The sequence below is a fragment of the Luteimonas dalianensis genome, assembly GCF_049339425.1.
GTDB lineage: Bacteria > Pseudomonadota > Gammaproteobacteria > Xanthomonadales > Xanthomonadaceae > Luteimonas > Luteimonas dalianensis.
This window is the reverse complement of the sequence record NZ_JBMPPO010000002.1, coordinates 391,265-446,055: the sequence shown is the minus strand read 5'-3', so window position 1 is coordinate 446,055 and position 54,791 is coordinate 391,265. Positions and strand designations below refer to the sequence as shown.

Genomic DNA, 54,791 nt, shown 5'->3' with positions numbered 1-54,791 from the left:
GCACGAACTGCTGCGCCTGCAGCGCCCGGTGCAGCTCCTGCACCAGCAGCAGGCGCTCGGCCGAGCGCGGGTTGAACGCGGGCTCGTAGGCCACGCTGCGGTTGCGGCCGCTGCGCTTGGCCTGGTCGCCGGCGCGGCTGGCAGCGCGCAGCAGGCGCTGGCCGGTATCGCCATCGGCCGGATGGCGGGCGTGGCCGAGGCTGCCCGTCACCAGCAATTCGATGCCGCGCACCCGGAGCGGCTGCGACAGCGCCGCGCGCAGGGCTTCGGCGCGCCGGGACATCTGGTCGTCGGCGACGCCGCGCAGCAGGATGCCGAACTCGTCGCCGCCCAGGCGGGCCACCAGGTCGCCCGCGGCGGCGGCTTCCAGCCGCCGAGCCTGGATCACCAGCAGTTCGTCGCCCACGCTGTGGCCCAGGCTGTCATTGATCAGCTTGAAGTGATCCAGGTTGACGTGGCATACGGAAATCGAGCGCCCGTCACCCGATGCGATGGCGGCGTCGATGGCTTCGATCAGTACGCCGCGGTTGGCCAGGCCGGTCACCGCGTCGTGGCTGGCGCGCCAGGCCATCTCGCGGGCGGCCTGGCGGCGGGCGGTGATGTCGGTGACGATGCCCACGAAGTGGGTGACCTGGGCGCCATCGTTGCGCACCGGGGCGAGCCGGATCTCCCGCCAGTGCTCCCCGTCCAGCGCCCGCGGCCCCGCCACCTCCACGGAAATCCCTTCGCCACGCTCCAGCGCGTTGCGCAGGACCTTCCTGACGTCCTCGTCGGCGATGGTGTCCACCGCCGCCTGGGCCACCGACACTCCCTGGCTGGGGTCGAGCCCGCACAGGCTGGAGAACGCGGCGTTCCCGTAGACCAGCTTCTGCTGCGCGACATCGACGATGAACACGCCTTCCCGGCTCGCCTCGACCGCGCGCCGCAGCAGGCGCAGGTCGGCCTCGGCGCGGATCTGCTCGGTCACGTCCAGGGCCAGCAGCAGGCGTGCGGGACGGCCATCGAAGGAGGCAATGTCGCGCGCGAACACCAGCGCGCTGAACACGCTGCCATCCGCGCGCCGGTGCGGCCAGACACGGCGGCCGTAGGCTTCCGGATGGTTGCGGACCTCTTCGCGCACCTCGTCCTCGGTGACGCCATCGGCCAGCAGGTCGCGCACGGCCATGCCGAGGAACTGCTCGCGCGGGTAGCCGTACTGGGCTTCGGCGGCGGCGTTGACCTCCAGCATCACCAGGTCTTCGCTGTCATAGACGGCGGCCGGCAGGGGGTGCTGTTCGTAGAGGAAGCGGTACTGCGCTTCGGCATCGCGGACGCGCTCGCGCAGGCTGCCCACGGCATGTTCGCTGGCCATGAGCGATCGGCGCACGTCGCTCTCGCGCTGGCCGGCCCGGCGCAGGAAATACAGACCGGATCCCCATGCGGTCATGAGCAGGAACCCGCCCAGCCCCAGCGAAGCAACGAAGGCCCACCAGCCGGCATGGAGCACCGCCGAGGGAATGCCCACCGTGGCCACCAGCGGCCGGCCCTCCACGACCCGGTAGCCGACCACGCGGGTCACGCCATCCATGCGACTGCGCGACTGCAGCACGCCGCCCTGGGCGCTGCGCGCCGCGACGATGGCCGGCGATTCCGACGCCGACAGGCCCGCATGCCGGGTGCCGGTGTCCGAGCGCGCGAGCAGGGTGCCGTCCTGGCCGAAAACCGAGGCCACGCCGTAGTCGCCCACGTCGTGCACCCGCAGCACGGCGCTGAACACATCCACGTCCAGCTCGGCGCGCAGCCAGAGGCTGTCGACGCTGTCCGGCGCCGAAAGCATCATGGTCACCGGCAGGCGCCACACGTCCCGGGCATCGGGGGCCGGCAGGCCCAGCTGGAGGCGGCGCACCGCGCCGCTGCCCGCGGTCGCGAAGTCCGGGGCGGCGGGCACCACCCGCAGGCCGGCAAGGGCGGGATGGCGCCGGGCAATGCCGGCCAGGGCGTCTTCGATGAGCAGCGGGATCGCGTCGGGCGCGGCATCGATGATGGTGGCCAGCCCGTCGGCCAGCGCGCGGAAGTCCGCCTCCACCCCGGTGAGCTCGTGGCTGACCTCGCGCGCGTGGCTGTCGGCCAGCGCCTGCACGTAGCGCTCGCCGGCGGCCTGGCGCACCTTCAGGTCGTTCCATGCCACCAGCACGGCCGCGGTCACGAGCCCCAGGAACAGCATGATGCCCGCCAGCCAGGCCCGTCGGCGACGGGATGCCGTGCCGTCCGACGCGACCGGCGCGGTGCCGCTCATACGGCATGCCCCGTGGCTGCCGGCGGGCAAGGCCGGGATGAAGCGGCGGGCGGCGTGGCGACGGGCTGGCCCCAGCTGAAGGTTTCCCGCAGCGTAGCGGCAAGGGCGGCCGGGCGCTACCGGGCCGCGCGGGGGCCGGCGGGTGGGACGATCCGTTGCCCGCCGTAGACGCCGCCGGGCGGATGCCGCGCCTACACTCGGTTCTTCCCGTCAGCCGGAGACACCCCCATGATCGATTTCCACTACTGGCCCACCCCCAACGGCCACAAGGTCACCCTGTTCCTTGAAGAGGCGGGGCTGGAGTACTCGGTGAAGCCGGTGAACATCGGCAACGGCGACCAGTTCGAGCCGGCGTTCCTGGAGATTTCGCCCAACAACAAGATGCCGGCGATCGTCGACCACGCGCCGGCGCACGGCGGCGGGCCGCAAAGCGTGTTCGAGTCCGGCGCGATCCTGCTGTACCTGGCGGAGAAGACCGGGAAGTTCCTGCCGGCCGATGCGCGCGCGCGGATCGAGGCGCTGGAGTGGCTGTTCTGGCAGATGGCCGGGCTCGGGCCGATGACCGGCCAGTACGGGCACTTCAACGTGTACGCGCCGGAGAAGATCCCCTACGCCATCGAGCGCTACACGAAGGAGGTGAACCGGCTGCTGAAGGTGCTGGACACGCGGCTGCAGGGGCGCGATTTCCTCGCCGGTGCGGAGTATTCGATTGCCGACATGGCGGCGTACCCGTGGATCAACGCCTACGACAGCGCCCCCCTCGACATGGCGCCCTACCCCAACGTGGTGCGCTGGCAGGAGGCGATCGCCGCCCGGCCGGCGACGGCAAAGGCGCTCGCCCTCGGCAAGCAGGTCAACCCCGACCTCGGCAAGCCCATGACCGAAGAGCAGAAAAAGCACCTCTTCGGAAAATGACGGATGCGCCATGGCAGCCCGTAGATACCGTCTTACCCGCGCATCACGCAATCCCGCGTTCGCCGCGGGGCCACGCATCGCCCTCTCAGGCGCGCTCCTACCGGGTCCTTCCGGGAGGTATGCGGTGGGGCTCGCCAAGGGACACCGAGCCGGACCGGCACAGCGTGCTGACGCGTGGTCCCTGGCGGTTACTCATGTCCCGCATATCCCACCAGTAGGGCCTGCCGACCACCACATCGTTCGGCTTGGCCTTGAAGTGGGCGACGATGAGACCGTCCTCGCGCGTGGTCACTCGCATGAACGGGTGCCGGCCGCGCTTGCTGTCGCGGTACAGCGCAACGCCGCCCTGCAGGAGCTCACCGTCAGAGGTGAGGATGCCGGCGATGAGTTCGCAGGTCTCACCATCCGCGAGCATCCGCGCCTGGGGCCGCATCGGCAGCACGTGGGCGTAGCCGGGCGGCGGGACGTCGGCATCGGCAGGCAGCGCACCGCGCTGCTGCGCCTGCACGGCGGTGGCGGCAAACAGCAGCAGCGCGCACGCCAGGGCCGTACCGGCACGGGCCGCGACGCTCTGACGGGACCGTGTACCAGCTCCTTCCATCTCCCACTCCTTCCTGATCGCCAACCCAAGTGTACGTACGGCGAGGGCGGACCGTCGCAGCGGCTCGGCTAGACTTGGCGTTGCCATCCGGCTCCCACCGCACCGGAGATCCAATGCGCCTGTTCCTGTATGCAACCGCCCTCATGACCGCACTCATTTTCCCCGCCTCGGCCGACGACGGCCGCCTGACTTTGGAAGCCATCACCGGCGACGCGCCGCTGGCCGGGCCGACGCTGATGCGCCCGCAGGTGGCGCCGGACGGCTCGCGGGTGACCTTCCTGCGCGGGCGCGACGAGGACCGCAACCGGCTGGACCTGTGGGAGTACCACATCGAAAGCGGGCAGACCCGGATGCTGGTGGACTCGTCGGTGGTGCTGCCGGGCGAGGAGGCGCTGAGCGACGAGGAGAAGGCGCGGCGCGAGCGCCAGCGCATCGCCGGGCTGAGCGGGATCGTGGATTACCAGTGGGCGCCGGACGCGCGCCGGCTGCTGTTCCCGCTGGGTGGGGAGCTGTACCTGTATGACCTGGCTGCTGAAGGCGCCGACGCGGTGCGCAAGCTGACTGACGGCGGCGGCTTCGCCACCGATCCCAAGCTGTCGCCGCAGGGCGGCTACGTGAGCTTCATCCGCGAGCGCGACCTGTGGGTGATCGACCTGGGCAGCGGCGAGGAGGTGCGGCTCACCCACGACGCGTCGGAGGTGATCGGCAACGGCGTGGCCGAGTTCGTGGCCGATGAGGAAATGGACCGCCATACCGGCTACTGGTGGGCGCCGGATGATTCGGCGATCGCGTTTGCGCGGATCGACGAGTCGCCGGTGTCGATCCATCGCCGCTACGAGGTGTATCCGGATCGCACCGAGGTGATCGAGCAGCGCTATCCGTTTGCCGGCGATCCCAACGTGCTGGTGCAGCTGGGCGTGATCGCGCCGCGCGCGGGCGCGCAGCCGCGGTGGATCGACCTGGGCGAGGACACCGACATTTACCTGGCGCGGGTGGACTGGCGCGGGCCCGGGCGGCTGACGTTCCAGCGCCAGTCGCGCGACCAGCAGACCCTGGAGCTGATTGAAACGGCGCTGGATTCGGGCGCGCAGCGGGTGCTGGTCACCGAGACCGCCGATACCTGGGTGCCGCTGCACAACAGCCTGCGCTTCCTGCGCGACGGACGGATCCTGTGGAGTTCGGAGCGCAGCGGCTACCAGCACCTGTACGTGGCCGAAGAGGACGGCAGCGGGATGCGGGCGCTGACCTCGGGCGAGTGGCCGGTGGCGTCGCTGCTGGCGGTGGACGAGGACGCGGGACTGGTCTATTTCGCGGCCAGCCCGGACGCGCCGCTGGAGATGCATATCAACGCGGTGCCGCTGGCCGGCGGCGAGGTGGTGCGGCTTTCGCGCGAGCCGGGCACGCATGCGGGCAGCTTCGCCCGCAACGCCAGCGTGTACGTGGACAGCTGGTCGAGCGCGACGAGGCTGCCTCAGGTGCAGCTGTTCCGCGCCGACGGCAGCCATGTCGCCGACCTGATCGAGAACGACCCGGCCGACCCGGAACATCCGTACGCCGGCTTCATCGACGCCCACCTGCCGGTGGAGTTCGGCACCATGACCGCGGCGGACGGGCGCAGCACGCTGTACTACAGCCTGACCAGGCCGAAGGACTTCGACCCGGCGCGCAAGTACCCGGTGGTGGTGCACGTGTACGGCGGGCCGGTGGGGCGCACGGTGACCAACGCCTGGGCTTCGCGCGGGGATGCGCTGTTCAACCAGTACCTGGCCCAGCGCGGCTACGTGGTGTTTTCGATCGACAACCGCGGCACGCCGGGGCGCGGGGCGGAGTTCGTGGGCGCGCTGTACCGCCGCCAGGGCACGGTAGAGGTGGAAGACCAGGTGCGCGGCGTGGAGTGGCTGCGCGGACAGCCGTGGGTGGATCCGGCGCGGATCGGCGTGCACGGCTGGTCGAACGGCGGCTACATGACCCTGATGCTGCTGGCCAAGGCGCCGGACCACTACGCCTGCGGGATCTCCGGGGCACCGGTGGCGGACTGGGCGCTGTATGACACCCACTACACCGAGCGCTACATGCACACGCCGCAGGACAACCCGGAGGGCTACCGCGAGGCCAGCGTGTTCACGCACGCCGACAACATCCGCCCGGGCAGCCTGCTGCTGATCCACGGGATGGCGGACGACAACGTGCTGTTCTCCAACGCGACCCAGCTGATGAGCCAGCTGCAGCAGGCGGGCACGGCGTTCGAGCTGATGACCTACCCCGGCGCCAAGCACGGCCTGCGTGGCGCGGACGCCCTGCACCGCTACCGACTGAGCGAGTCCTTCTTCAACCGCTGCCTGGGGCATACGGCCGAATAAAGGCGCTTCTCCCGGGTCCGGGGTTGCTTCTTCGCTTAGCTCGCCGTGAGCTGAGGGGCCCCGCCGCGGCCGGCAGGCCTTTGCGCTCCATGTCCCCCGGCCTGCGCCTGCGGCTCCGGCCTCCTCCTTTACTTACGCGCAAAGGCCTCCCGACCACAGCGGGGCTCGGCTTGCGGAAGCTGCGATCCGGCTGCTTCGCTTTCGGCTCCGCTGCCACACAGGCCCAAGCACCGGGCGGGGGTGCCCTTCAGGCGTAAGTAAAGGAGGAGGTGGCGGCCGCAGGCCGACGCCGGGGGACATGGAGCCTGAAGGGCACCGCCGGCCGGGGCCCCGCGTCGTATTAACGCGCCTGTTGGAGAAGAGCGTGAATAAAAGGGGAATTCCCCGTTTATGCGGAGCGTCCGTGGAGCTGGCCACCTCGGGACATGAGGACGGCAATGGGTCTTGTGCCCCGGAACTCGGAGAGCACGATGCCCAGCACCGAGGTGATGGGGACGGCGAGGAAGGCGCCGGGGATGCCCCACAGGCTGCCCCAGATGGTGAGGCTGGCCAGGATCACGAACGGGCTGAGGTTGAGCGAATTGCCCAGCAGCCACGGGTCCAGGAAATTGCCGATCACGAACTGCGCGCTGGTCAACAGGATCAACAGCGTGATCACCGTGCTCCAGTCGCCGAACTGCACGATCGCCCACGCCACCGGGAACAGCACGCCCAGAAACGAGCCGATGTAGGGCACGAAGTTGAGCACCGTGATCAGCACCGCCCAGAAGCCGGCGAACTCGACCCCGAAGGCGGCCATGATCACCCAGCTGATCGCGCCCAGCACCACGCTGACCAGGGTCTTGAGCGCCAGGTACTGGCCCACCCGCGTGCTGATGTTGTCGAGTACCTGCTTCACCCGCGAGACGTCGTCCGGATCCTCCGACAGCTTGCGCAGCTTCTCCGGGAACACCCGCTTTTCCACCAGCAGGAAGGTGACGTACAGCAGCACCACCACCAGGGTGGCGACGATGGCGGTGACCGAGACCACGGTGGAGCCGATGATGGCCTGGGTGCTGATCTGTTCGAGCACCTGGTCGCGCAGGGCCCGCCAGGTGGGCGCGGTCTCGATGTTCAGGAACTCGGCGCCGCGCTGGATCATCTGCAGCAGGGACTGCTCGTATTCGGGCACCAGCTGCACCACCCGGCCGATGTTGTTGACCACCAGCAGCACGCCGGCGGTGATGGTGCCCAGGATGGCGGCGATGGAGGCCGCGTAGCACAGCCACGGCGGCAGCCAGCGGCCCACGGTGGGCAGGCGCCGCAGCCCGCGCGAGAGGCCGATGATGATGTAGGCCACGATCACGCCGAACACCATGGGCACGAACACCGGCCGGCCGATGTAGAGCACCCAGCCGATGATCACCGCCAGCAGCGCGCCGTAGACGATGGCCTGCAGGCGGCCGTGCACCAGCGCCTGGCGCGCCTGCGGGGGCAGCGGGGCGGGCCTGGCGGGATCGCGGTGGGATTCGGGCGTGGTCTGATCCATGGGGGAATGTTCGCACGGCGCGGACGCATTCACATGCGCTGGCCGCGGGCGTGGCTAACGTGCGCAGACACCCCTGCTGGCCATCGGCCGAGCGATGACCGACACCAGGCGTCACCGCCCATCCCTGCTGCGCGTGCGTGCCGCCGCCCTGCCCGCGGCCGCGCTGCTGCTGGCCGGGTGCGCGGGGCCGCGCTCGATGCTGGATCCGGCCGGGCCGTCGGCGCAGCGGATCTCGGAGATCTGGTGGGTGATGTTCACCGGCGCGGTGGTGATCTGGGGGCTGGTGCTGGCGTTCCTGCTCATCGCCCTGCTGCGCGGGCAGAACAAGCGCGCGCTGGCCAGGCCGCAGCGGCTGATCATCGGCGGCGGGCTGGTGCTGCCCACGGTGGTGCTGGGCGCGCTGCTGGCATGGGGCACGCTGGACAGCGCGCGCCTGACCGGGCTTGGCGAGCAGCCGGCGGCGGTGGTGGAGGTGACCGCCCGGCAGTGGTTCTGGGAATTCCGCTACCTGGACGATGATGGCAACGCGGTGGCGGCCAGCCGCGACGTGCTGGCGATGCCGCTGGCGCGGATGGTGGAGTTCCGCATCACCAGCGAGGATGTGATCCACAGCTTCTGGATCCCGCGCCTGGGCGGCAAGATGGATGCGATCCCCGGGCGCGTGAACACGCTGCGTCTGCGCGCCGACCACGACGGCGGCGGCACCCCGATCGGCGGCCAGTGCGCGGAGTTCTGCGGGCTGCTGCACGCGCGCATGCACTTCCAGGTGCAGGTGCTGGATGCAGGCGACTGGGAGGCGTGGCTGCGCGCGAACGCGGTGGACGCGGCGGGCACGCAGCCTGCGGGGGCCGGGACATGAGCACCACGACGCAAGCGCCCGCCACGCCCGGCCCCATCGACCCGATGGAGAACGCGGCCCGGCTGGAGGAGCTGCACCGGATCTGGGGCAACGAGCCGGGCATCGCCGGCCAGCTGAGGGCGGTGAACCACGGCACCATCGCGATGCGCTTCATCGTCACCGGTTTCGCGTTCCTGCTGGTAGGCGGGCTGCTGGGCATGTTCATCCGCCTGCAGCTGGCGTGGTTCGACGTGCAGGTGCTGGATCCGGCGCGGTTCAACCAGTTCGTGACCATGCACGGCACGACGATGATGTTCCTGTTCGCGGTGCCGATCCTGGAAGGCTTCGCGATGTACCTGCTGCCCAAGATGCTGGGCTCGCGCGACCTGCCGTTCCCGCGGCTCTCGGCGTTCGGGTACTGGTGCTATCTGTTCGGCGGGCTGTTCCTGTATTCGAGCTTCCTGTTCGACGCGGCGCCGGACGGTGGCTGGTTCATGTACGTACCGCTGAGCGACAGCACCTACTCGCCGGGGCTGGGCGCGGACTTCTGGCTGATCGGGGTGACGTTCGCCGAGATCGCGGCGGTGCTGGCGGCGATCGAACTGATCGTGGCGGTGCTGATCTGCCGCGCGCCGGGCATGGATCTGCGGCGGATGCCGCTGTTTGCCTGGGCGATGCTGGTGACGGCGTTCATGATCGCGTTCGGGTTCCCGCCGCTGATCCTGGCGTCGATCCTGCTGGAGATCCAGCGCGCGTTCGATTTCGCCTTCTTCGAGGTGGCCCGCGGCGGCGATCCGCTGCTGTGGCAGCACCTGTTCTGGCTGTTCGGGCATCCGGAGGTATACATCATCTTCCTGCCGGCGGCGGGCATGGTGTCGATGGTGATCTCGACTTTCGCGCGCAGGCCGATCGTGGGCTACACCTGGATCGTGCTGGCGTTCGTATCGGTGGGATTCCTGAGCTTCGGGCTGTGGGTGCACCACATGTACACGGTGGGCATACCGCTGCTGGCGCTGGCGTTCTTCAGCGCGGCGAGCATGGCGGTGGCGATCCCGATGGGGATCCAGGTATTCGCGTGGATCGCCACGCTGTGGTCGGGCAAGCCGTGGCTGCGGATACCGATGCTGTACCTGTTCGGGTTCTTCTTCATCTTCATCCCCGGCGGGCTGACCGGGGTGATGCTGGCGATGGTGCCGCTGGACTGGCAGGTGCACGACACCCACTTCGTGGTCGCGCACCTGCACTACGTGCTGATCGGCGGGATGATGTTCCCGCTGTTCGCGGCGCTGTATTACTGGCTGCCGCTGGCGACCGGGCGGATGCCGTCGGAGAGCCTGTCGCGCACGGCGTTCTGGATGGTGTTCCTGGGCTTCAACCTGACCTTCCTGCCGATGCACCTGACCGGGCTGCTGGGCATGCCGCGGCGGGTGTACACCTATCCGGAGGAGCTGAAGGTGCAGTGGCTGAACCTGTTCTCCACAGCGGCCGGGTTCGTGCTGGCGGTGGGGATGGTGGCCATTGCGATCGACGTGGTCATCAGCCTGCGCTCGGGCCGGCGCGCGGCGCGCAATCCGTGGAAGGCGGGGACGCTGGAGTGGGCGGTGCCGTTCCCGGTGCCGCAGTTCAACTTCGCCTCGGTGCCGGAGGTGGCCTGCCGCTATCCGCTGTGGGATCGGCCGGAGACGGACGAGGCCACCGACCGCGCCGACGGGTTGCTGGGCAAGCCGGGCGACGGGCGGCGCGAGCTGCTGGGCACGGGGATCCTGTCCGCGCGGCCGGAGCAGGTGATCCGGGTGTCGACTTCGACCTGGATCCCGCTGCTGGCGGCGCTGGTGCTGTCGGCGCTGCTGGCGTGCTTCATCGCCAAGTTCTACCTGGGCGCAGCGCTGATGGTGGTGCCGCTGCTGGCGCTGTTCGGGGTGTGGGCGTGGACGACCGGGCACCGGCAGGCGCCGCTGGAGGTGGAGGCGAAGCCGGGGCTGGTGCTGCCGACCCAGTACGCGGCGCGCAATGCGCCCGGGTGGTGGGCGCTGGTGGTGTCGCTGCTGATCGACGGGGCGCTGTTTGCGTCGCTGGTGTTTGCGTATTTCTACCTGTGGCTGGGGACGCCGGCGTGGCCGCCTGCGGGCATCGGGATCGGCGGGTTGGGAATGCCGCTGGTGGCGCTGGGGCTGCTGGGTGGATGCGCGGTGGCGGCACGGTGGGCGTGGCGGGCGCTGCCGACGGGCCGTGACTCCGCGGGGCGCAATGGCCTGGCGTGGCTGGCGGCCGCGGTGCTGGGCACCGGCTTCATCGTGTTCCACTGGCTGGCGCTGGCCGGGCCGGTGGGCGCGCCGCAGGTGCATGCGTATGCGTCGGTGGTGTGGACGCTGGCCGGCTTCCACCTGGTGCACGTGGCGGTGGCGGTGCTGGCGTCGCTGTTCGTGGCGGCGCGGCTTCGCCATGGCTACGTCAGCGCGGCGCGGCCGCTGGAGGCGCGGGTGGCGGCGGCGCTGTGGCGCTACACAGTGGCCCAGGGGGTGATCACCTGGGCGGTGATCCACCTGTTTCCGAGGATGAGCTGATGCTGGAGCGGATCGGCCCGTGGCGACTGACCGGGATGGCGATGCCGCTGGCGGCGTGGGCGGCGCATTTCCTGGCGGTGTACATCATGCAGGGGCTGGCCTGTGGCGAGGACTGGCAGCGCGGGCGGGCGGCGGGGCTGGAGATGGTCAGCTGGTGGCTGCTGCTGGCGACGGTGCTGGCGCTGGCGCTGATCGCCTGGCAGGGGGTGCGGGCGCTGCGGTGCCGGCGGCTGGCGAGGTTCGAGGTGCGCGCGGCGAAGGGTGCGGATACGCCGGTGGCGGCCGCGGCCCGCCGGCGTCATTTCATGGCGATGCTGACGGCGCTGGTGTCGGTGGTGGCGTTCATCGCGACCTGTTTCACGGCGCTGCCGGTGCTGCTGCTGCCGCCGTGTGCGTGAGGAGATGATGGAAGAGAAGGGACTCAAGCAACCCGTGGCCAGGGATCGCGCTCCCGCGGTGGAGAGCGTGATGGCGATTGCGAAGCATCCGATCCATCCGATGCTGGTGACGTTCCCGATCGCTTTTTTGTCTTCGGTGCCGCTGGTGGACGTGGCCTACCTGCTGTTTTCGGATCCGTTCTGGGCGCGGGTGGGGCTGTGGTTGAACATCGCGGGGCTGGGGCTGGGGGTGGTGGCGGGAATCGTGGGGACGCTGGATCTGATCCTGGTGCGGGTGGCGCGGCGGCATGTGTCGGCGTGGAGCCATTTCCTGGTGGCGGTGATGGCGCTGGCGCTGGCGGCGCTGGGGGTGTGGCTGCGCTGGCCGGATCCGGCGGCGGCGGTCTGGCCGTGGGGTCTGGTGCAGGGGGGGGTGATGGTGGGGGTGGTGATGGTTGCCGGGTGGCTGGGGGGGTCGCTGAGTTTCCAGCATGGGATCGGGGTGTATGGGCATACGAAGGCGGGGGATGATCCCGGGGAGGATGATTTGCCTGGGCCGTGAGGTTTGGTGTGGGGTGTGGGGGTGTGGGTTTCGTGGGTGTGGGTTTCGTGGGTGTGGGGCTTCGTGGGTGTGGGGCTTCGTGGGTGTGGGGCTTCGTGGGTGTGGGGTTTCGTGGGTGTGGGGTTTCGTGGGTTGGGGGTTTCGTGGGTTGGGACGCGGGCTTCCGGAGCGTGGGCTTCGGGGGCGCGGACTGCTGGGGGCGCGGCTCACCGCAACGGTGAGGGCGGCTCTTGCGGTGGGAGTTGGCCTTCGTTTTCCAGGAGTGCCTGGGGTGGGGCTGGGAGGTTGGCGGCGGTGTGGGGCTTGGCGCCGGTGAGGGCGGCGATGGCGAGGATGAGGGCGAGGGGGAGCCAGCCCAGGGTTCGGTAGAACCAGGGGCCGTGGCGGTCGTTGCCCTGGCCGAGCTGGTACAGGGACATGCCCAGGTAGAGGTGGATGAAGACGGCGATGGCGACGACCGCGAGCTTCATGACCAGCCAGGCGCCGTCGGGGTTCCAGGCCATGAGGATCATGCCGGCGACGGTGGTGACGAGGGCGGCGGGGGTGGCGATGCGGAAGTAGAGGAAGTTGGCGGCGGGGTTGAGGTAGGCGCGGTCGGCGTCGATTTCGTCGCGGTGGTGGGCGACGAACAGGCGCGGGAGGAAGAACAGGCCGGTGAACCAGACTGCCATGGCGCCGATGTGGATGACCTTGAGCCAGAAGTACATGGGTTCCACGCTCCCGTCGGAAGTGTGCCGGCATGGCTGCGAACGGGCATCCATGGGTCGTTGCGGGAGAAACTGACGCCGCCGGCCGGCATCGCCCGAGGAGATGATGTCGCGGATGCTGTGCACGCGGCGTTGCCGGGGGCGCAGTCAGGATGCGGGATATGCGGAGGACGGTGCCCATCGCGATTGCCGGACTGCTGGCGCTTGCGCCGGAGGCGCAGGCGCTGCCGCGGATCACGGCCGCGGCGTGTTTTGCCGGGGACGCGCCGCCCGCGCTGTGGCAGGCGTGGACGCTGTCGCCGCTGCTGCTGGGGCCGCTGGTGCTGTTGGTGCTGTACGTGGCCGGGGTGGCGCGGCTGTGGCGGCAGGCGGGGGTGGGACGCGGGATTCCCGTGGCCGCGGCGGGGGCGTTGCTGGCGGGAGCGCTGGTGTTTTTCCTGGCCACGGCGTGGCCGATCGATGCCTATGCGGGATGGTCGCTGGCGGCGCACGTGGGCCAGCACATGCTGCTGCTGGCGGTGGCGCCGCCGCTGCTGCTGGCCGGAAGGCCCCTGGCGGGGATTGCGCATGCGCTGCCGCGGGGCTGGTCGCAGCGGCTGCATGCGTGGGCGGCGCCGGTGCACGGATGGCTGGCCGACCGGCTGGGTCTGGCGACGGTGGCGCACGCGGGGGTGCTGGTGGTGTGGCACGTGCCGGCGGCAATCGCGGTGGCGCTGGCCGATCCGCTGCTGCACCTGGCGATGCACGCGGCGTTCGCGCTGGCGGGGATGTGGTTCTGGATCGCGGTGTGGCGAAGGATCCGGGAGCCGGAGGCGGGCGTCGCGCCTGCGCTGGTGGCGCTGGTGACGGTGACGGTGGTGATGGGCTTCACCGGGGCGCTGCTGACGTTCGCGCCGCGGATCCTGTACCCGGCCTATGCGCTGCGCGCGCCGCTGCTGGGGCTGGATCCGCTGGCCGACCAGCAGCTGGCGGGGCTGCTGATGTGGGTGCCCAGCTGCCTGCCCTACTTGGCCGGCGGGCTGTGGCTGCTGGTGCACGGGTTCGAGCGGCTGCGGCGGCAGCACGGCGGCGCGGCGGCGGGCGGGGCGCCATGAACCTGGGCTGGCTGCGGTTTTCGCTGTGGATGCTGGCCTACATGGTGCTGGCGCTGGTGCCGATGGCGATCGCGCTGGCGGGGCCGACGCCGGAGCTGCGGGCGCGCGGGGTGGAAACCGGGGTGATGTTCGGGCTGCTGGCGCTGGGCGTGCTTTCGGCGCAGGCGGTGACGTCGGGGCGGCAGCGCTGGTTTGCGCGCGGGCTGGGGCAGGACGACCTGCTGCGGTTCCACCGGCAGACGGGGCTGTTCGCGCTGGTGCTGGTGCTGGCCCATCCGCTGACGCTGCTGCTGGCGGACTCGTCTTTCCTCACCTACCTGGATCCGCGCGACGAGCTGCTGCGGGCGCTGTCGCTCTGGTTTGTGCTGCTGGCGGCGACGGCGCTGGTCGTGTCTTCGCTTTGGCGGCTGGCGTTCGGGCTGTCGTACGAGCGCTGGCGGCTGCTGCACGGGGCGCTGGCGCTGGCGATCGTGACGCTGGGGCTGGGCCATGCGCTGATGGTCGATCACTACACCGGGCCGCTGTGGAAGAAGGCGCTGCTCGTGGCGGCGGTGGGCGGCGCGCTGTACCTGATGGTGGAGACGCGGCTGCGCCGGCCGTGGCGGATGCGGCGGCGGCCGTGGCGGGTGGCGGAAGTGCGCGGCGGACGCGACGACAGCTGGACGCTGCGGCTGCTGCCACGCGGGCACGCCGGCATGGCGTTCCGGCCCGGCCAGTTCGCCTGGCTGAGCCTGGGCGATTCGCCGTGGACGATGCAGCAGCATCCGTTCTCGATGACCTCCAGCGCCGATGAGGACGGCGCGGTGGAGTTCACGGTCAAGGCGCTGGGTGATTTCACTTCCACCCTGGAGGACACCGGGGCGGGCGGGTGCGCGTGGCTGGAAGGCCCGTACGGGGTGTTCACCTGGCAGCCAGGCCAATGCCCGGATGGCGCGGTGTTCATCACCGGCGGGGTCGGGATCACGCCGGTGATGAGCATGCTGCGCACGGCCCGCGATCGGGGCGCGCGCGAACCGCTGTGGCTGGTGCACGCAAGCGGGGACTTCGACAGCATCCTGTTCCGCGAGGAACTGGAGGAGCTGGAGCACGCGTTGCCCTTGACGGTGATGCACGTGCTGGACGAACCCCCGGACGACTGGGACGGCGAGTCGGGCAAGGTGGACGAGGCGATGCTGCGCCGCTGCCTGCCCAGGGGCATTGCCCACCTGCCCTGCTACCTGTGCGGCCCCGAGCCGATGGCCGACGCGCTGGAGCCTGCGCTGTCACGCATGGGCGTGCCGGCGAAGAACCTGTACTGCGAACGCTTCGACATGGTCTGAAGGAGGCCGCGCGATGATGCACCGCTACGCCCGCAACGCCGGCAACCTGGTGGCCGTGCTGCTGGTCCTGCTCGCCCTGGCGGCGGCGTGGCTGCGCTGAGGCGTATTCACATCCGCTCGCCAGCCGCGCTGCCACGCTTGGCTGCCCGCGCCTGGCGGGCCAATCCATGGAGCACCGCATGAGAATCCTCGTCCTGCTGCTGGCGCTGGCCACGCCGGTGGTGGCCTGGCTGTCGCAGACCGGCGCGTTCGGGCCCGACCAGGGCACGATCTCCGACCGCTACCCCACCCTGCTGGTCGCGGCCGGCTATGCCTTCTCGATCTGGAGCCTGATCTTCGTCCTGGACATCGTCCATGGGGTGCTGCAGCTGACCGGCCGGCGCAGGCAGGACCGCGTGTTGGGCCGGATCGCGCCGGCGACCGCCGCCGGCTTCTTCCTCACCGCGATCTGGATGCCGCTGTTCTCGCAGGAGCTGTTCTGGCTGTGCCTGCTGGTGATCTTCGGCGCCCTGGGCTGCCTGGCGTGGAGCGCGCTGGTGCTCTCGCGCAGCCGCGGCAACGCCTGGTCGTGGCTGGCGCTGTCGCTGCACGCCGGCTGGCTGTCGCTGGCGGCCTTCCTCAACCTGGCGCAGACGATCGTGGCCTACGAATGGCTGCCCACGGACGCCATGCTCGGCTGGAGCGCGGTGCTGTTCGTGCTGGCCGGAGCCCTGCTGCTGGGCCTGAACCACGCCATGCGCGGCAACTGGGCGTACGCGGCGGCGGCGCTGTGGGGGCTGGTGGCGGTGTACCTGCGCCAGTCAGGATCCGAGCTGCCCGGTTCGTCCACTGCGGCGTGGATCGCGGCGGCGATCGGGGTGGTGCTTGTGGTGCAGACGGTGTGGCTGCGCATGCGCCGGTCCTGAGGGAGCAGGTGCCGGATGGGTTCACGAGGGGCGCGGGCGTGCTTCAGGACGGACGCGTGCGTGTCTTCAGCCGGGCGAATGCATCCAGCGCCGCGCGGCGGCTGTCCGCAAGATCCACCATGGGCCGCTCCGGGTAGTCCGCGAGGCCGGCGCGTTCGATGGGCCGGGCTTCCCATGGGGCATGGCGCAGCGCCGCCGGCAGCGCGCGCAGCTCCGGCACCCAGCGCGCGATGTAGGCGCCTTCGGGATCAAAGCGGCGCGCCTGCAGGACCGGATTGAAGATGCGGAAGTAGGGCGCGGCGTCCACCCCGGTCCCGGCGCTCCACTGCCATCCCAGCGTGTTGTTGGCCAGGTCGGCATCGACCAGCGTGTCCCAGAACCAGCGCGCGCCGTGCAGCCAGTGCAGGCGCAGGTTCTTCGTGAGGAAGCTGGCCACGATCATGCGCACCCGGTTGTGCATCCAGCCGGTGGTCCACAGCTCGCGCATGCCGGCATCCACGATCGGCACGCCGGTGCGGCCACGTTGCCAGGCCTCCAGCTCGCCCTGTTCGGGTTCGCGCCACTGGAAGTTCTCGAAGCGGGCGTTGAAGTTCGCCTGCGGGGTCTGGGGGAAGTGGTGCAGGACGTGGTGGGCGAACTCCCGCCAGCCCAGCTCGCGCACGAACGCCTCCCGCTGCGCGGGCGCGTGGTCACCAAGCGCGTGGATCACCCGCCAGGGGGTGATGTGCCCGAAATGCAGGTAGGGGGACAGCCGGGAGGTCAGCTGTTCGCCGGGAAGGTCGCGGCCTTGCGCATAGCCGGGCAAGCCGCCTGCCATGAACGCTTGGAGCTGCGCCTGTGCGCCCGCTTCGCCCGGGGCCCAACCGTCCCAGAACGCGGAATCCCAGCGCGGCGCGGGCTGCAGGCCCAGCGCATCCAGGGCCACCTCGCCGGCAATGGCATCGAAGCCCGGCAGCCGCTCCGGGGCGGGTAGCAGGGGTTGGAGTTTCCACGCGGCCTGCGCCGCTTTCCAGAACGGGGTGAACACCCGGAACGGGTCGCCCTGGCGCGTGGCCAGCTGCCAGGGCTCGAACAGCAGCGAGCCGTTCCATGCCTCGGCGCGCACGCCGGAGGCCAGCAGCTCGCGGCGCAGGCGGTCGTCCCGCGCCTCGATGTCCGGCTCGTGGCGCCGGTTCCAGTACACCGCCTGCGCGCCAACGTGTCGCGCCACCGTGTGCAGGATGGCCGTCGTGTCGCCGCTGAACACATGCAGGCGCGAGCCGCGCGCCCTCAGGTCCGCGTCCAGCATCGCAAGGGCCCGGTGCCGCCAGGCATTGGAAGCGGCACCGGGCGCCCAGGCACCCTCCTCGCCGGGGGAGTGGATGTAGACCGGCAGCGGCGCCAGCCCGGCCCGCAGCGCGGCCTGCAGCGCGGGCTGGTCCCGCAGCCGCAGATCGTTGCGGAACCAGACCAGCGCGGTGCCCATGCTCAACGGGCGGACTGCGCCCGCACTTCACCGGCGCTGCCGGCGCGCACCAGCGGCATGATCTGCCACAGGGCCGACAGGCCGACCAGCACGTACACCAGCCTTGCCAGCATGGCGTCCTGGCCGCCGAAGATGGCTGCGACCAAGTCGAACTGGGCCGCGCCCACCAGGCCCCAGTTGATGCCGCCGATGATCACCAGCGCGAGGGTCACGATGTTGACGATCTTCATGGTTGTCTCCATTGTACGTTGGGGGCGGCATCAGCCGCCCGGGATCAAAACCTTGTCGATGACGTGGATGACGCCGTTGCTGGCCTCCACGTCCGCCGTCACCACCCGCGCACCGCTGACGGTCACGCCGTCGCCGCTGGCGCCGATCTCGAGCTGCCCGCCATTGACGGTCGTGGCGCTGTCCATGCCCACCACGCTGGCCGCGGGGTATTCGCCGGGGACGACGTGGTAGGTGAGCACGGCGACCAGCTGGTCCCGGTTCTCCGGTCGCAGCAGATCCTCGACGGTGCCGGCGGGCAGCGCCGCGAAGGCGGCGTCGGTGGGGGCGAACACCGTGAACGGGCCGTCGCCCTTCAAGGTGTCGACCAGGCCGGCGGCCTCGAGCGCGGCAGCCAGGGTGTTGAACTGGCCAGCCGCTACCGCGGTGTCGACGATGTCGGCGCCCGCGGCGACTGTGGCACCGGCGGGCCCATGGTCATGGGCGAAGGCGAGCGGCGCGGACAGGCCGAGCACCAGGGCCAGGGCCAGCGGACGGAGGGGGGAGTGACGGATCATGGCGGAGCTCCTGGATGTTGCATCTGGAATGAGCCTGCAGTCTGCGCCCGCGATCGTTACGCATTCGTACAAGTGTCAGTTGTACGACTGTTGTACATTGGCCCCCATGTTCCCCGTCAAGGCCACTGCCGGACTCACCGGGCTGACCCCCGAGACCCTGCGCGCATGGGAGCGGCGCCACGCGGCCGTGGTGCCGCATCGCGACGACGCCGGGCGGCGCCTGTACGACGCGGCGATGGTCGAGCGCCTGGTGCGCCTGCACCGGCTGACCGGGCGCGGCCATCCCATCCGCGACCTGGCCGCCCTGGACGACGACGCGCTCGAGCGCCTGTCCGAGGAGACCCGCCAGACCGGCTACGGCGGCCTGGACCTGCTGCCGGGACAGCTGCTGGACGCGGTGGCTGAATACCGCGTGGACGTGTTCGACCAGCAGCTGGCGGTGGCGGTGGCCACCTTGCCGGTACCGGTGCTGGTGGCGCAGGTGGTGACGCCGCTGCTGCGGGAGGTGGGCGTGCGCTGGGCCGATGGCCGGCTGGAGATCGCCCAGGAGCGGCTGGTCAGCAGCCTGCTCCGGGCCCGGCTGATGTCGGTGCTGAACCAGCATCCGCGCAGCGGCCAGGCGCCGGTGCTGTTCGCCACCCTGCCGGGCGAGCCGCACGAACTGGGACTGCTGGGCGCCGCCCTGCACGGCGCGGGCGCCGGGATGGCGGTGCTGTACCTGGGCACCGGGCTGCCGGCCGAAGAACTCGCGCGCGCCGCCAACCAGCTGCGCGCCGCGGCGGTGGCGATCAGCTCGATCGATCCGGGCCAGGCGCGCGGCGCGCTGGCCGCGCTGGAGACACTCGACGCTGCGCTGGCACCGGACGTGCCGGTCTGGGTGGGCGGGGCCAATGCGGCCTACCTGGCCGAGGCGCTGGGCCGGGAGCGCATCCAGGCGGTGACCGATCCGGCCGCGCTGGCGCGGCGCGCCGGGCGCGTAACGGGCCGCGCGCGCCGCCGGACCTGACCGCTCAGGCCTTGCGTGCGCCGGCCGCTGGGCGTGCCTGCGGCGAGTCACCGTTTGAAGGCACCGGCGCGGTCGCCATGATCGCCGCCTCCAGCCTGCGCAGCGCCACCACGTAGGCGGCCTGGCGCAGGGGCACATGCAACTCCAGTGCGGTATCACCGACGCGGCGCGCGGCGTCACGCATGATCCGCTTCAGCGTCTCGTCCACCCGCTGCCAGGTCCAGGCCTGACGCTCGCGGTTCTGCAGCCATTCGAAGTAGGACACGGTGACCCCGCCGGCATTGGCGAGGATGTCCGGCACCACGTGCACGCCGCGGCGGTGCAGGATCGCATCGCCCTCCGGGGTGATCGGGCCGTTGGCCAGTTCGATGATGGCCTTGGCTTTCACCTTGTCGGCGTTGCCTTCGTGGATTTCGTTCTGCAGCGCGGCCAGCACCAGCAGGTCGCAGTCGCCATTGAGCAGCGAGGACGCGCTGCGCAGCTGGCGCGCGCCTTGGCGCTTGAGCGCGGACACGCTGCCGTGGGCGCGCTTGGCCTTGTCCAGCTCGTCCACGGTCAGGCCCTTCTGCGAGGTGACCGCGCCGCCGGAATCCCCGGCGCCGACGATGCGGTAGCCGGCTTCTTCCAGGAACCGTGCCATCGAGCGGCCGACGTTGCCGAAGCCGTACACCATCACCCGGGTGTCGGCCGGCTTCAGATCCAGGCGCTGGGCCAGCGCGTCGAGCACGATGAAGCCGCCCCTGCCGGTGGCCTCCTCGCGGCCGGGAATGCCGCCCAGCGCGAGCGGCTTGCCGGTGATCACCGCCGGCTCCGGACGGCCGGTCATGCGCGCGTACTCGTCGGCCATCCAGGCCATGGTGCGGGCGTTGGTGGCCACGTCCGGCGCGGGGATGTCGCGCTCGGGGCCAATCATGCTGGAGAACGCGTGCACCCAGGCGTGCGAGAGGCGCTGCAGCTCGGTTTCCGAGAGCTCGCGCGGATCCACGCACACCGCGCCCTTCGCGCCGCCATAGGGGATGTCCACCAGCGCGCACTTGAAGGTCATCCACAGCGCCAGCGCGATCACCTCGCGCTCGTTGCTGCGCGGATGGAAGCGCAGCCCGCCCTTGGTCGGGCCGAGCACGTCGGAATAGCGGCAGCGCCAGGCCTGGCAGGAAGCCAGGCTGCCGTCGTCACGGCGCAGCAGCAGGTGGGTGGCGAGGGTTTCCTTGGGGTGCCGCAGCACGGTCAGCACGTCGGGATGGGTTCCGAGCCGCTCGGCGGCCTCGCGCGCACGCGAGAACGCCGCCTCGAACAGGTCGTCCGATGCTTTCCCCGTGGCGGCCCCCGTCTTGCTCAATCGCGCGTCCGGGCCACGACTTCGGCGCTCTGCGGATCCATGTACACATCGTAATCCACTCCGCCCTGCTCGGCATCCGCCTCCCACATGCCGTCATCGATGTCGGTGTAGCCGGCGGAAGTGAGCGCGTCGATCACGCCCTGGACGTTCATTCCGCCCTGGCCCGGGTTGCCGGCACAGGCCGTGCCTGCGGCGAATGCCAGCGCGGCGGCCAGGGCCAGCGGCTTGAGGCTTGCGATGTTCATGGCTGTCACCAGTGAATTGATATTCCAGCAACTATCCCGGCTGCGCCGCCAATTCCCGGTGAACCCCCGGTGACATGTCGTGGACACGGTGGCGCACACTGGCAAAACCCGCCAACGTCCCCATGTCATCCCCGATCCCCGACCCGCAAAGACGCCTGCCATGACCAACCCGCTGCTCGACTTCTCCGGCCTGCCCCGCTTCGACGCCATCCGGCCCGAACACGTCGCCCCCGCCATCGACGCCCTCCTGGCCGACGCCGAAGCCGCCGTGAAGCACGCCGAAACCGTCACACCGGTCACCTGGGACAGCTTCGTCATCCCGCTGGAAGACGCCACCGAGCGGCTCGGCCGCGCCTTCGGCCAGGTCAGGCACCTGCAGTCCGTGGTGGACACCCCCGAGCTGCGCGAGGCCTACAACGCCGCCCTGCCCCGCGTCACCCGCTTCTTCAGCGCCCTGGGCCAGAACCAGGCGCTGTACGGCCAGTACCGCGCGCTGTCGAAGTCGCCGGAAGCCGCGGGCTACGACGCCGCCCGCACCAGGGCCATGGACAACGCCCTGCGCGACTTCCGCCTCGGCGGCGCCGAGCTGGCGGAAGACAGCAAGGCCCGCTTCGCCCAGGTGCAGGAAGAGCTGGCCGCACTCGGCGCCAGGTTCGCCGAGAACGTGCTGGATGCCACCGACGAGTTCGCCCTCTACGTGGAGGACAAGTCCGAACTGGCCGGCCTGCCCGACGACGTGCTTGCCAGCTGCCGCGACGCCGCGCGCCGCGACGACCGCAACGGCTGGAAGCTGACCCTGCACATGCCCTGCTACCTGCCCGTGCAGACCCACGGCGACAACCGCGGCCTGCGCGAAACCCTCTACCGCGCCTACGGCCTGCGCGCCTCCGGGGCCGGCCCCGACGACCTGGACAACAGCGAACTGATCGACCACATCCTGGCCCTGCGCGCCGAGCACGCCGCGCTGCTGGGCTTCGACAGCTACGCCGAGGTCTCGCTGGCCACCAAGATGGCGAAGACGCCGGACGAGGTGCTCGGCTTCCTGCGCGAGCTGGCCGCCCGCGCCCTGCCGCACGCGCGCACCGATCGCGCCGAACTGGAGGCCTTCGCCCGCGACGAGCTCGGGCTGGACGCGCTGCAGCCCTGGGACCTGGCCTGGGCCGGCGAGAAGCTGCGCCAGGCGCGCTACAGCTATTCGGCACTGGAGGTGAAGCAGTACTTCACCGAGCCGGAGGTGATGGGCGGGCTGTTCGGGCTGATCAACGACCTGTACGGCATCACCGTGGAGCCCGACAAAGCGCCGGTCTGGCACGAGGACGTGCGCTTCTACGCCCTCAAGGACGCCTCCGGGCGGCTGGTGGGCCAGTTCTACCTCGACCCCTACGCACGGCCCGGCAAGCGCGGCGGCGCGTGGATGGACGACTGCCGCAACCGCCGCACGCTGGCCACCGGCGAGCAGACCCCGGTGGTGTACCTGGTGTGCAACTTCGGCCGCGGCGCCAACGGCAAGCCGGCCACGCTCGGCCACGACGAGGTGCTCACCCTGTTCCACGAAATGGGCCACGGCCTGCACCAGATGCTCACCGAGGTGGGCGAGTTGCCGGTGGCCGGCATCAACGGCGTGGAGTGGGATGCGGTGGAGCTGCCCAGCCAGTTCATGGAGAACTTCTGTTGGGAGCGCGCGCGGGTGCGGGCGATGAGCGCGCACGTGGACACCGGCGAGCCGCTGCCCGACGCGTTGTTCGAGCGGATGCTGGCGGCGAAGAACTTCCACAGCGGCATGCAGACGGTGCGCCAGCTGGAGTTCGCGCTGTTCGACATGCTGCTGCACAGCGGCTTCGATCCGCAGGCCGACGACGTCATGGCGCTGCTGGAAAAGGTGCGCGACGAGGTGGCGGTGAACCGGCCGCCGGCCTGGCACCGGTTCCCGCACCAGTTCAGCCACATTTTCGCCGGCGGCTACGCGGCCGGCTACTACAGCTACAAGTGGGCCGAGGTGCTCAGCGCCGACGCGTACGCGGCGTTCGAGGAGGCGCCGGACGCGGCGGCGGATACCGGCGAGCGCTTCCGCCGCGAGATCCTCGCCCGCGGCGGCAGCCGTCCGGCGCTGGAGAACTTCACCGCCTTCCGCGGCCGCGAGCCGGACATCGAGGCCCTGCTGCGCCACAGCGGCATGGCGGCGTAGGCAAACGCGCGTTGCGGAAGCACGCCCCGCGCGGGGAGGGTAGGCTTTGGGCTTTCCCCTTGCCGGTGCCTGCCATGTCGTTTCCGCTGCGTCGTTCGTTCCCCGCCCTGCTCGCCTCGATGCTGCTGTGCGCCTGCGCGGCGCCGGGAGCAACGACCACCGACGCGGCGAAGGCCGGCGACGCACATCCCGGCCCGGTCGCCGCGGTGCGGGTCGCGTTCGACCGCGATGGAGTCACCGCGGCCCGCGCCACCGGCATGGCCGACCTGGCCACCGGCCGCGAAGTCACCGCGGACGACCCCACGCGGGTGGCGTCGATCTCCAAGCTGGTGGTGTCGATCGGGGCAATGCGGCTGGTGGAGGCGGGCACGCTGGATCTGGATGCGGACGTATCCGAACTGCTCGGCTGGCGGCTGCGGCACCCGGAGTTCCCCGATACGCCGATCAGCCTGCGCCTGCTGCTCTCGCACACCAGCGGCCTGACCGACGATGCCGGCTACTGGCAGACGCCGCTGGACGGCAGGCTGCAGGATCTGCTGGACGATCCGAAGGCCTGGAACGCCGGCAAGACGCCCGGCAGCTGGTTCCAGTACGCCAACCTGAACTTCCCGCTGGTGGCGTCGGTGATGGAGAACGCCACCGGCGAACGCTTCGATCTTTTGATGAAGCGGCTGGTGTTCGATCCGCTGCAGGTGGACGCCTGCTACGGCTGGACGGCCTGCGACGACGGGGTGGTGGCGCGCGCGGTGGTGCAGTACCGCGCCGACCGCACGCCGGCGGCCGACAACAACGGCGGCGGGCGGCCGGCATGCCCGGTGCAGCGCGCCAGCGACGGCAGCTGCGACCTGGACATGTGGAAGCCGGGGGTGAACGGCGGGCTGTTCGGGCCGCAGGGCGGGATGCGCATCTCGGCGCGCGACCTGGCGAAGATCGGCCGGCTGCTGCTGGGCGGCGGAACGGTGGACGGGGTGAGGCTGCTGTCAGCCGATTCGGTGCGCGAGCTGGTCACGCCGCAGTGGTCGCTTGCCCACGACGCGGGCGCCACCGTGGAAACCGACTCCAGCGGGCAGTCGCGCGAAGGTTTCTTCTGCCGCTACGGCCTGTCGGCGCAGACCCTGGCCACGCCGCACGCGGGCTGCAACGACGATCCGTTCGGCGACGGCGTGGCGCGCGTGGGCCACAGCGGCAGCGCCTACGGGCTGCTGTCGGGGCTGTGGGTGGATCTGGAGGGCGGCACCGGCGTGGTCTATTACGCCACCGGCATGTCCGACGCCCCGGCCGGCAGCCGATCCGCATTCACCGCCATCGAGGAAGCCCTCGCCAGCGACACCCGGCGCTAGGCGCGCATACGGCGCGTGCCTGCACGAAGGCATAATCTGTCCCCGGGCCACCACGGGATCCATGCCATGAAGCGATACGGGATTTTTGCCCTCACCGCGATGCTGACGCCCGCGCTCGCGTGGGCGCAGGTGCAGACCGCGCCGCTGCCCGCGCCCGACGAGCCGCTCACCCGGGTCGACCGCAGCGAGCGGCAGACAGGGATGGTCACGTTCGGCGAGGCCGGCGGGCAGCAGGTGATCATCCGCTCGTTCGAGCCCACCACCGTGCTGTCGAGCGATTACACGGTCGATTTCGAGGCGCTGGACGTGGACGGGGACGGCTTCATCAGCCGCGCGGAAGCCGCCGGCCACCCCACGCTGCGGCAGGAGTTCGGCGGCGTGGATGCGGACGGGGACGGCCTGCTCAGCCGCGACGAACTGCGCGGCTGGATCCGCTGAGCCGGGCCCGCGGGACTCCGGCGCCGAAGCAGCCGGAAAACAGCCGGGCCGCCGCACCGGATGCGGCGGCCCGGCCATGTCCAGCCTGGCGGATCAGAAGGTGTATTCGCCAGTCAGGCTGAGCAGCGCGGTCGAACGCTTGGGGCCTTCGAACTCGACGCCGGTCACCGGATCGCGCAGGTCGCCGGACTTGGCGCGGAAGTAGTCGTAGTGCACGCCGACGCTGAAGCGGTCGGTGACGTTCCAGCCCGTGCCCACGCCCGCGTACCAGCTGTTGCGGCCGTCGCGGCCGCCGCTCTCCAGGCCCAGATCCTCGCCGATGCCATTGTAGTACTCGGCGTTGTTGTCGGAGGCGCGGAAGTAGCCGCCGCGCAGGCCGACGTACCAGGCCGGGGTGATGTGGGCGCGGGCGTTGCCGCCCACGTGCCAGCCGCGCAGGGCGTTGGTGTCCTCGCGCTGGTCGACGCTGTCGTCGCGGAAGGCGTTCTTGACCACCAGGTTGCCCAGGTCGGTGTAGCCGCCCTCCACGCCCAGGCCCCAGGTCGGGGAGATCTTCCAGCGGTAGCCGCCAGCCAGGCCATAGCCGGTCTTGCGGCCTTCGCGGCTCTCGAACACGTTGAAGTCGCCGGTGCCGAAGCGGTCGGCGGTGCCGCCGTCGGTGCGGCCGACGTTGCCGGAGATGAACCAGTGGCCTTCACCGGTCTGCAGGTCGGGACGGTAATTGTCGCCGCCGCGGGTCTGGGCATTGGCGATGGGGGAGAGTGCAAGGGCCGCAACTGCGGCCGGAATCAGCAGCTTGTACATCGGTTTGGTGCTCCTTTTCTGGTGTTGTGTTTCAGGGGCGCGGCAAGTACATCGCGGCCGTGCTGAAGCGCGGGAAAACGTTCACCCGGCCTGCACACCGGGCGCACAGTCCGGCTTCAATCGGCATTTATCCGGGCGATGCGCCCGTGACGGGATGCACAACGCGGGCTGACGCAGCGGCGGCGGATCGCGCCCGGGTCACGGCCCCTTGATCGCCCGGCGTCCAGTCTGGTGGCCAGGCAACAACACGCGGTGGACAACCATGAGCACCTTCTCCCACGTGACCGGCGAGGTCTCCGACAGCAAGGTCGCGGCGATCTTCGACAGCGAACGCAATGCGCGGAGGATCGCCCACGCGCTGCGCCGCAGCCTGCGGCTCAAGCAGTCCCAGGTGCAGGTGATCAGCCGGCATGACCGCCATCCCGGGCGCAAGATGGAGCCCGAGGGCCGCGGCATCTTCCGCACCATGCTCGTCGCCCACGCCAGGCTCGGGCTGGCGGGGCTGGGCGTGGGCGCGCTGCTGTTCGGCGTGCTGTACATGGCCGGGTTGGAGCTGGTCACCGCCTCGCCCGGGTTCGCGGCGGCGGTGATCATGAGCTATGGCGGCGTGTTTGGGCTGATGGCCGGCGGGCTGGTGACGCTGCGGCCCGACCACGATCCGTATATCCACAAGGTGCGCGAGGCGCTCGCGGAAGGGCGCTCGGCGGTGGTGGTGCATGCGTTCGACGCGGAGCAGCGCAAGGCCGCCAGGGAGGCGCTCGACGAACGGGGCGGGGAGACCATCCGCACCCTGTGACCACGTCCGCCGGCAGGTGAAGGCCGCTTCATGGGCCGGAGCGCGCCCGCCGCCTATACTCGCGCCAACTCCACCATGCTGCAGGCCTGATGCCGCTTCCACAGATTCCGGCGCTCGCGATACGCGCCTACACCGCCACCACCGCGCTTGGACGTGGACGCACCGCCCAGGCGCAAGCGCTTGAAGAACGGCGCAGCGGGCTGCGCCGGAACGATTTCGGCCCCGAACCGCTGGACACCTGGATCGGCCGCGTCGACGGCCTGGAAGACGCGCCGCTGCCCGCGCATCTGTCGCCGTGGGAGTGCCGCAACAACCGCCTGGCGTGGCTGGCCCTGCAGCAGGATTCGATGCTGGACACGGTGGACACCGCGATCCAGCGCCACGGCGCGGATCGGGTGGCGCTGGTGCTCGGCACGTCCACTTCCAGCATCGGCGCGACCGAAGAGGCCTACGCGCGGCTTGAAGACGGGGCGTTTCCCGCCGACCTGGCGCGCCCGCGGGTGCATACGCCGCATTCGCTGGGCGGTTTCGTGCAGGAGGCCACCGGCGTGCGCGGCCCGTGCATGACCGTGGCCACGGCGTGCTCGTCCAGCGCCAAGGTGTTCGCGCAGGCGGCCCGCCTGATCCAGACCGGGCTGGCCGACGCGGCGCTGGTGGGCGGCATCGACACGCTGTGCGGCAGCGTGCTGTTCGGGTTCAATTCACTGGGGCTGGTGTCGGCGCAGCCGGCGCGGCCGTTCGACCCGGCGCGTGACGGGCTGTCGCTGGGCGAGGCCGGCGGCTACGCGCTGCTCGAGCGCTGCGAGGACGGCGAAGCCGGGCTGCAGCTGCGCGGCTACGGCGAGTCCAGCGATGCCCACCACATGTCAGCGCCGCACCCGCAGGGCCTGGGCGCACGCATGGCGATGGGTGATGCGCTGCAGCGCGCGGGCATCCAGGCCGGCGAGGTGGGCTATCTCAACCTGCACGGCACGGCCACGCCGGCCAACGACGCGGTGGAAGCGGCGGCGATCGCGGCGATGTTCGGCGAAAACCTGCACGCCAGCTCCACCAAGGGCTGGACCGGGCACACGCTGGGGGCGGCCGGCATCGTGGAGTCCGTGTTCGCGCTGATCGCGCTGGAGGACGGGCTGCTGCCGGGCACGCTCAACAGCCAGACGCTGGATCCGGCCTGCGGGCCGCAGCTGCGCCTGGAAAATGCGCGCGCGCAAATCCATTACGCGATGAACAACTCCTTCGGCTTCGGCGGCAACAACTGTTCGCTGGTGTTCGGCAAGGCGGTGGCGCGATGACCGGGCTGGAGGCGAGGATCGAAGGCATCGGCTTCTGGGCCGGCGGGCTGCCGTCGTGGCAGGCGGCGCGCGATTTCGCCGCCGGCGGCGTGGCGGTCGCGGATACGCCGCGCAAACCGTCGCCGCAGCTGCTGGCCGCCAACGAGCGCCGGCGCGCGCCGGAGACGGTGGCGGTGGCGCTGGAAGTGGCGCTGGCCGCGTGCAGCGCCGCAGGACGCGATCCGAAGCAGCTGCCGTCGGTGTTTGCGTCCACCCACGGCGACCTGGCGATCACCGACTACATGGCCGAAACCCTGGCCGACGACCCGCGTTCGATCTCGCCCACCCGCTTCCACAATTCCGTGCACAACGCCGCCGCGGGCTACTGGACCATTGGCGCCGGCTGCATGGCCGCCGCAACCGCGGTCAGCGCCGGCACGGCCAGCTTCGCCCAGGGATTGCTGGAAGCGCTGGTGCAGCTGGCCACCGGCGACGAGGCGGTGCTGCTGGCGGCCTACGACATCGGCGCGAAGGGACCGCTGGGGGCGATGACCCCCAGCGACGGGCTGCTGGGCGGGGCACTGGTGCTCTCGCGCGGCGCCGGCGGCATCCGCCTGCGCGCGCGCCTGGTGGATGGCAGCCACGGCCCCGCCGATGGTCCCCTGGCCGGCCGCTGCCGCGGCAATGCAATGGCGCCGATGCTGCCGATGTTCGACGCGCTGGCCACCGGCGGCGACCTCGCGCTGCTGCATGCCGGGCCGGGCCGCGTGCTGCGGGTGGAGCTGGCCCATGGCTGAGGCGCCCGCCAGGCTGCGCGTGGAAGACGTGGCGGTGGTGATCCCGGCGCTCAACGAGGCGCTGCGGATCCGCGAGGTGGTCGAGGACGCGCTGGCGCACTGCCCGCGCGTGATCGTCGTGGACGATGGCTCCGACGACGGCACCGCGGAGCTGATCGCCGACCTGCCGGTGACGGTGGTGCGGCACGCGCAGCGGATGGGCAAGGGCGCGAGCCTGCGCGACGGCTTCGCCGAGGCGCTGCGCCAGGGCGCGAAGGCGGTGGCGACCATGGACGGCGACGGCCAGCACTCGGCCGCCGACATCCCGCGCATGATCGACAGCGCCAACCGCCACCCGGGCTGCGTGGTCGTCGGCGCGCGGCTGCGCAAGCGCGGCTGCCAGCCCTGGTACCGGCGGCTGGGCAACGACTTCGGCGACTGGGGCATCAGCTGGGCCTGCGGCTTCCGCATGGTCGACACCCAGAGCGGCCAGCGGCTGTACCCCGCCAGCGCCTGCGCCCTGGACGACGTGCCCGGCGAGGGCTTCGTGTTCGAGGCGCAGATGCTGATCTCGTCCGCGCGCCGGCTTGGGCTGGGCGTGGTGGCGCTGCCGGTGGACACCCGCTATGCGGACCCGGATCACGAATTCCGCAAGAGCCACTTCAGGCTCTGGCACGACCTGCGGCTGATCACTTCGCACGTTGTGCTACAAGTTTTCCGGCATGGCAACGTGATCGGTGAATACCGGCGCACGCGCGGCACCCGGCCGGTGATCGACGATCCGGCGGGAGAATTCGCCGGCGACCGCGCGCCAAACCCTTCCACGCATACAGGCTGAAAGACCATGGACCAGGCAGCTCCCGAGACCGACGTACTGATCCTGGGCGGGGGGCTTGCGGGGCTGACCCTGGCGCTGCAGCTGCGCCAGCGCGAGCCGGACCTGCGGATCACGGTGCTGGAGCGGCGCGAACACCCGGTGCGCGAGGCCGCGCACAAGGTCGGCGAGTCCACGGTGGAGATCGGCGCGCACTATTTCTCCCACGTGCTGGATCTGCGCGAGCACCTGGATGACGAACAGATCCGCAAGTTCGGGTTCCGGTTCTTCTTTTCCGACGGCCGCCGGGACATCGACGGCTGCACCGAGCTGGGCGTGAGCCGGCTGATGCCCACGCCTTCGTGGCAGATCGACCGTGGCCGGTTCGAGAACTTCCTGGGCGAACGGGCGCGCACGCTGGGCATCGACTTCCGCCACGCGGCGGCGGTGCGCTCGATCGACATGGGCCAGGGGCAGGCGCCGCACGCGGTGGGCTTCGAACAGGATGGCGGCAGCCACTCGATGACCGCGCGCTGGCTGGTGGATGCATCCGGCCGCGCCGGGCTGCTCAAGCGCAAGCTCGGCCTGGCCGAAGCCAACGACCACGACGTCAACGCGGTCTGGTGGCGGGTGGAGGGAATCGTGGATCCCAACGGCTGGTCGCAGGACTCCGGCTGGCTGCAGCGCTGCGACCCGCCCGACCGCTGGCGCTCGACCAACCACATGTGCGGCCGCGGCTACTGGTTCTGGATGATCCCGCTGTCGTCCGGCGCGCATTCGCTGGGCATCGTGTGCGACGCGAAGATGCACCCGCTGGACACCATGAACACCCACGACAAGGCGATGGACTGGCTGCGCCGGCACCAGCCACGGGTGGCGGCCACGCTTGATTCGGGGGAGCACGCGGTCAAGGACTTCCTGTTCCTGCGCCACTTCTCGCACGGCTGCAAGCGGGTGTTCTCCGGCGACCGCTGGGCGCTGACCGGCGAGGCCGGGCTGTTCCTGGATCCGTTCTATTCGCCCGGCAGCGATTTCATCGCGATCTCCAACACCTACATCTGCGAGCTGGTGGCCAGGGACCGCGCCGGCGGCCCGGTGGCGCCGTGGGCGGAGATCTACCAGCAGCTGTACCGCTCGTTCTACGACAGCATGATGCCGATCTACCAGGACCAGTACGCGCTGTTTGGCGACGCGCGGGTGATGCCGGTGAAGGTCATCTGGGACTACACCTATTACTGGGCGCTGCTGGCACCGCTGTTCTTCTCCGGGCGGATCGCGGACGTGGCCACGTTCGAGCGCCTGGCCGCGCAGCTGCACGCCGCGCGCGGGTTGAACGAGGCGATACAGCCGCTGCTGCGCGAATGGGGCGAGCGCAACGCCGGCGCGGGCATGGACGAGGAAGGCGCGCGGCTGCTGGACCAGTTCCGGATCGACTGGTTCCGCGAACTCAACCGCGGTCTGTCCGACGAGCTGGACGACGATGCCTTTGATGCCCGCATCCGCGACAGCGTGGAACGGATGCGCTGGCTTGCGGGCGAGATCCTGCAGCGGGCGCGCCGCGACCACCCCGGCATCGATGCGCACGGGCTGGACTCCCTTGCCGGCGATGGGGATCCCCCCGTTTCGCTGGAACCGCACTGGTACCCTGCGGCGGCCTGAGCGGTCCCGCTTCGACCACCAGGCGCCTGACCCATGGAAAACCCGCTGCTGCTGCAACTGGTCGTGATCATCGCCACCGCGCGCGTGTGCGGGCTGCTGCTGCGCTACGTGGGCCAGCCGCCGGTGATCGGGGAGATGGCGGCGGGGATCATCCTGGGGCCGATCGTGTTCGGGGCGCTGTTCCCACAGTTCCACGCCGAGCTGTTCGCGCCGGATTCGCTGCCCGCGCTGTCGTCGCTGGCGACGCTGGGGCTGGTGCTGTTCATGTTCATCGTGGGGGTGGAGCTGCGCGCGCCGGCGGAGGGCATGCGCGCGCAGTTCAAGGCCGCCGGCTGGGTGGGAGTTTTGAGCGTGCTGGTGCCGATGGCGCTGGGGATCGCGATCTCGCCGGCGCTGCACGGGTCGCTGGCGCCCGAGGGCGTGGGGTTCTGGCCGTTCGCGCTGTTCATGGCCGCGGCGATGTCGATCACCGCGTTCCCGATCATGGCCCGCATCCTCAAGGAGCGCAGCATCACCCACACCCGGCTGGGGCAGCTGTCGCTCAGTTCGGCGGCGATCGCCGACGTGCTGGCGTGGATCCTGCTGGCGCTGGTGGTGGCGATGATCGGCGCGGGCACGGGCTACGGCGGGTTCTTCAGGATCATCATCGGGCTGGCGGTGCTGTGCGCGCTGGTGTTCGGCCTGCTGCGGCCACTGTACGCGCAGCTGCTGGCCCGGCATGCGAAGGACGGGGTGCCCGGCGGGATGGTGCTGGCGGCGCTGTTCGTGGGCCTGTTCGCCTGCGCCGCGGTCACCGACTGGCTGCACCTGCACGCGGTGTTCGGCGCGTTCCTGTTCGGCGCCTGCCTGCCCCGCGACGACCGCCTGCTGCGCAGCCTGATCGAGCGCATCGAGCACGTGGCGATCATCGTGCTGATGCCGATCTTCTTCGCCCTGGCCGGGCTCAACACCACCGGCGACGCGTTCGTGGGCGCGGGGCTGGGCGCGCTGGGGCTGATCATGGGCGCTGCGGTGGTCGGCAAGATCGCCGGCGGCGCCGCGGGTGCGCGCCTGGCCGGGCTGGGCTGGCGCGAAAGCCTGTCGGTGGGTTCGCTGATGAACGCGCGCGCGCTGATGGAGCTGATCGTCATCAAGGTCGGCCTGGACGCCGGCGTGATCGGCCAGCAGGCCTTCACCCTGCTGCTGGTGATGGCCATCGCCACCACCGTCATGACCGGCCCCCTGCTGACCCTGTTCATGGGCCGCCGCCCCGCCGGACACCTCCCCGCCCGCACCTCCACCCCGCCGCCCTGACCGCGTCCTCCCGTCCTGATCGCACCCTCCCGTAGGAGGGGGCGTGTATCGGCGCGGGGGGCTAGTTGCCGGGCGGCGGGTTGGGGACGTGGATGGCGATGCCGCTGGCGTGAACCTGGGTGGGGGTGATGTTGACGCCCACGCCGATGCCGCCGTAGCCGCGGCCGCCGATGCGGCCGCCGCCGGCGCCCACGCTCACGCCGCCACCGCCGTAGCCGTCGGCGGTGCCCTGCAGCAGGACGCCGTTGGCGCCCAGGCTGGCCGCCTCCTCGCGCAGCTTGCGCATGACCGAGTCGATCTTGTTCTGCTCGCCGTAGGTCAGCGCGCCGCTGCGGGTCTGCAGGAGCGCGATCTCTTCGTAAGCGCCCGGCGGCGGGCCGTGGTAGATGCGCACCTGGGCCGGATCGATCGGCGCGCGCGGGGTGCCGGTGAGCATGTGCGAGGTCGCGCAGCCGGCCAGCAGCAGCGCCAACAGCAGCAGGATCAGGGAGCGGGAAATGCGCATGGCGGAACCCTCGACTGGAACCACCGCCCGGCCACCGCGGCGGGGCGGTTCGACGGCCCGATTATCCACCTGTACGCCTGAAGCAGGCGTGCATGGCGCGTTCAGCCAGCCTGGCCGATGCGGGCACCGTCGACCGGATTGAGTAGCCGGCGGCGCCCTTCAGCCCATGCCGCCGTTGACGCCGATGACCTGGCCGTTGACGTAGGCAGCGGCGTCGGTGCACAGGAAGGCGACCAGCGCGGCGACTTCCTCCGGGCGCCCGGCGCGGCCGGCGGGGACGATCTGCTTCACCATCTCGGGCGGGAATGCGTCCCGGGCCATGCTGCCCTCGATCACCCCGGGGGCGACCACGTTGGCGGTGATCCCGCGCGAGGCCATCTCCCGGGCCAAGGATTTCGTGGCTCCGTGCAGCGCGGCCTTGGCCGCGGCGTAGTTGACCTGGCCGCGGTTGCCGGTGACGGCGGCAACGCTGGAGACGCTGACGATGCGCCCCCAGCGGGTGCGCGCCATCGGCAGCAGCAGCGGGCGGGTGGCGTGGAAGAAGCCGTGCACCGACACGTCGATCACCCGGTGCCACTGGTCGTCGGACATGCCGGCCAGCGGCGCGTCGTCGTGGATGCCGGCGTTGTTGACCAGGATCTGGATGGGGCCGGCTTCCAGCAGGCGCTCAATGGCCGGGGTGGCGGCGCCGGCGTCGGTCAGGTCGAAGGCGACGGCCTCGGCGCTTCCGCCGGCTTCGGCGATGGCGGCCACGACGGCTTCGGCGCGGGCAAGGTTGGCGTTGGCGTGCACGATAACGTGCATGCCGTCCGCGGCCAGGACGCGGCAGATCGCGCCGCCGATGTCGCCGCTGCCGCCGGTGACCAGGGCGCGACGTCTGGATTCATGTGCAGTCATGGGCCGATTATCCCGTAGGAGCGCGCCATGGGGGCGTGGCGTGGTTATCGGCCGAGGATGACCGCGGCGCGGCCTTCGGCGAGCAGGGTGCCGGCGTGGGTGATGTGGAAGGCGTACTGCTGGCTGGCGGGAGACCGGGCCAGGACTTCGGCGTGGCACTCCAGCTCGCCGGGCAGGTCGTCGATGCGGGCGGCGTGCAGTTCGACGCCACGCAACGCGACCAGCATGCCGGGAGCGGCGGCACCACCCGAATCGCGCGCGAGCAGGCCCCCGTGCACGGCCATCGCCTGGGCACCGTATTCGCACAGGTGCACGGCGTGCAGGCGGCCGTCGGCGCGCAGCGGATGCGCGGGGTCGCGGTGGTTGTCGGCGCGCAGGCGGATGGAGCCGTCATCCCACGCCAGCACCCCGTCCCACAGGCACATGCCACCCTGGTGCGGGATCAGGGACAGGATCTGTTCGCGTCCAATCATCGTTGCGTCCATGTCAAACCTGCCTCCACGGAGCCGTTGCGGTAGAAGGCGGCCCTGCGTCGTTGTCCGGCTGCGCCGGGCGCCGCGCCACCAGCAGCGCCAGCGCGAAGTTGCCGGCCACGCCGATCGTCACCGTCAGCCCGATCGCCCGCAGCACCGGGATCGACGACAGCGCCAGCAGGCCGAACACCAGCGTGGTCATCGCCCCGCACACCACGATGGCATGCAGGGTGCGCAGCTGCTCGCGGCGGTCGTGGCCGGTGCGCTCGAAGAACAGCGCGTAGTCCAGGCCCAGCCCGGCGCCGAGCACCAGCGACACCAGGTGGAACAGGGTCAGCTCCACCCCGAAGCCGCGCAGCAGGGCCAGCGTGAGCGCCAGGGTGAAGGCCATCGGCACCAGCACCCGGACGACCCGGTGCGGGGCGCGCAGGGCGATCCACACCGTGGCCGCCAGCAGCAGCGCGGCCAGCGCCAGCGCCGCCAGCACCTGGCCGCGCCAGGCCTGGACCAGCGATTCGGACGTTTCCTTGAGGTCGAGCAGGCGCGCGCCGGCCGGCCCAATCGCCGCCGCTACCGCGTCGGCATCCTCCAGCCCGCCCAGGGTCGCCAGCGCGGTCACGCGCCCGCCCTCGCCCTGCACCATCATGCCCGACACCACCGCCTCCAGCGGGGTGCCGACCAGGTCGGCCGGCCGCAGCGGCGGCGCGGTGCGCGCGGCCTCCACGTCGGCCAGGAACGGGGCGAACACGCCCGCGCGGAACGGACTGTCGGCCACGGCGGCATCCAGCGCCGCGCGCAGCGCGCCGGGCTCCGGCAGGCGCGCCTGGCGGGCGCGCTGGGTGGCCGCGCTGGGCACGTAGCGGGCGGCGGTTTCGTAGCCGCTGATCGCGCCCTGCTCCACCAGCCGCTCCAGCGCCGGCAGCAGGCGCTCGGCGGCCTGCAGCGCCTGCTCCTGATCCGCGCCTTCCACCGCCAGCAGGTAACGCACGTCGGGCGCGCCCAGCTCGCCGCGCAGGCGGCCGTCCTCGGCCAGGCCCTGCTCGGGCACCGGGGTCAGCCGCGACAGGTCGTTTTCCCAGAACGGCCCGGGCATCAACACCGCCACGGCCACGGCAGCCACCGCCAGCACCGCCATCAGCGCCGCCCCGGCGGCCGGGCGCGGGCGCGGGACGGCATCGATCCAGCGCGACAGCGCGCGCACCCAGCCGGCGTCGGCCGGGTCGCGCGCGGGCGCCTCCAGCAGCGGCGGCAGCAGGAAGCGGGTGGCCAGCGCCGCGGTGAACAGGCCGGTGATGGTGAACACCGCCAGCTGGCGCAGCCCGTCCACGCCGGAGAAGAAGAAGGTCAGGTAGGCGATGCAGGTGGACACCACGCCGGTCAGCAAGGTGCGCCACAGCGCCCGCACGGTGGCCCGCGGCGGCTCGCCCGGGCGCAGGTGGCTGAACAGGTGCACCGGATAGTCCTGGGCCACGCCGATCAGGGTGAACCCGAACGCCAGGGTGATGCCGTGCATGCCGCCGTACAGCGCGGTCACCGCGGCCACGCCCGCCAGCCCGGCGCTGGCCAGCGGCAGCACGCCGGCCAGCAGCAGGCGCCCGCTGCGGTAGGCCAGCCAGTACAGCAGCACCAGGCCGATGCTGCCGATCACGCCGATCCGCGCCGCCTCGCCCGCGGTGCGTCCGCCGATCTCGACCGAGAACGCGCCCGGCCCGGTCATCACCAGCGCGCTGCCCGAATCGGCGGACACCGCGTCGAACGCCGCCTGGATCGCGCCCACCACGCCCGCCTGGGCGGTCGGGTCGAAGCCGGCGTCGCGGGTGCGCACCAGCAGCAGGGCGTCGCTGCCCGCGCGGTCGAACCAGACCCCGTCGATGCGCTGTGGCGCGCCGGCCGGCTCCCAGGCCTCGGCCAGGGTCACGATCTCAAGGGTCGGGTCGGCCGGCAGCAGCGGCTCGACCAGGTCGCCGGCGGGCGACCCCAGATCCTGCAGGCGATCCTGGAGGGCATCGCGCAGGGTGGCCTCGTCCAGCGTGCGCGCGTCCATCGCCGGGCTGAGCAGGTAGCGGTAGGGGCGCAGCCGTTCGGGAATCGCCTCCAGCCCGGCTTCGGCCTCGCCGCCGTTGGCGACCAGCTCGATGCGGGGATCTTCAGCCAGCGCCGCCTGCAGCGCGCGCGACTGTCCGGCCAACGTCTCCTGGTCGGCCCCGGAGATCGCCAGCAGCAGCAGGCGCGAGCCGGGGCCATCGCCCAGCTCGTCGATCAGCAGCCGTTGCTCGGCGGTGTCCGGCTCGGGCATGAACGCCCGCAGGTCGCCGCTCAGCTGCAGGTGGCGGGCCACGAACAGCCCGGCCACCACCAGCAGCGCCAGCCACAGCAGGGCCAGCCCGAGCCGGACGCCCGAAGACATCAGCCGCCGGCGCCCCCGCGGCACAGGGCCAGGAAGCCGTCGCCTGCATCGGCCTCGGCCGCGGCCAGCGCAGCATCGCCCAGCAGGGTGCGCTGCACCTCGCCTTCGGCGGTGAGGGTCTCGATGCAGCGCAGCTCGTCGCCGGCCCCGAACAGGCTGATCGACTCCACCCGCCGGGCCAGGCCGCGGCTGCGCGGGGCCATGGTCATCGTCCAGCCGTCGGCCGAGCCGTAGGCGCCGATCGCGTAATGCTGCTCCAGCGCGGCGTGGTCACCGGCCAGCAGGGCGCCGAAGCTGGCCTGCAGCCCCGCCAGCTCGGGCGCGCGGGAGAGGGAGAAGCTGCGCGGCGAGCGCCCTTCGCGCTCGATGGTGGCGCGGCCGTCCCTGAGCGTGGTGGTCTCCACGTACGGCGCGGCGACCTGGCGCACCAGGGTGTCGGCGTCGGGCCGCCGGTACTCGCCGCTGATCCGCATCGGCGCTTCCAGCAGCTCGGACTCGCGCAGCTCCATGAACGGCGTGGTCGCCGGCACCGGCTGCTCCAGCTGGCCGAGGATCCAGCCGCTGTCGAACGGCTCAGCGCCGGCCGCCTGCGCCTGCGCCATCGCCCAGGCCGGGGCCAGCGCGCACAGCAGCATCGCCGCGGCCGCGATCGCCCTGGGGCGGATGTTGCGGATCGTTGCCTGCATCGTCGCTCTTCCAGAAATCGTAGAAATTGAACCAGTTGTACGGCGCATCACGGACATGATGTTCCAGCCGCGCCGCGTAACGGCGGATGAGCGCCGGGATCGCGGCGGCGCGCTCGCGACGCGGCAGGTCGATGCCTTCGCTGAACGGTTCGAACAGCAGATCGTAGCGGTTGCCGCCGCGGTACAGGCCGAAGGCCAGCATCACCGGGATCTTGAGCACTGCGGCGATCTGCCACGGCGCCACCGGAAACGCCGCCGGATCGCCCAGGAACGGCACCCGCTCCACCGCCTCGCCCGGCTGCGCGCGATCCACCAGCAGCGCGATCATCGCGCCCTCCTGCGCCGCCTGCTGGATCTGCAGCATGATCGCCGGGCCGGGCTGGCCGGCGTCGATCACGGTGGCGGCGATCTCCGGGTTGATCGCCTCCAGCACCTGGGTCACCGCGGCGCTGTGGCCCTTGTCCAGCACCACCCGGATTTTGTAATCCGGCCGCCGCCGCGCCAGCACCCGCAGCACCTCGAAGCTGCCCAGGTGCGAGCCGAACAGCAGCACGCCCTGGCCGCGATCCACCCGCTCGTGCAGCGCCTCCACCCCGGACACGCGCACGTCGAAGCGCCGCAACTCCTCGTGGAGCAGGAAGAAGCGGTCGAGGATGGTGGCGGCGAAGGTGTGGATGTGCCGGGCGACATCACGCAGCGTCGCCGGCCGGCCGAGCACCCGGCCCAGGTAGGCGCGCGAATCCCGGCGCTCGTCGCGGCGGCGCAGCAGGAAATACAGCGTGATCGGCACCAGCAGCACGCGGGTGGCGCTGCGCCCGACCAGGCCGGCCAGGCCGCGCAGCAGGCCGATCGCAAACCGCCCGCCGCCCTCACGGCGGCACTTCCACTCCGCGCTCATGCGGTTTGCGCAGCCACTTCGCCGCTGGCCACGAGCTCGCCCTCGTGGGTCACCCGGAAGCGCCAGCGCCCGGGCGCCTTTGTTTCAAGCCCGATCCGGGCCTGCTGGCCGGGCAGCAGCGGCCGGGCGAACTTCGCCTGCGGCAGGCGCAGCCCCGGCTGCGGGCCGTGCGCGGACTCGATCGCCGCCAGCACCCGCTCCAGCACCACCACGCCGGGCACCACCGGGCGGCCCGGGAAATGGCCGGGCAGGCTGGGATGGTCATGGGCAACGGTGAACTGCATCGCTTCGGGATCCCCGGTCACCGCGGAAGGATACCCAATGCAGCGGCGCCGATGCGCCCGGTTCAGCCGCCGCGCTCGCGCAGCAGCGCTTCCACCGCGGCCTGGGCGCGGGCGGCGAGTGCCTGGCGGGACAGCGGCTGCCCATCCGCTTCCAGCGCCAGCGGATCGCCGAAGCGCACCCGCATCGGGCCCGGCGTGACCCTGAACAGGCCCTCGGGCGGCAGCACCGCGCCGGTTCCCTCCAGCGCCACCGGGATCACCTGCGCGCCCGCCGCGATCGCGGTCTGGAACGCGCCGGGCTTGAACTGGCCCAGCGTGCCGTCGCGGCTGCGGGTGCCCTCGGGGAAGATGCACAGCACCGCGCCCGAGCGCACCAGCTCGGCCGAGCGCTGCAGGCTGGCGGTGGCGGCGCGGCGGTCGTCGCGCGGGATGAACACCATTCCCATCGCCTTCGCGTACCAGTTCACGAACGGCATCCGGGTCATTTCCTGCTTGAGCAGGAAGTGCAGCGGCACCGGCACCGCCCGGAACAGCACCGCGATGTCGATCACCGACTGGTGGTTGGCGACCAGCACGTAGGGTTTCGACCAGTCCACCCGCCCGCTGCCTTCCACCGCCAGCGGGCCGGCGAAGGCCAGCAGCCCGCGCGCCCACAGCCACGAAGCCATGCGCAGCGGCACCCGCCTGCGGCCGCCGCCGAGCACGTAAACGACCAGCGCGACGGTGATGCAGGCCGGAGTCCAGACCAGGGTCCAGGCCAGCTGCAGCATGTTCAGCGCGCGCTGGCCCCAACGCCTGGGCAGCGAACGCTGGAAGGGAACGGTGTCGATGTGCTGGCCCACTGGCTGTCCATGGCGGCGATGACTGGCAGGGGCATGATGCCCCAGCCCCGGCGACAAATGGAACGCCGCTCAGCGCAGCTGGTCGCGCCAGAACGCCGGCCCCAGCCCGCCCAGCTGCCGCAGGAACCCGGCGAAACTGTGGTACCGCCCCGGGAAGCGCAGCTTGCGCAGCTGGAACTCCACCACGAAGAAGCCGGCGATGATGCCGTAGTTGAACAGGTTGGCGAACCACGACCACTGGGTGCGGGTGATGGTCACCGGTGCCTGCACGCCGAGTTCGGCCAGCAGGCCGTCGGGGCTGGCGATCATGGCCAGCAGCAGGTTGACCGCGCCCAGCGCCAGCAGCAGCACCGCCCAGGCCAGGGTCAGCCCGCGGGTGTAGCGGGCCAGCTCCGGCTCCATCCTCGCGACCGGCACCTCGTCGAGCACGGTCACGATGCGGGTGATCAGCGGCAGCCGCCCCGGCCGCAGGGTGCGCCCGAACATCCACGCCACCAGGCCGATGAACGCCACCGGCACCAGCAGCAGCGGCAGCGGCGCGTGGCCGGCCCGGTACAGCGCCCAGCAGCCGGCGGCCAGCAGCGGCAGCACCAGCCAGGCCCAGGCGCGGCGCGCGGCCATCGGCGACGCGAGCATGAGCAGCACCAGCGCCAGCAGCGCCGCCAGCGCCAGCGCGTGACTGTCGCGGGCGCTGGACAGGTGCGCGAGCACGCCGTAGCCCACCGCCAGGGCGATCTCGACGGCCAGGATCACAGGGCTGTGGGATTGGGGGGCGGCGGGCCCGGCCGCGTTCAACCGGCGCGGTTCTGTTCGATATGCGCCGACAGCGCCCGCAGCGAGGCGAAGATGCGCAGGTTTTCCTCGTTGTCCGAGCGCAGCTGGAAGCCGTAGCGCTTGCTGATCGCCAGCGACAGCTCCAGCGCGTCGATCGAATCCAGCCCGAGCCCGGAGTTGAACAGGGGCGCCTCCGGGTCGATCCCGTCCGGCTCCACGTCTTCCAGGTTCAGGCTTTCGACCAGCAGTTCGGCCAGTTCGCGCTCGGCGGGGGTCTGCGACATGGTGTGCTTCCGTCTGTCATGAATGGGTGGCGCCCGGGCGCCGCGCTATGATGCGCGCCCGGAATAATGGCATGGGCCGGATCAGACGGCGAGCGACTGCGCAGGAATGGTGAAGCAGAACGAAGGCACCGTGGACGGCCCGCAGGCGCTGGCGCCGGACGTGCTGGTGATCGGCGGCGGGCCGGCGGGCAGCACCGCCGCCACCCTGCTCGCACGCCGTGGCTGGCAGGTGCTGATGCTGGAAAAGGATCGCCACCCGCGCTTCCACATCGGCGAGTCGCTGCTGCCGATGAACCTGCCGATCCTGGAACGGCTGGGGGTGCTGGAGCAGGTGCGCGCGATCGGCGTGCGCAAGGCGGGCGCGGACTTCACCGTGGCCGGCTCGGACACCGAGACCCACGTGTTCCGCTTCACCCGGGGCCTGGGCCTGCCGTGCGACCACGCCTTCCAGGTGCGGCGCTCGGAGTTCGACCAGATGCTGTTCGAACACGCCCGCGGCAGCGGCGTGGACGCGCGCGACGGGGTGCGGGTGAAGGCGATCGAATTCGGCGCCGACGGCCGGCCGTCGCAGGTACAGGCCGCTGCCGCCGATGGCACGGCCATCACCGTGCGCCCGCGCTACGTGGTCGATGCCAGCGGCCGCGACACCTTCCTGGGCGCCAAGCTCAAGCTCAAGCGCAAGAGCCGGAAACACCAGTCGGCGGCCATCTTCAGCCATTTCCGCGGGGTGGAGCGCCGGCCCGGCGAGGACGCGGGCAACGTCACCGTGGATCGCTTCGAACACGGCTGGTACTGGCTGATCCCGCTGCGCGACGACGTGATGAGCGTGGGCGCGGTGTGCTCGCCGGAGTACCTCAAGCAGCGCCGCTGCGACAACGAGACCTTCCTGATGCAGACCCTCAATGCGCGCGGCTCGGTGGCGCGGCGCATGCAGGGCGCGCAGCGGGTGGGGCCGGTGCATGCCACCGGGAACTACTCCTACGGCTGCACGCGCATGTGCGGGCCGGGCTGGGTGATGGCCGGCGACGCCTATGCGTTCATCGATCCGGTGTTCTCCTCGGGCGTGTATCTGGCGATGCTCGGCGCCGAGCAGGCCACCAACGTGGTCGACGGCGCGCTGCGCGAGCCGGCGCACGAGGCGGCGCTGCAGAAGGCGATGGAGAAGCGTTTCCGGCGCGGGCTCAGGCATTTTTCGTGGTTCATCCACCGCTTCACCACGCCGGTGATGCAGCGGATCTTCTCGGCCCCGCGCAACGACCTGCAGATCCAGCAGGCGATTGTCTCGATGCTGGCGGGGGACGTGTTCGACAACCGGGCCGTGATCTGGCGGCTTTACCTGTTCCGGGCGCTGTATGCGCTCAACGCGGTGGCGATCGCGCCGCAGGCGCTGGCCGGCTGGCGCGAGCGCCGCCGGCGGGTGCGTTCGGACTTCAGCGGCGACACCCTTCAGGAGGGAAGTTCTTGAGCGCAGTGCAGTTGAATGACACGGGCCGCGCGCAGCTGCGGGTGGACTACGTGCACGGCGTGGAGCCGGCAAGCCTGCTGGTGCAGGACGACGTGCTGGCGGTCTTCGGCTTCGGCCCCGATGCGCCGCGCTGCGACGACCCGCGCTACCTGCGGGTGCCGCTGCAGCCGCACGCGGCCGCGCCGCTGGAAGTGTGGCGCACCAACGGCAAGGTGGAGCACGGGCGCACGCCTGCGTCCGCCGAAACCGACGGCGGCATCGCCTGGGCCAGCGACGGGCGGCTGTCGTTCGGGGTGATCGAGGTGGACGAGGCCGGGATCGGCATCGTCGAGGCGGCCCGGCACGGCTACCGGGCGCTGACCGCGCACGTGGGTGGCAGCCGGACGCCGGAACTGCTGCGGATCTGGAACTACCTGGACGCGATCACCCTGGGCGACGGCGACGCCGAGCGCTACCGCCAGTTCTGCCTCGGCCGCGCGGCCGGGCTGGGCGAGTTCGATACCGGGCGCCTGCCGGCGGCGACCGCGATCGGCCGCTGCGACGACGACCGGGTGATCCAGCTGTACTGGCTGTCGGCGCGCGAGCCCGGCACGCCGGTGGAGAACCCGCGCCAGGTCAGCGCCTACCGCTACCCGCGCGAGTACGGCCCGCAGGCGCCCAGCTTCGCCCGGGCGATGCTGCCGGCCGACGGCGCCGACATGCCGCTGCTGCTGTCGGGCACGGCGGCGGTGGTGGGGCACGCGTCCAGGCACGACGGCGAGCTGCTGGCGCAGCTGGCGGAGACCTTCGCCAACTTCGACGCGCTGCTGGAAGAGGCCCGGCGCAGCCGGCCGGGCCTGCCGGCGCGGTTCGGCGCCGGCACCCGGCTCAAGGTCTACGTGCGCGACCGCGACGACCTGCCGCTGGTGGCGCGCGCGCTGGACGAACGCTTCGGCGACCGCGTCCCGCGCATCCTCCTGCACGCCGCCATCTGCCGCCGCGAGCTGGCCGTGGAGATCGACGGCGTCCACGCCTGACTCCCTGCTCCACCACCTCCGGTTCCACCGCCTCCTACGGGGGGACGGGGTTGCGGGGGCGGCGTAAAATGGGCCGCATGAGCAGACTTCCGATCCGACCGCGGCGGCTGCGCCGCGACGACTTCTCGCGCCGGCTGGTGCGCGAGCACGTGCTGACCGCCAACGACCTGATCTGGCCGGTGTTCGTCCACGAACCCGACGGCCGCGAGCCGGTGCCGTCGATGCCGGGCGTGGAGCGGGTGTCGGTGGACGAACTGCTGCGCCTGGGCGAACAGGCCTGCGAGCTGCGGATCCCGGCGCTGGCGCTGTTCCCCGTGACCGCGCCGGACGCCAAGTCGCTCGACGCCGCCGCGGCCTGGGCTGCGGACGGACTGGCCCAGCGCGCGGTGCGCGCGCTCAAGGCACGCTTCCCCGAACTGGGGGTGATCACCGACGTCGCCCTGGATCCCTACACCGCCCATGGCCAGGACGGCCTGCTGGACGACACCGGCTACGTGCTCAACGACGAGACGGTGGACGCGCTGGTGCGCCAGGCGCTCTCGCACGCGGAGGCCGGCGCCGACGTGGTCGCGCCCAGCGACATGATGGACGGGCGCATCGGCGCCATCCGCGACGCGCTGGAGGACGCCGGCCACATCCAAACCCGGATCATGGCCTACTCGGCCAAGTACGCCAGCGCCTTCTACGGCCCGTTCCGCGACGCGGTCGGCTCGGCCGCGGCGCTGGGCAAGGCCGACAAGACCACCTACCAGATGGATCCGGCCAATTCGGACGAGGCGCTGCGCGAGGTGGAGCTGGATCTGTCCGAAGGCGCGGACATGGTGATGGTCAAGCCGGGGCTGCCGTACCTGGACGTGATCCGACGGGTGAAGGACAGCTTCGGCGTGCCCACCTTCGCCTACCAGGTCAGCGGCGAGTACGCGATGCTCAAGGCCGCGGCCGCCAACGGCTGGCTGGACGAACGCGCCTGCGCGCTGGAGGCGCTGGTGGCGTTCAAGCGCGCTGGCGCGGACGGCGTGCTCACCTACTTCGCCCCCGACGCCGCCCGCTGGCTGCGCGAAGACGCCTGAGCGGGGACGGCGCCTGCGGCGCCCCGCACCCGTGCGGCGGGAGTATGCTGGGATCGTCAGTGCAGGGAGGTTCGCCATGAGTGCCAGTCCCGACGCCGTCGCCCGCTATGCGCTGTTCGGCCACCCGGTGGCCCACACGCTGTCGCCGGCGATCCACGCCGCCTTCGCCCGCGATCGCGGCATCCGCATGCGCTACGACGCGATCGACGCGCTGCCCGAGCAGTTCCCCGAACTCCTGTCGCGCTTTGCCGAGGACCGCGGCGCGGGTGCCAACGTCACCCTGCCCCTGAAACAGCAGGCGGCGGCGCTGTGCGACGAGCTGGGCGACCACGCCCGCCGGGCCGGTTCGGTCAACACCCTGGTGCGGCGCGACGGCGGCTGGCTGGGCCTGTGCACCGACGGCCGCGGCCTGGTGCGCGACCTGACCGAGCGCAACGGCCTGGATCTGCGCGGGCGCCGGGTGCTGCTGATCGGCGCCGGCGGCGCGGCGCGCGGCGTGGCCCCGGCGCTGCTGGACGCGGGCATCGGCGACCTGTACGTGGTCAACCGCACCCCCGAGCACGCCGACGCGCTGGCCGACGCGATGGGCCAGCCGGGGCGGGTGCACCCGCGCTATTTCGACGACCTGGGCAAGCTGGGCGAGTTCAGCCTCGTCATCCAGGCCACCTCGGCCGCGCGCGGCGCCGGCCTGCCGCCGCTGCCGATGGGGCTGGTGGGCAACCGCTGCGCCTGCGTGGATCTGAACTACGGCGAGGTGGCGATTCCGTTCCTGGCCTGGGCCCGCGCCTCGCGCGCCGACCACGTGATCGACGGGCTGGGGATGCTGGTCGAACAGGCCGCCGAGAGCTTCAACTACTGGCACGGCGTGCGCCCGGACACCGACCCGGTCTACGCCAGCCTGCGCGAACGCCAGGCGACCCTGGTCACCGCCGACTGAGGCGCCCTCAGGCGCCGGCGAAACCGGTGAGGTATTCGTCCTTCAGGCGTACGTAGTGGCCGGCGCTGTAGATCAGGCCTTCGATCTCGGCGTCGCTGAGCTTGCGCACCCGGCGCGCCGGGCTGCCGACCCACAGCTCGCCCTCGCCCACGGTCTTGCCCGGCGCCACCAGCGCGCCGGCGCCGACGAAGGCGTGCTTGCCAATCACCGCGCCGTCCATCACCAGCGCGCCCATGCCGATCAGGGCGCCGTCGCCGATGGAGCAGGCGTGGACGACGGCCTTGTGGCCGACGGTGACGTCCTCGCCGACGATGGTCGGGTAGCCGTCCAGGCGGGTGTGCGGGCCGGCATGGCTGACGTGGATCACGCTGCCGTCCTGGATGTTGGTGCGCGCGCCGATGCGCACGTGGTTGACGTCGCCGCGCACGACGGTGCCGGGCCAGATCGACACGTCGTCGGCCAGGGTGACGTCGCCGATGACGACCGCGGCGGGATCGATGTAGACGCGCTCGCCGAGCGCCGGGAGCTTGTCCCGATAGGGTCTGATGTTCATGGGTTGGAGGATATCCGGTAGGCGCCTGGCATGCGCGCGAAGTGGCGTGAGAGCGATTGTTTTGCACGGGGGGGGGGGGGGGAAGGCCATTGCGGAACACGCGGGAAACCCTTCAGTGGGGTTTTGTCTGCGCCGTCCATGGCGCAGACAGTCCCGCACTGGCCTGCCCCACCCGCCCCCGGCCTTTGCGGCGATCGCGGTGGTTCCGGGCGTCACGCGGCCTCGAAGGCATGGGGCGCTAGTTCAAGTAGCTAGACTGTCGGGATGGATGAGCTGCGGACGACGCTGGAGCGGTTGCGCGAGGCCTGGCACGCGAACAGGCCCGGACGCGCGCAGCGGCTGGACGACCTTGCGCGGCTGCGCGCGGCGTTCAAGCCGCGGCTGGAAGAGATGGCGGCGGCGATCTCGGCCGACTTCGGCCACCGCTCGGTGCACGAATCGCTGCTGGCCGACGGCATGACCGTGCTGAACGAGATCGACCGCCTGCGCCGCGAACTGCCCGGCTGGATGAAACCGCGCCGGGTCGGCGCCGGCTGGCGGCTGTGGCCGGCGCGGGCCGAGATCCGGCACGTTGCGGTGGGCGTGGTGGGCGTGATCTCGCCGTGGAACTACCCGGTCAACCTGGCCCTGATCCCGCTGGCCACCGCGATCGCCGCCGGCAACCACGCCTTCCTCAAGCCGTCCGAACACACGCCGCGCACCTCGCAGTTCCTGGCCGGGCTGCTGGGCGAGGTGTTCCCCGCCGACCGGGTCGCGGTCGCCCTGGGCGATGCCGAAGTCGGCGCGGCGTTCGCGGCGCTGCCCTTCGACCACCTGGTGTTCACCGGCTCCACGGCGGTGGGGCGCAAGGTGATGGCGGCGGCGGCGGACAACCTGACCCCGCTGACGCTGGAGCTGGGCGGCAAGTCGCCGGCGATCGTGTGCGCGGATTATCCGGTCGAACGCGCGGCGGCGCGGCTGGCCACGGGCAAGTGGTTCAACGCGGGCCAGACCTGCATCGCACCGGACTACGTGCTGGTGGATGCCGGCCGCCGCGACGCGCTGATCGAGGCGCTGCGGCGCGAGACGGCGGCGCGCTACGCCAGCGACCCGGCGCAGGACTTCACCCGCATCATCAGCAAGGCGCAGTTCGAGCGCCTGCAGGACTGCGTGGACGATGCGCGCCAACGCGGCCTGGACGTGCAGCAGCTGGCCCGGGTGCAGGGCGAGCGCGCGTTCCCGCCCACGGTGGTGGTGCAGCCCGGTGACGACGCCGAGGTGATGCGCCAGGAGATCTTCGGCCCGGTGCTGCCGGTGATCGGCTACGCGACGCTGGAGGAGGCCATCGGCCGGGTGGCCGCCGGTGACCGGCCGCTGGCGCTGTATCCCTTCAGCCACGACCAAACGACGGTGGATCGGATCCTGCACCACTGCCTGGCCGGCGGGGTCACCGTCAACGACGCCCTGCTCCACTTCACAGCCGGCGCTCTTCCGTTCGGCGGCATCGGCGCCAGCGGCATGGGCGCCTACCACGGCCGCGCCGGCTTCGACGCCATGACCAAGGCGCTGCCGATCCTGTGGCAGGCCCACCGCGCGGCCAGCGACCGGCTCAAACCGCCGTATTCGAAGATCGACCGGCTGGTGCGGATGCTGCTGCGCTGAGCGCGCGGCGCACCGGGCGGCCGCGTTGCCTAGAATGGCCGCGCACGCCGCAATGGATCACCGCATGAAAATCGCCTCCTGGAACGTCAACTCCCTCAACGTGCGCCTGCCGCACCTGCAGCGCTGGCTCGGCGAGTTCGTGCCGGACGTGGTGGGGCTGCAGGAGACCAAGCTGGAGGACGGGCGTTTTCCCGCCGAGGCGCTGGACGAGCTGGATTATCGCAACGTCTTCCACGGCCAGAAGACCTACAACGGGGTGGCGATCCTGGCGCGCGGGCGGGAGATTTCCGACGTACAGATGGGTATCCCGGGCTTCGAGGACGACCAGAAGCGGGTGATCGCGGCGACCGTGGACGGGGTGCGCATCGTCAACCTGTACGTGGTCAACGGCCAGGACGTGGGCACCGACAAGTACGCCTACAAGCTGCGCTGGCTGGAGGCGGTGCACGGCTGGATCGCCAGCGAGCTGCAGGCGCATCCGCAGATGGTGGTGATGGGCGACTTCAACATCGCGCCCGACGACCGCGACGTGCACGATCCGGAGGTCTGGAACGAAGGCCACATCCTCACCTCCACCCCGGAGCGGGCCGCGCTGCAGGGTCTGCTCGACCTGGGCCTGCACGACGCCTTCCGCCTGCACACCGACGAGGGCGGGATCTTCAGCTGGTGGGACTACCGGCAGGCGGCGTTCCGGCGCGGGCTGGGGCTGCGGATCGACCTGACCCTGGTGTCGGACGCGCTCAAGGATCGCGCGGTGGCCTCGGGCATCGACCGCGAGCCGCGCACCTGGGAGCGGCCCAGCGACCACGCGCCGGCGTGGGTGCAGCTGGGCTAGACCTCAGTCGAAGACCTTGCCCGGGTTCATGATCCCGTTGGGGTCGAAGGCACGGCGGATCGCGCGCATCAGCGCCACCTCGGCATCGCTGCGGGTGCTGCCCAGGTAGGGTTTCTTCAGCAGCCCCACCCCGTGCTCGGCGGAGATGCTGCCGCCGTGGCGATGCAGCAGCCCGGCCAGCAGCTCGGTGACGTGGCCGCACTGGCGCAGGAACTCGTCGTCGTCGCTGCCCTCGGGCTGGAGCACGTTGATGTGCAGGTTGCCATCGCCGATGTGGCCGAACCAGACCACGTCGAAATCCGGATAGGCCTCGCCCAGCAGCGCCCGGGCCTCGGCCAGGAACGCCGGCATCGCCGCCACCCGCACCGAGACGTCGTTCTTGTACGGCCGCCAGCGCGCGGTGGCCTCGGTGATGCCCTCGCGCAGCCGCCACAGCCGATCGGCCTGCTCGCGGCTGTTGGCGATGACGCCGTCGAGCACCCAGCCGCGCTCCATCGCCTCTTCGAACACCGCCAGCCCGGCGGCGTCCTGCGCCTCGTCGGCGGCGTCGTATTCGGCCAACAGGTACCACGGGTGCACCGCATCGAAGGGGTTGGCGCCGCCGTGCGCGAGCACGTGCTCCAGGCCGCGGTCGGTGAGGAATTCGAACGCCTGCAGTCCCAGCTTCGCGCGGAACAGGGCGAACACATCCATCAGCACCTCGAACGTGGGCACCGCCAGCAGCAGGGTCTGCGCCGGCGGCGCCGGGTCGGCGAGCCTGAGCGTGGCTTCGACCACGATGCCCAGCGTGCCCTCCGAGCCGATGGCCAGCTGGCGCAAGTCGTAGCCGCTGGCGTCCTTGACCAGGCTGCGGCCCAGCTCCAGCAGCGCGCCGCTGCCGGTCACCAGCTTCAGCCCGGCGACCTGGTCGCGGGTGTTGCCGTGGCGGATCACGCGGATGCCGCCGGCGTTGGTGGCCACGTTGCCGCCGATGGTGCACGAGCCGCGCGAGCCGAAATCCACCGGATACTCCAGCCCGTGTCCGCGCGCGGCGTCCTGCACCGCCTGCAGCACGGCGCCGGCCTGCACGGTGAGGGTGCGGTCGACGGGGTCGAAGCCCAGCACCCGGTTCATGCGCTCCAGGCTCACTACCAGCTCGCCGCCGGCCGCCACCGCGCCGCCCGACAGCCCGGTGCGTCCGCCCGAGGGCACCAGCGCTACCCGCTCGCCATTGGCCCAGCGCACCAGCGCCTGCACCTGTTCCACCGTGTCAGGCAGGGCGATGGCCAGCGGCGCCGGCGGCCAGCGCCGCGTCCAGTCGCGGCCGTAGTGTTCCAGGTCGGCCGGGTCGGTTTTCAGCTGCAGGCCGGGGACGGCCTGGCGCAGGGATTGGAGGCGGGGATCGTTCATGGCGATGTTGCGGCGCAGCGACGGCCCCAGCATAGTGCATGAACCCTCCGCTTCCCGCCCCCGTGACATGGCTGAAACCAGGACTTCCTTTCCCAAGCAGGACATCCGGGTACTGCTCCTGGAAGGCGTCAGCCAGAGCGCCGTGGACGCGTTCGGCCAGGCCGGCTACAGCCTGGTGGACTGCCGGGAAAAGTCGCTCACCGGCGCGGCCCTGCACGAAGCCATCGCCGATGCCCACCTGGTGGGCATCCGCTCGCGCACCCGGCTGGACGCCGAGGCGCTGTCGCACGCGCGCCGGCTGATCGCGGTGGGCTGCTTCTGCATCGGCACCAACCAGGTCGACCTGGAGGCCGCCCAGCTGGCCGGCGTGCCGGTGTTCAACGCGCCCTATTCCAACACCCGCAGCGTGGCCGAACTGGTGATCGCCGAGGCGGTGATGCTGCTGCGCGGGGTGCCGCGGCGCAACGCCGAGTGCCATCGCGGCGGCTGGTCGAAGAACGCCGCCGGCAGCCACGAGGCGCGCGGCAAGACCCTGGGCATCGTCGGCTACGGCCACATCGGCACCCAGGCCGGCCTGCTGGCCGAGGCGCTGGGCATGCAGGTGCTGTTCCACGACATCGAAACCAAGCTGGCGCTGGGCAACGCGCGCGCGGCGGCCAGCCTGGAAGACCTGCTGGCACGCAGCGACGTGGTGAGCCTGCACGTGCCCGAGACCGCCGGCACCCGCAACCTGATTGGCGCCGAACAGATCGCGCTGATGCGCCCGGGCACGCACCTGGTCAACGCCTCGCGCGGCACGGTGGTGGACGTGGAGGCGCTGGCCGCCGCGCTGCGCCGGGGCCACCTGGGCGGCGCCGCGGTGGACGTGTTCCCGGTCGAGCCCAAGGGCCAGGACGAGGCTTTTGAATCGCCGCTGTGCGGCATCGACAACGTGCTGCTGACCCCGCACGTGGGCGGCAGCACGCTGGAGGCGCAGGACAACATCGGGGTGGAGGTGGCGGCCAAGCTGATCCGCTACAGCGACAACGGCTCGACCCTGTCGGCGGTCAACTTCCCCGAGGTGGCGCTGCCCGGCCACGACGGCAGCCGCCGGATCCTGCACATCCACCGCAACGTACCCGGCGTGCTGTCGCGCACGAACGAGCTGTTCGGCGAGCGCGGCATCAACATCGACGGCCAGTACCTGCGCACCGATGCGAAGGTGGGCTACGTGGTGATCGACGTCACCGCCAGCGAAGATCAGGCGGCGCAGCTGCGCGCCGCGCTGGCGGAAATCCCGGGCACGATCCGCACCCGGGTGCTGTACTGACGCAGGACGGGCCGGGGCCCGCCCCGGGGCTCAGCGCACCGAGCCGCGGCGGAACAGGTTGACGATCGCCAGCAGGATGATCGCGCCGATCAGCGAGACGATGAAGCTCATCACCGAGATCTGGCCGCTGTTGATGGAAGGCGCGCCCAGCAGCGGGCCGATCAGCCAGCCGCCGATGAAGGCGCCGACGATGCCGACCACCACGTTGAGGATGATGCCCTGCTGTGCGTTGGTGCGCATGACGATGCTGGCCAGCCAGCCCACGATGCCGCCGACGATCAGCCAGATGATGATGCCCATTGCGTGTTCTCCTTGAACGGCCCCCCTGCGGAGCGCGGCCAGTCTTGCCCGTTCAGCGTGATAGGCGCGTCAGCGCTGCGCGGGCCGGTCGGCCAGCAGCCGCAGCAGCTCGCTGCGTGGCAGCTTGCCGGTCTCGTTGCGCGGCAGCGCCGGCACCAGCCGCAGGCGGCGCGGCAGGAACACCGGGTCGACCTGGCCGCGCAGGGCCTGCAGGATCGTCTCCTCGTCCAGCCCCGGGGCCACCGCGACCGCCACGATCCGCCGGATCCCGGCGGCGTCACGCTCTTCCAGCTGCAGCACCGCTCCGTCCTGCACCCCGGGCACGGCAAGCAGGCAGCGGGTGAGGTCGCCGAGCGAGGCGCGCTTGCCGGCGATTTCCAGCAGATCGGCCTGGCGGCCGCGCAGGATGAAGCGGCCGGCGTCGTCCAGCTCCACCAGGTCGGCCAGCGCCACCGGCCCGGCCAGGTGCGGGGCGGTGACCAGCGTCCCGTCCGGGCGCGGCTGCACCTGCACGCCTGCAAACGGCGTCCAGGCCTGCTCGATGGCGGTTCGGCGCGAGGCGATGATGCAGGTTTCGGTGGAGCCGAAGAACTCGCGCACCGGCGCGCCGGACAGCGCCTCCGCGGCCGCCGCCAGCTCGACCGGCAGCGGCGCGGTGGCGGTGACGATCGCGCGCAGCGGCGGCAGCGGCGTGGCCGATTCAACCAGCGTGCGCAGGTGCACCGGCGTGGTGACCAGCACCCGGTTGCCGGGCAGCGCGGCCAGCGCATCGGCAATGTCGGCGGCGAAGAACGGCCGCCCGGCGTGCACCGACGTCCCGCCCAGCAGCGGCAGCAGCACCGACATCTCCATGCCGTACATGTGCTGCGGCGGCACCGTGGCCACCACGTGCGCCTGCTCGCCGCGCGGCCACAGGCCGGCCAGCGCCTCCAGGTTCTGGCGGGTGCTGCGGGCAAACGAGCCCCAGGTCTTGGCGTTCGCCGACGGCGTGCCGGTACTGCCGGAGGTGAAGCCGATCGCCGCGACCGCGTCGGCCGCCAGCTGCGGCGGCGGGCCGTCCAGGCGCGGCAGCGGTTCGGGCAGGCGCAGGTAGTGGTTGAGCCCGTCCATGCCGGCATCGCAGCCGCAGTCGTCGACGTCGCCGATGCAGTAGCTGTCGGGGAACTGGCCGCGCACCAGGTCGATGGCCGCACGGGTGCGCGAGGGCGGCATCAGGGTGGACTGGCCGCGCAGGGCGACGGCGCAGAACGCGACCAGGTAGTGGTAGCGATCCTGGCACAGGTTCACCGCGTGGCCGGCCTCGGGCAGCAGCTGCGCCAGCGCGCGCACCTGGGACAGGAACGTGGCCGCGCTGACCGCCTCGCCGCCGACGAAGGCCAGGATGCGGGCGGGATCGCCGGCGGCCAGCGGCACGCGGCCCTCGTCCGGGTTCGCCTGCAATGGATCGTGGACGACTGCCGACATGTCTATGCTGGGGCCTGACGCCTTTGTATTCCGCCAAAGGGCCGATAGCTTACGCTGCCGCCCCCCGATCCAGCCAAATTCCGGCTTCATGTCCCTGACCGCAGGCCAGCTTGAATTCGACCGCGTGCGCTGCGCCTGGCGCCCGTACCGCCGCGGCGAGCCGGCCGAGCCGCGGGTGCGCGCGTGGCTGCAGTCGGAGCTGCCGGTTCCGGCCGCAGGCCTGGAACTGGCCCGCGACCGCTACGGCCGGCCGCGCCTGGGCCCGGCCCACGCCGGCCACGACACCAGCTGGAGCCACAGCGGCGAAGGCCTGCTGATGGCGCTGGGCGAGGGCGTGCGCCTGGGCTGCGACCTGGAATGGGCGCGCCCGCGCCCGCGCGTGCTGGAGCTGGCCCGGCGCTACTTCACCCCGGGCGAAGCCGAGTGGCTGGCCGGGCTGTCCGGCGCGGCGCGCGAGACGACGTTCGTGCGTATCTGGTGCGCCAAGGAGGCGATGCTCAAGGCCCACGGCCGCGGCCTGGTGTTCGGGCTGCACCGGCTGGAATTCGCCGAACGCGACGGCGTGCTGGCGCTGGTGGACTGCGATCCCGCGCTGGGGAAGCCGGAGGACTGGTCGCTATACGCCTTCGAACCCGCCCCCAACTACCTGGCCACATTCGCCTGGCACCCCCTCGGGTAGGAGCGAGCCATGCGCAGGCATGTCACCGCGAAGCCGAGGGTCCGGTGGGCCGGGAGCCCTCGGCGGGACTGCCTGCGCCATGGATGGCGCGGACAAGCCCCCATGGATGGGTTCACGGCGTGTCCCGCCGAGGGCTCCCGGCCCATCGGACCGCCCGCGAATTCACCCCACGGGAACCGTCACGCGGCTTCGCGCGCATGGCGCGCTCCTACAATGGGGGGATGAACGAACCTGCCGACGAACAAGTGCGCGGGCGGCTGGAGGCGGGCCTGCAGGCGCTGGGCCTGGACGCCGCGCTGGCGCCGCCGCTGCTGGAATACCTGGCGCTGCTGGTGCGCTGGAACCGCACCTACAACCTGACCGCGGTGCGCGAGCCGGGCGAGATGGTGGTGCGCCACCTGCTCGACTCGCTGGCGGTGGTGCCGCACGTGCGCGGCATCGGCACGCTGGCCGACCTGGGCACCGGGCCGGGCCTGCCCGGCATCCCGCTGGCGATCGCCCTACCGCAGCTGCAGGTGGCGCTGGTGGAGTCCAACGGCAAGAAGGCGCGCTTCCTGCGCCAGGCGGTGCGCACGCTGGGCCTGGACAACGCCAGCGTGCACGAGTGCCGGGCCGAGGAACTGGATCGGCCCGGTGAATTCGACGCCATCACCGCGCGCGCGCTGGCCACCCTGGCCGACATCATCGCCTTCGGCGGCCACCTGCCGCGCCCCGGCGGCCGGCTGCTGGCGCTCAAGGGCGTGCGCCCGGACGACGAGATCGCCGCCCTGCCCGACGGCTGGCGGCTGCTCGACGTCCACCCCCTGCACGTGCCCGGCCTGGACGCCGAGCGCCACCTGGTGGCGGTGCAAGCCCCCGGCTGAGGCCGCACGCGCCGCCGGACGGGCTTTCGCCCCGGTGGCATCCGGGCATAATGGCCAGCCGGCCCGCGGTCTCCCGCCGGCCGTCCACACACCGGATCACGGAGCCCATGGCCCGCATCATCGCCATCGCCAACCAGAAGGGCGGCGTCGGGAAGACCACCACCGCGGTCAACCTGGCCGCGGCGCTCGCCGGCACCCCCAGGCGGGTGCTGCTGGTGGACCTGGACGCGCAGGGCAACGCGACCATGGGCAGCGGCGTGGACAAGCGCGACCTGCAGGCCTCCACCTGCGACGTGCTGCTGGGCGAGCTGGAAGGCGCCGATGCGATCGTCGAGACCGCCGAGGGCTACGACCTGCTCCCCGGCAACATCGACCTGACCGCCGCCGAACTCGAACTGATGGCCGCCGAAGATCGCGAGCAGCGGCTCAAGCGCGCGCTCGACCCGCTGCGCGGCCGCTACGACTACATCATCATCGACTGCCCGCCGGCGCTGTCGCTGCTGACCCTCAACGCGCTCACCGCCGCCGACTCGGTGCTGGTGCCCATGCAGTGCGAGTACTACGCGCTGGAGGGGATCAGCGCGCTGATGGAAACCATCGAGGCGATCCGCGCCCGGCTCAACCCGGGGCTTGAGATCGAGGGCGTGCTGCGCACCATGTTCGACGTGCGCAACAACCTCACCAACGCCGTGTCCAGCGAGCTGGTCGATCATTTCGGCGACCAGGTGTTCCGCACCATCGTGCCGCGCAACGTGCGCCTGGCCGAGGCGCCCAGCCACGGCCAGAGCATCGTCGGCTACGACCGCGCCTCGCGCGGTGCGATCGCCTACCTGGGCCTGGCCGGCGAGATCATCCGCCGCCAGCGCGAACGCGAGAACAGGGAGAAGGCGGCATGACCGCAGCCAACAGGGACGCCGCGGCCAAGGGCCCGCCGGCGAAGAAGGCACCGGCGAAGAAGC

At 71.5% G+C, this 54,791-nt stretch carries 54 protein-coding genes (2 of these 54 running past the window's edge); 30 read left to right on the top strand and 24 right to left on the bottom strand.

Annotated features, from left to right (window positions below; all coding sequences use genetic code 11):
• Positions 1-2,275: the 5' portion of a bifunctional diguanylate cyclase/phosphodiesterase gene (locus ACOZ90_RS04265; RefSeq protein WP_422892387.1), read on the bottom strand. 710 nt of this gene lie to the left of the window's left edge; 2,275 of the gene's 2,985 nt are visible here — the first part of the coding sequence; it begins with the start codon at positions 2,273-2,275; its stop codon lies off the left edge, out of view.
• Positions 2,276-2,503: 228 nt separating this feature from the next.
• On the opposite strand from ACOZ90_RS04265, the gene ACOZ90_RS04260 reads away from it, so the two are divergent.
• Positions 2,504-3,190: a glutathione binding-like protein gene (locus ACOZ90_RS04260; RefSeq protein ID WP_422892386.1), complete on the top strand. Its 687-nt coding sequence runs from the start codon at positions 2,504-2,506 to the stop codon at positions 3,188-3,190.
• 97 nt (positions 3,191-3,287) lie between these two features.
• Here ACOZ90_RS04260 and ACOZ90_RS04255 read toward each other — a convergent pair whose 3' ends face one another.
• Entirely contained in the window at positions 3,288-3,815 is a 528-nt protein-coding gene (locus ACOZ90_RS04255; RefSeq protein ID WP_422892385.1) for a hypothetical protein, read from the bottom strand.
• An 89-nt stretch (positions 3,816-3,904) separates the two neighbouring features.
• On the opposite strand from ACOZ90_RS04255, the gene ACOZ90_RS04250 reads away from it, so the two are divergent.
• Complete coding sequence (locus tag ACOZ90_RS04250; protein ID WP_422892384.1) at positions 3,905-6,151, top strand: S9 family peptidase; 2,247 nt, start codon at positions 3,905-3,907, stop codon at positions 6,149-6,151.
• A gap of 388 nt (positions 6,152-6,539) precedes the next feature.
• On the opposite strand, the gene ACOZ90_RS04245 is transcribed toward ACOZ90_RS04250, so the two are convergent.
• Positions 6,540-7,679: an AI-2E family transporter gene (locus ACOZ90_RS04245; protein WP_422892383.1), complete on the bottom strand. Its 1,140-nt coding sequence runs from the start codon at positions 7,677-7,679 to the stop codon at positions 6,540-6,542.
• A gap of 94 nt (positions 7,680-7,773) precedes the next feature.
• Here ACOZ90_RS04245 and coxB point away from each other — a divergent pair, with 94 nt between their 5' ends.
• From coxB to ACOZ90_RS04225, 4 genes are read left to right on the top strand one after another with little or no spacing between them, the layout of a single operon-like run.
• Positions 7,774-8,538, top strand: coding sequence for a cytochrome c oxidase subunit II (coxB, locus tag ACOZ90_RS04240; RefSeq protein WP_422892382.1), 765 nt, complete (start codon positions 7,774-7,776; stop codon positions 8,536-8,538).
• Entirely contained in the window at positions 8,535-11,081 is a 2,547-nt protein-coding gene (gene ctaD / locus ACOZ90_RS04235) for a cytochrome c oxidase subunit I (protein ID WP_422892381.1), read from the top strand. Before coxB ends, ctaD begins: the two co-directional genes overlap by 4 nt.
• Positions 11,081-11,479 carry a hypothetical protein gene (locus ACOZ90_RS04230; RefSeq protein ID WP_422892380.1) on the top strand — a complete coding sequence of 133 codons (399 nt, stop codon included), beginning with the start codon at positions 11,081-11,083 and terminating at the stop codon, positions 11,477-11,479. The genes ctaD and ACOZ90_RS04230 overlap by 1 nt, the downstream gene beginning before the upstream one ends.
• 7 nt (positions 11,480-11,486) lie before the next feature.
• The gene (locus ACOZ90_RS04225; RefSeq protein WP_422892379.1) at positions 11,487-12,020 is read left to right on the top strand and encodes a DUF2231 domain-containing protein; all 534 of its coding nucleotides are present in this window, start codon (positions 11,487-11,489) and stop codon (positions 12,018-12,020) included.
• A gap of 206 nt (positions 12,021-12,226) precedes the next feature.
• Here the strand turns inward: ACOZ90_RS04225 and ACOZ90_RS04220 are convergent, their stop codons facing one another.
• Positions 12,227-12,727 (bottom strand): CopD family protein, encoded by a 501-nt coding sequence (locus tag ACOZ90_RS04220; RefSeq protein WP_422892378.1) that lies wholly within the window; start codon positions 12,725-12,727, stop codon positions 12,227-12,229.
• Positions 12,728-12,900: 173 nt separating this feature from the next.
• Between ACOZ90_RS04220 and ACOZ90_RS04215 the strand changes: the two genes are divergently transcribed.
• The 3 genes from ACOZ90_RS04215 to ACOZ90_RS04205 all read left to right on the top strand — a co-directional run bounded on the left by ACOZ90_RS04215 (position 12,901) and on the right by ACOZ90_RS04205 (position 16,045).
• A complete protein-coding gene (locus tag ACOZ90_RS04215) occupies positions 12,901-13,821 on the top strand; it encodes a cytochrome c oxidase assembly protein (RefSeq protein WP_422892377.1) in 921 nt (306 codons plus the stop codon).
• Positions 13,818-15,140: a ferredoxin reductase family protein gene (locus ACOZ90_RS04210; RefSeq protein WP_422892376.1), complete on the top strand. Its 1,323-nt coding sequence runs from the start codon at positions 13,818-13,820 to the stop codon at positions 15,138-15,140. The genes ACOZ90_RS04215 and ACOZ90_RS04210 overlap by 4 nt, the downstream gene beginning before the upstream one ends.
• Positions 15,141-15,319: 179 nt before the next feature.
• Positions 15,320-16,045, top strand: a complete 726-nt coding sequence (locus ACOZ90_RS04205; RefSeq protein WP_422892375.1) for a hypothetical protein — start codon at positions 15,320-15,322, stop codon at positions 16,043-16,045.
• 43 nt (positions 16,046-16,088) lie between these two features.
• On the opposite strand, the gene ACOZ90_RS04200 is transcribed toward ACOZ90_RS04205, so the two are convergent.
• The 3 genes from ACOZ90_RS04200 to ACOZ90_RS04190 are packed head-to-tail and all read right to left on the bottom strand — an operon-like array spanning position 16,089 to position 18,295.
• A complete protein-coding gene (locus ACOZ90_RS04200; protein ID WP_422892426.1) occupies positions 16,089-17,510 on the bottom strand; it encodes a cryptochrome/photolyase family protein in 1,422 nt (473 codons plus the stop codon).
• A gap of 2 nt (positions 17,511-17,512) precedes the next feature.
• A complete protein-coding gene (locus ACOZ90_RS04195) occupies positions 17,513-17,740 on the bottom strand; it encodes a DUF378 domain-containing protein (RefSeq protein WP_422892374.1) in 228 nt (75 codons plus the stop codon).
• Between the two features lie 30 nt (positions 17,741-17,770).
• The gene (locus ACOZ90_RS04190; RefSeq protein WP_422892373.1) at positions 17,771-18,295 is read right to left on the bottom strand and encodes a fasciclin domain-containing protein; all 525 of its coding nucleotides are present in this window, start codon (positions 18,293-18,295) and stop codon (positions 17,771-17,773) included.
• A gap of 106 nt (positions 18,296-18,401) precedes the next feature.
• On the opposite strand from ACOZ90_RS04190, the gene ACOZ90_RS04185 reads away from it, so the two are divergent.
• On the top strand, positions 18,402-19,301 hold the full coding sequence (locus ACOZ90_RS04185) for a MerR family transcriptional regulator (protein WP_422892372.1): 900 nt from the start codon (positions 18,402-18,404) through the stop codon (positions 19,299-19,301).
• A gap of 4 nt (positions 19,302-19,305) precedes the next feature.
• On the opposite strand, the gene ACOZ90_RS04180 is transcribed toward ACOZ90_RS04185, so the two are convergent.
• Both ACOZ90_RS04180 and ACOZ90_RS04175 read right to left on the bottom strand, forming a co-directional pair.
• Entirely contained in the window at positions 19,306-20,640 is a 1,335-nt protein-coding gene (locus ACOZ90_RS04180; RefSeq protein WP_422892371.1) for a Glu/Leu/Phe/Val family dehydrogenase, read from the bottom strand.
• Positions 20,637-20,885, bottom strand: a complete 249-nt coding sequence (locus ACOZ90_RS04175) for a PepSY domain-containing protein (RefSeq protein WP_422892370.1) — start codon at positions 20,883-20,885, stop codon at positions 20,637-20,639. The genes ACOZ90_RS04180 and ACOZ90_RS04175 overlap by 4 nt, the downstream gene beginning before the upstream one ends.
• Before the next feature lie 160 nt (positions 20,886-21,045).
• On the opposite strand from ACOZ90_RS04175, the gene ACOZ90_RS04170 reads away from it, so the two are divergent.
• The 3 genes from ACOZ90_RS04170 (at position 21,046) to ACOZ90_RS04160 (ending at position 24,848) form a co-directional block, all read left to right on the top strand.
• A complete protein-coding gene (locus ACOZ90_RS04170) occupies positions 21,046-23,070 on the top strand; it encodes a M3 family metallopeptidase (protein WP_422892369.1) in 2,025 nt (674 codons plus the stop codon).
• A gap of 74 nt (positions 23,071-23,144) precedes the next feature.
• Complete coding sequence (locus ACOZ90_RS04165; RefSeq protein ID WP_422892368.1) at positions 23,145-24,410, top strand: serine hydrolase domain-containing protein; 1,266 nt, start codon at positions 23,145-23,147, stop codon at positions 24,408-24,410.
• Between the two features lie 66 nt (positions 24,411-24,476).
• Entirely contained in the window at positions 24,477-24,848 is a 372-nt protein-coding gene (locus ACOZ90_RS04160; RefSeq protein ID WP_422892367.1) for an EF-hand domain-containing protein, read from the top strand.
• Positions 24,849-24,941: 93 nt separating this feature from the next.
• Here ACOZ90_RS04160 and ACOZ90_RS04155 read toward each other — a convergent pair whose 3' ends face one another.
• Positions 24,942-25,652 (bottom strand): outer membrane protein, encoded by a 711-nt coding sequence (locus tag ACOZ90_RS04155; RefSeq protein ID WP_422892366.1) that lies wholly within the window; start codon positions 25,650-25,652, stop codon positions 24,942-24,944.
• A 262-nt stretch (positions 25,653-25,914) separates the two neighbouring features.
• Between ACOZ90_RS04155 and ACOZ90_RS04150 the strand changes: the two genes are divergently transcribed.
• From ACOZ90_RS04150 to ACOZ90_RS04125, 6 genes are all read left to right on the top strand, one after another.
• The gene (locus ACOZ90_RS04150) at positions 25,915-26,448 is read left to right on the top strand and encodes a hypothetical protein (protein WP_422892365.1); all 534 of its coding nucleotides are present in this window, start codon (positions 25,915-25,917) and stop codon (positions 26,446-26,448) included.
• 104 nt (positions 26,449-26,552) lie between these two features.
• The gene (locus tag ACOZ90_RS04145; RefSeq protein WP_422892425.1) at positions 26,553-27,740 is read left to right on the top strand and encodes a beta-ketoacyl-[acyl-carrier-protein] synthase family protein; all 1,188 of its coding nucleotides are present in this window, start codon (positions 26,553-26,555) and stop codon (positions 27,738-27,740) included.
• Positions 27,737-28,516 (top strand): beta-ketoacyl synthase chain length factor, encoded by a 780-nt coding sequence (locus ACOZ90_RS04140; RefSeq protein WP_422892364.1) that lies wholly within the window; start codon positions 27,737-27,739, stop codon positions 28,514-28,516. Before ACOZ90_RS04145 ends, ACOZ90_RS04140 begins: the two co-directional genes overlap by 4 nt.
• The gene (locus tag ACOZ90_RS04135) at positions 28,509-29,333 is read left to right on the top strand and encodes a glycosyltransferase family 2 protein (protein ID WP_422892363.1); all 825 of its coding nucleotides are present in this window, start codon (positions 28,509-28,511) and stop codon (positions 29,331-29,333) included. Before ACOZ90_RS04140 ends, ACOZ90_RS04135 begins: the two co-directional genes overlap by 8 nt.
• Positions 29,334-29,339: 6 nt before the next feature.
• Complete coding sequence (locus tag ACOZ90_RS04130; RefSeq protein ID WP_422892362.1) at positions 29,340-30,968, top strand: NAD(P)/FAD-dependent oxidoreductase; 1,629 nt, start codon at positions 29,340-29,342, stop codon at positions 30,966-30,968.
• Positions 30,969-31,001: 33 nt separating this feature from the next.
• Positions 31,002-32,261, top strand: a complete 1,260-nt coding sequence (locus ACOZ90_RS04125; RefSeq protein WP_422892361.1) for a cation:proton antiporter — start codon at positions 31,002-31,004, stop codon at positions 32,259-32,261.
• Between the two features lie 61 nt (positions 32,262-32,322).
• Here ACOZ90_RS04125 and ACOZ90_RS04120 read toward each other — a convergent pair whose 3' ends face one another.
• The 10 genes from ACOZ90_RS04120 to ACOZ90_RS04075 form a co-directional block, all read right to left on the bottom strand.
• Complete coding sequence (locus ACOZ90_RS04120) at positions 32,323-32,766, bottom strand: hypothetical protein (protein WP_422892360.1); 444 nt, start codon at positions 32,764-32,766, stop codon at positions 32,323-32,325.
• 159 nt (positions 32,767-32,925) lie between these two features.
• Positions 32,926-33,663 (bottom strand): 3-oxoacyl-ACP reductase FabG, encoded by a 738-nt coding sequence (gene fabG, locus ACOZ90_RS04115; RefSeq protein WP_422892359.1) that lies wholly within the window; start codon positions 33,661-33,663, stop codon positions 32,926-32,928.
• A gap of 44 nt (positions 33,664-33,707) precedes the next feature.
• Positions 33,708-34,136 carry a hotdog family protein gene (locus ACOZ90_RS04110; RefSeq protein ID WP_422892358.1) on the bottom strand — a complete coding sequence of 143 codons (429 nt, stop codon included), beginning with the start codon at positions 34,134-34,136 and terminating at the stop codon, positions 33,708-33,710.
• 13 nt (positions 34,137-34,149) lie between these two features.
• On the bottom strand, positions 34,150-36,543 hold the full coding sequence (locus ACOZ90_RS04105) for an MMPL family transporter (RefSeq protein WP_422892357.1): 2,394 nt from the start codon (positions 36,541-36,543) through the stop codon (positions 34,150-34,152).
• Entirely contained in the window at positions 36,543-37,229 is a 687-nt protein-coding gene (locus ACOZ90_RS04100) for a LolA-related protein (RefSeq protein WP_422892356.1), read from the bottom strand. Before ACOZ90_RS04100 ends, ACOZ90_RS04105 begins: the two co-directional genes overlap by 1 nt.
• Positions 37,117-38,127: an LpxL/LpxP family acyltransferase gene (locus ACOZ90_RS04095; RefSeq protein WP_422892355.1), complete on the bottom strand. Its 1,011-nt coding sequence runs from the start codon at positions 38,125-38,127 to the stop codon at positions 37,117-37,119. Before ACOZ90_RS04095 ends, ACOZ90_RS04100 begins: the two co-directional genes overlap by 113 nt.
• A complete protein-coding gene (locus ACOZ90_RS04090; RefSeq protein WP_422892424.1) occupies positions 38,124-38,411 on the bottom strand; it encodes an ApeI family dehydratase in 288 nt (95 codons plus the stop codon). Before ACOZ90_RS04090 ends, ACOZ90_RS04095 begins: the two co-directional genes overlap by 4 nt.
• Positions 38,412-38,473: 62 nt before the next feature.
• Positions 38,474-39,181, bottom strand: coding sequence for a lysophospholipid acyltransferase family protein (locus ACOZ90_RS04085; RefSeq protein WP_422892423.1), 708 nt, complete (start codon positions 39,179-39,181; stop codon positions 38,474-38,476).
• 141 nt (positions 39,182-39,322) lie between these two features.
• Positions 39,323-40,006: a COG4648 family protein gene (locus tag ACOZ90_RS04080; protein WP_422892354.1), complete on the bottom strand. Its 684-nt coding sequence runs from the start codon at positions 40,004-40,006 to the stop codon at positions 39,323-39,325.
• Positions 40,007-40,044: 38 nt separating this feature from the next.
• Positions 40,045-40,311, bottom strand: coding sequence for a phosphopantetheine-binding protein (locus ACOZ90_RS04075; protein WP_422892353.1), 267 nt, complete (start codon positions 40,309-40,311; stop codon positions 40,045-40,047).
• Between the two features lie 106 nt (positions 40,312-40,417).
• On the opposite strand from ACOZ90_RS04075, the gene ACOZ90_RS04070 reads away from it, so the two are divergent.
• The 4 genes from ACOZ90_RS04070 (at position 40,418) to aroE (ending at position 44,799) form a co-directional block, all read left to right on the top strand.
• A complete protein-coding gene (locus ACOZ90_RS04070) occupies positions 40,418-41,776 on the top strand; it encodes an NAD(P)/FAD-dependent oxidoreductase (RefSeq protein ID WP_422892352.1) in 1,359 nt (452 codons plus the stop codon).
• On the top strand, positions 41,773-42,792 hold the full coding sequence (locus ACOZ90_RS04065; protein ID WP_422892351.1) for a chorismate transformation FkbO/Hyg5 family protein: 1,020 nt from the start codon (positions 41,773-41,775) through the stop codon (positions 42,790-42,792). The genes ACOZ90_RS04070 and ACOZ90_RS04065 overlap by 4 nt, the downstream gene beginning before the upstream one ends.
• Positions 42,793-42,869: 77 nt before the next feature.
• Positions 42,870-43,862 (top strand): porphobilinogen synthase, encoded by a 993-nt coding sequence (gene hemB, locus ACOZ90_RS04060; RefSeq protein ID WP_422892350.1) that lies wholly within the window; start codon positions 42,870-42,872, stop codon positions 43,860-43,862.
• 76 nt (positions 43,863-43,938) lie between these two features.
• Positions 43,939-44,799 (top strand): shikimate dehydrogenase, encoded by an 861-nt coding sequence (gene aroE, locus ACOZ90_RS04055; RefSeq protein ID WP_422892349.1) that lies wholly within the window; start codon positions 43,939-43,941, stop codon positions 44,797-44,799.
• 7 nt (positions 44,800-44,806) lie between these two features.
• On the opposite strand, the gene ACOZ90_RS04050 is transcribed toward aroE, so the two are convergent.
• Positions 44,807-45,352 carry a gamma carbonic anhydrase family protein gene (locus ACOZ90_RS04050; RefSeq protein ID WP_422892348.1) on the bottom strand — a complete coding sequence of 182 codons (546 nt, stop codon included), beginning with the start codon at positions 45,350-45,352 and terminating at the stop codon, positions 44,807-44,809.
• A gap of 264 nt (positions 45,353-45,616) precedes the next feature.
• Between ACOZ90_RS04050 and ACOZ90_RS04045 the strand changes: the two genes are divergently transcribed.
• Positions 45,617-46,993 (top strand): coniferyl aldehyde dehydrogenase, encoded by a 1,377-nt coding sequence (locus ACOZ90_RS04045; protein ID WP_422892347.1) that lies wholly within the window; start codon positions 45,617-45,619, stop codon positions 46,991-46,993.
• Between the two features lie 64 nt (positions 46,994-47,057).
• Positions 47,058-47,828, top strand: coding sequence for an exodeoxyribonuclease III (xth, locus tag ACOZ90_RS04040; protein ID WP_422892346.1), 771 nt, complete (start codon positions 47,058-47,060; stop codon positions 47,826-47,828).
• Positions 47,829-47,831: 3 nt separating this feature from the next.
• Here xth and ACOZ90_RS04035 read toward each other — a convergent pair whose 3' ends face one another.
• Positions 47,832-49,217, bottom strand: coding sequence for an FAD-binding oxidoreductase (locus tag ACOZ90_RS04035; protein ID WP_422892345.1), 1,386 nt, complete (start codon positions 49,215-49,217; stop codon positions 47,832-47,834).
• A gap of 67 nt (positions 49,218-49,284) precedes the next feature.
• Between ACOZ90_RS04035 and serA the strand changes: the two genes are divergently transcribed.
• Positions 49,285-50,526, top strand: coding sequence for a phosphoglycerate dehydrogenase (gene serA / locus ACOZ90_RS04030; RefSeq protein WP_422892344.1), 1,242 nt, complete (start codon positions 49,285-49,287; stop codon positions 50,524-50,526).
• Between the two features lie 30 nt (positions 50,527-50,556).
• On the opposite strand, the gene ACOZ90_RS04025 is transcribed toward serA, so the two are convergent.
• Together ACOZ90_RS04025 and ACOZ90_RS04020 are read right to left on the bottom strand one after the other, a co-directional pair.
• Entirely contained in the window at positions 50,557-50,826 is a 270-nt protein-coding gene (locus ACOZ90_RS04025; RefSeq protein WP_422892343.1) for a GlsB/YeaQ/YmgE family stress response membrane protein, read from the bottom strand.
• A gap of 69 nt (positions 50,827-50,895) precedes the next feature.
• Entirely contained in the window at positions 50,896-52,290 is a 1,395-nt protein-coding gene (locus ACOZ90_RS04020; RefSeq protein WP_422892342.1) for an AMP-binding protein, read from the bottom strand.
• 88 nt (positions 52,291-52,378) lie between these two features.
• On the opposite strand from ACOZ90_RS04020, the gene ACOZ90_RS04015 reads away from it, so the two are divergent.
• The 4 genes from ACOZ90_RS04015 to ACOZ90_RS04000 form a co-directional block, all read left to right on the top strand.
• Entirely contained in the window at positions 52,379-52,969 is a 591-nt protein-coding gene (locus tag ACOZ90_RS04015) for a 4'-phosphopantetheinyl transferase family protein (protein ID WP_422892341.1), read from the top strand.
• Positions 52,970-53,190: 221 nt separating this feature from the next.
• The gene (gene rsmG, locus ACOZ90_RS04010; RefSeq protein WP_422892340.1) at positions 53,191-53,832 is read left to right on the top strand and encodes a 16S rRNA (guanine(527)-N(7))-methyltransferase RsmG; all 642 of its coding nucleotides are present in this window, start codon (positions 53,191-53,193) and stop codon (positions 53,830-53,832) included.
• 107 nt (positions 53,833-53,939) lie between these two features.
• Positions 53,940-54,728 (top strand): ParA family protein, encoded by a 789-nt coding sequence (locus ACOZ90_RS04005; RefSeq protein WP_422892339.1) that lies wholly within the window; start codon positions 53,940-53,942, stop codon positions 54,726-54,728.
• Positions 54,725-54,791: the beginning of a ParB/RepB/Spo0J family partition protein gene (locus ACOZ90_RS04000; RefSeq protein WP_422892338.1), read on the top strand. 884 nt of this gene lie beyond the right edge of the window; 67 of the gene's 951 nt are visible here — the first part of the coding sequence; the start codon lies at positions 54,725-54,727; its stop codon lies off the right edge, out of view. Before ACOZ90_RS04005 ends, ACOZ90_RS04000 begins: the two co-directional genes overlap by 4 nt.

Excerpts from the sequence above, each read along its gene's own strand:
- ACOZ90_RS04220 (WP_422892378.1), bottom strand. The coding sequence starts at position 12,727 with ATGTACTTCTGGCTCAAGGTCATCCACATCGGCGCCATGGCAGTCTGG.
- ACOZ90_RS04155 (WP_422892366.1), bottom strand. The coding sequence starts at position 25,652 with ATGTACAAGCTGCTGATTCCGGCCGCAGTTGCGGCCCTTGCACTCTCC.
- coxB (WP_422892382.1), top strand. The coding sequence starts at position 7,774 with ATGACCGACACCAGGCGTCACCGCCCATCCCTGCTGCGCGTGCGTGCC.
- ACOZ90_RS04260 (WP_422892386.1), top strand. The coding sequence starts at position 2,504 with ATGATCGATTTCCACTACTGGCCCACCCCCAACGGCCACAAGGTCACC.
- ACOZ90_RS04165 (WP_422892368.1), top strand. The coding sequence starts at position 23,145 with ATGTCGTTTCCGCTGCGTCGTTCGTTCCCCGCCCTGCTCGCCTCGATG.
- hemB (WP_422892350.1), top strand. The coding sequence starts at position 42,870 with ATGAGCAGACTTCCGATCCGACCGCGGCGGCTGCGCCGCGACGACTTC.
- xth (WP_422892346.1), top strand. The coding sequence starts at position 47,058 with ATGAAAATCGCCTCCTGGAACGTCAACTCCCTCAACGTGCGCCTGCCG.
- ACOZ90_RS04190 (WP_422892373.1), bottom strand. The coding sequence starts at position 18,295 with ATGATCCGTCACTCCCCCCTCCGTCCGCTGGCCCTGGCCCTGGTGCTC.
- ctaD (WP_422892381.1), top strand. The coding sequence starts at position 8,535 with ATGAGCACCACGACGCAAGCGCCCGCCACGCCCGGCCCCATCGACCCG.
- ACOZ90_RS04245 (WP_422892383.1), bottom strand. The coding sequence starts at position 7,679 with ATGGATCAGACCACGCCCGAATCCCACCGCGATCCCGCCAGGCCCGCC.
- ACOZ90_RS04075 (WP_422892353.1), bottom strand. The coding sequence starts at position 40,311 with ATGTCGCAGACCCCCGCCGAGCGCGAACTGGCCGAACTGCTGGTCGAA.
- ACOZ90_RS04140 (WP_422892364.1), top strand. The coding sequence starts at position 27,737 with ATGACCGGGCTGGAGGCGAGGATCGAAGGCATCGGCTTCTGGGCCGGC.
- ACOZ90_RS04070 (WP_422892352.1), top strand. The coding sequence starts at position 40,418 with ATGGTGAAGCAGAACGAAGGCACCGTGGACGGCCCGCAGGCGCTGGCG.
- ACOZ90_RS04100 (WP_422892356.1), bottom strand. The coding sequence starts at position 37,229 with ATGCAGGCAACGATCCGCAACATCCGCCCCAGGGCGATCGCGGCCGCG.
- ACOZ90_RS04195 (WP_422892374.1), bottom strand. The coding sequence starts at position 17,740 with ATGAAGATCGTCAACATCGTGACCCTCGCGCTGGTGATCATCGGCGGC.
- fabG (WP_422892359.1), bottom strand. The coding sequence starts at position 33,663 with ATGACTGCACATGAATCCAGACGTCGCGCCCTGGTCACCGGCGGCAGC.
- ACOZ90_RS04015 (WP_422892341.1), top strand. The coding sequence starts at position 52,379 with ATGTCCCTGACCGCAGGCCAGCTTGAATTCGACCGCGTGCGCTGCGCC.
- ACOZ90_RS04095 (WP_422892355.1), bottom strand. The coding sequence starts at position 38,127 with ATGAGCGCGGAGTGGAAGTGCCGCCGTGAGGGCGGCGGGCGGTTTGCG.
- rsmG (WP_422892340.1), top strand. The coding sequence starts at position 53,191 with ATGAACGAACCTGCCGACGAACAAGTGCGCGGGCGGCTGGAGGCGGGC.
- ACOZ90_RS04025 (WP_422892343.1), bottom strand. The coding sequence starts at position 50,826 with ATGGGCATCATCATCTGGCTGATCGTCGGCGGCATCGTGGGCTGGCTG.
- ACOZ90_RS04250 (WP_422892384.1), top strand. The coding sequence starts at position 3,905 with ATGCGCCTGTTCCTGTATGCAACCGCCCTCATGACCGCACTCATTTTC.
- ACOZ90_RS04085 (WP_422892423.1), bottom strand. The coding sequence starts at position 39,181 with ATGCTGCAGCTGGCCTGGACCCTGGTCTGGACTCCGGCCTGCATCACC.
- ACOZ90_RS04090 (WP_422892424.1), bottom strand. The coding sequence starts at position 38,411 with ATGCAGTTCACCGTTGCCCATGACCATCCCAGCCTGCCCGGCCATTTC.
- serA (WP_422892344.1), top strand. The coding sequence starts at position 49,285 with ATGGCTGAAACCAGGACTTCCTTTCCCAAGCAGGACATCCGGGTACTG.
- ACOZ90_RS04225 (WP_422892379.1), top strand. The coding sequence starts at position 11,487 with ATGGAAGAGAAGGGACTCAAGCAACCCGTGGCCAGGGATCGCGCTCCC.
- ACOZ90_RS04205 (WP_422892375.1), top strand. The coding sequence starts at position 15,320 with ATGAGAATCCTCGTCCTGCTGCTGGCGCTGGCCACGCCGGTGGTGGCC.
- ACOZ90_RS04020 (WP_422892342.1), bottom strand. The coding sequence starts at position 52,290 with ATGTCGGCAGTCGTCCACGATCCATTGCAGGCGAACCCGGACGAGGGC.
- ACOZ90_RS04110 (WP_422892358.1), bottom strand. The coding sequence starts at position 34,136 with ATGATTGGACGCGAACAGATCCTGTCCCTGATCCCGCACCAGGGTGGC.
- ACOZ90_RS04210 (WP_422892376.1), top strand. The coding sequence starts at position 13,818 with ATGAACCTGGGCTGGCTGCGGTTTTCGCTGTGGATGCTGGCCTACATG.
- ACOZ90_RS04160 (WP_422892367.1), top strand. The coding sequence starts at position 24,477 with ATGAAGCGATACGGGATTTTTGCCCTCACCGCGATGCTGACGCCCGCG.
- ACOZ90_RS04230 (WP_422892380.1), top strand. The coding sequence starts at position 11,081 with ATGCTGGAGCGGATCGGCCCGTGGCGACTGACCGGGATGGCGATGCCG.
- ACOZ90_RS04135 (WP_422892363.1), top strand. The coding sequence starts at position 28,509 with ATGGCTGAGGCGCCCGCCAGGCTGCGCGTGGAAGACGTGGCGGTGGTG.
- ACOZ90_RS04125 (WP_422892361.1), top strand. The coding sequence starts at position 31,002 with ATGGAAAACCCGCTGCTGCTGCAACTGGTCGTGATCATCGCCACCGCG.
- ACOZ90_RS04130 (WP_422892362.1), top strand. The coding sequence starts at position 29,340 with ATGGACCAGGCAGCTCCCGAGACCGACGTACTGATCCTGGGCGGGGGG.
- ACOZ90_RS04185 (WP_422892372.1), top strand. The coding sequence starts at position 18,402 with ATGTTCCCCGTCAAGGCCACTGCCGGACTCACCGGGCTGACCCCCGAG.
- ACOZ90_RS04105 (WP_422892357.1), bottom strand. The coding sequence starts at position 36,543 with ATGTCTTCGGGCGTCCGGCTCGGGCTGGCCCTGCTGTGGCTGGCGCTG.
- ACOZ90_RS04175 (WP_422892370.1), bottom strand. The coding sequence starts at position 20,885 with ATGAACATCGCAAGCCTCAAGCCGCTGGCCCTGGCCGCCGCGCTGGCA.
- ACOZ90_RS04120 (WP_422892360.1), bottom strand. The coding sequence starts at position 32,766 with ATGCGCATTTCCCGCTCCCTGATCCTGCTGCTGTTGGCGCTGCTGCTG.
- ACOZ90_RS04170 (WP_422892369.1), top strand. The coding sequence starts at position 21,046 with ATGACCAACCCGCTGCTCGACTTCTCCGGCCTGCCCCGCTTCGACGCC.
- aroE (WP_422892349.1), top strand. The coding sequence starts at position 43,939 with ATGAGTGCCAGTCCCGACGCCGTCGCCCGCTATGCGCTGTTCGGCCAC.
- ACOZ90_RS04050 (WP_422892348.1), bottom strand. The coding sequence starts at position 45,352 with ATGAACATCAGACCCTATCGGGACAAGCTCCCGGCGCTCGGCGAGCGC.
- ACOZ90_RS04200 (WP_422892426.1), bottom strand. The coding sequence starts at position 17,510 with ATGGGCACCGCGCTGGTCTGGTTCCGCAACGATCTGCGGCTGCGGGAC.
- ACOZ90_RS04005 (WP_422892339.1), top strand. The coding sequence starts at position 53,940 with ATGGCCCGCATCATCGCCATCGCCAACCAGAAGGGCGGCGTCGGGAAG.
- ACOZ90_RS04150 (WP_422892365.1), top strand. The coding sequence starts at position 25,915 with ATGAGCACCTTCTCCCACGTGACCGGCGAGGTCTCCGACAGCAAGGTC.
- ACOZ90_RS04035 (WP_422892345.1), bottom strand. The coding sequence starts at position 49,217 with ATGAACGATCCCCGCCTCCAATCCCTGCGCCAGGCCGTCCCCGGCCTG.
- ACOZ90_RS04045 (WP_422892347.1), top strand. The coding sequence starts at position 45,617 with ATGGATGAGCTGCGGACGACGCTGGAGCGGTTGCGCGAGGCCTGGCAC.